Genomic DNA, 57,671 nt, shown 5'->3' with positions numbered 1-57,671 from the left:
CTCGATGCCTTCCTCGTCCAGCTCCTTGGGCTTGAACGGGTTGATCGGCGCTTGAATGGCGCTGGGTGCAACCTGTTTCGGGCTGTAGGCATAACGACCGGCGTGGAGGATCTGCATGCAGATTTTACCGCCCGCGTCATGAACGGCACGGGTGACGATACGGTGCTTGAGCGCCTCTTCTTCGGTCGTCAGCTTGGCCGCACCGGAATACACGCCACCTTCGTCGTTCGGGCCGATACCGCCGGTGACCATCAGGCCGACACCACCACGGGCACGTTCGGCAAAGTACGCCGCCATGCGTTCGAAACCACCCGGTTTCTCCTCAAGGCCCGTGTGCATCGAACCCATCAGGGTGCGATTGCGCAGCGTGGTGAAACCCAGGTCCAGCGGAGCCAACAGGTGCGGGTATTGAGCGGCGGTCATCGGTAACTCCACATCGATCGATCACGGAAAGTGCAGGAGCTCTACGGCCCCCGTCAGTCATGTTCGACAGACTAAGAGTCGCGACGCGGCTGCTCAATGACCGTAACTGACAACTTAATGATCGAAATGTGCAGCAACAGGGGGTGACCGGGAGTGGCCACCCCTCATAAGGTCAATTCCCCGTAAATACCGGCTTGCGCTTTTCGAAGAAGGCGCGTGCACCTTCAGCCTGATCCTTGCTCGCCGCGCAGTGCAGGAAAGCCTTGCGCTCTACACGCAGTCCTTCGTCCAGTGTCCTCTCGTCGGCGCCTAGGATACAGCGCAGTACACCGTCCACGGCCAGTGGCGCCTTCTCAGCCAGTTCCTGCGCCAGCGCCATCGCTGCTGCCTTGAGTTCGGCGACGGGATGAACGGAACGCACCAGCCCCATGCGCAAGGCCTCGTGACCGTCAATCCTGCGGGCACGCAACACCATATCGAGCGCGTTGTCACGACCAATGCAGCGAGTCAGACGCACCGAACCGCCCCATGCCGGCACGGTTCCCAGATCCATCTCGGGCAGACCTATCTGCGTGCCAGTATCGGCGGCAAGACGGAAATGGCAGGCCAGGGGCAATTCGAGCCCGCCGCCCAGGCAGTAGCCGAACATAGTGGCAACCGACGGCTTGCCCAGGGACTCGATGCGCGCCAGAACACGTAGGCGCTGGTCAAGCACGGTGTCCCAACCACCGCGGGCTGGAACCTCGCGCATCGCCTCCTTGAGGTCCATGCCAACGGAGAAATTGGCCTCGCCTTCCCCCGTGAAAAGCAGGGCACGTACACTTGAATCGGTGGCGGCCTCTTCAACCGCCGCTTCCAGAGCGTCGATGAAAGCGAAGCTCATTCGGTTGATCGGTGCGTCATTGATGCTGATGGACATAACGGCGCCGTGACGCGTGATCAACAGGGGGTTTTCGTTGGACATGATGAGTGCTTCCTTTTTTTTGTAAGGGGCGCCTACGACGGTCGCAAAATTATCGGCCGTCAAAAAATGCGCAAATGTTTTCGTCGCAGAGAAGCGTGTCATGCACCTTCAGGGGGCTGTTCCGGTTCCGGGAAAATATGACCGCCTTCCATGGCCCATGAAGCGGGAATGTCGACCACTGCCACGACCACTGCATTCGCATCGGCCCCGGTGACGGCCATGTAAACGTCGGTGATTGCGCGCAGGATGGCGTGGCGCGTCGCCTGTGATCGTCCTGCACGTATTTGGCCGCGAATTATCGCGGGGGTCGCGACTTGGCCGGCGGTGAATGCGCTTCCCGCTTCAAGCTCCTTGAACAGCACGTGCACATAGCTGGCCGGCGCGCCCGTCTCCTGGGTGTGAATGGATGTGATGGACTCGGCCAGCGATTGGCGTTGACGCTCGTTGAGCGTTCCCTTGACGGTCTGGCATTCATAGAGGGGCATGGAAAACTCCTTTGAAGACGTTATGCAACAGTCAGGTACACAGGGCTTCAGCCCTTCAACTTGATGATCAGTTCGATCAGCTTGTTGGGCTTGAGCGGTCCCTTGTCGTAGGGCGGCAGCATCATCCTGGTGGCGGCGAAGAAGCCCTGGCGATAGACGGGGCGCATTTTGGAAAAGGTCTGAAAACCTTCGTAACCGTGGTAATGGCCCATACCGCTGGCGCCGACGCCGCCGAAGGGCATGTCGTGCTGAGACACGTGCAGCAGCGCGGTGTTGATGCATACGCCGCCCGACATGATGTGGGTCACATAGTAGTCCTGCAGGGCGCGGTCCCTGGTGAAGGGATACAGCGCCAGTGGCCTGTCGTGCTTGTTGACATAACCGGCCACTTCTTCGCGAGTGGTATAGGTCTTGACCGGCAGCAGCGGGCCGAAGATCTCGCGCTGCATGATGACCATGTCGTCGCTGACGTCGAACACCAGGGTCAGCGGGAACTTGCGCAGGGTCTTGTCCGGCGTCTGCTCGGGGAAAAGATTGACCACTCGCGCGCCCTTGGCCACAGCATCATCCAGCGTGGCCTGCATGCGGTCATAGGCGCGCTGGTCGATCATGGACGTGTAATCGGCATGATTGATATCGGGGTAGCGCTCAGCTATTACCCGCTGGGCTTCGCGTTCAAAGTCCGCCTCGGAGCCGGCGGGAATGAAGACATAGTCGACGTTGGTGCAGATCTGGCCCGCGTTGAAGGCCTTGCTCCACATGATGCGATCGACGGCCAGGGTCATCGGGAAATCCGGCGCGACCACGGCGGGTGATTTTCCGCCCAACTCCAGCGTCACCGGGGTCAGGTTGCGCGCAGCATTCGCCATCACGGCGCGGCCGGTCTGACCCGAGCCCGTGAAGAAGAGATGGTCGAAGGAGATCGAGGAAAAAGCCGGGCCCACCGAGCCATTGGCGCCGCTGTCTTCGAAGAACTGAAGCTGTTGCGGCGGGAAATATTTCGGTGAGATGGACATCAGAAGACGCGTCAGATTGTTCGAGTTTTCCGACATCTTGACCATCGCCCGGTTGCCGGCGGCGAAGATGGCGGTGAGTGGCCCGAACGACAGCAGCAGCGGAAAGTTCCAGGGTACGATCACGCCGACCACGCCCAGCGGCTGGGGAATGACACGGTTGCTGGAGGTGGGGTAGACCATCAGATCGATGTGGCGCTTCTGCGGTTTCACCCACTTCTTCAGGTGCTTGATGGTGGACTTGATATCTCCCAGCACGACGAAAAACTCGGCGAACAGCGTCTCGAAAGTGGAGCGGTTGCCGTAATCCTGGTTGATCGCTTCGATCAGTGCCTGGCGGTTGTCTTTCAGCATCCGCGCCAACTTCTTGAGGTCTTCCACGCGCTGGGCATAGCTGCGCTCGGGCGTGGCGAGGTAGGCGGCGCGTTGGTGCTCGAAGCAGGATTGCATGGCGGGGGGAACGATGGGCTGGGCAATATTCAGGGCACTCATGCCGAGTTCCTTGTGTAGTGATTGAAAGGCGGCAAATGGGTTTGGCTACGCTTGTCGCGCAGCCGCCCCCCTTCTATTGCAAAGGATTCAATGCATCCGGTGTGGCGCTCACGCGTCCTTGAAGTTCGGCGCTCGTTTTTCCAGGAAGGCCGCAGCGCCTTCCTTGAAGTCTTCTGCACCGGTCAACCGGGCGACTTCACTGAGCAGTGTTGCAAGCGCCGCCTCCGGGCCTTTTTCACGGGCCAGGCGCACCGACGCAAGCGCTGCTTTAACCCCGGACGGTGAGTTCTGCGCAATCAGCCGTGCGAATTCGAAAGCGCGCGTCATCAGCTGGCTCTGCGGTACGACTTCTTGCACCAGCCCCATCCGGCAAGCGGACTGAGCATCGAACTCCTCCGCCGTCAGGATGTAGCGAAGCGCGTTACCGAGACCGATTTTTGCCGGCAAGAACACGGTGGCCCCCCCGAACGGGAACAACCCGACTGCCACCTCGCGTTGAATGAACGTGACATCGTGCGCGGCGATAACAATGTCCGCCGCTGCCGCCAGCTCCACCCCCAGGTTCATGCACTTGCCATGAACAGCGAGTACCACCGGTTTGCTCCGGCGGCGAACGGCCGGGTCGATTTCGAGCATATCCACCAGCGATGGATCGCCGATACGCAACTCTCCCCGCGCGGCGAGAGGCGCAGTGCTGACGATGTCCATGCCCGAAGTGAAGACCAGGCCATTGGCATGCAACACCGCACAACGCAGGCTTGGATCGTCTTCGTAGATCGCCATGGCCTTGGCCAGGCCGATGAACATGTCGCGGTCGAAGGCATTCATCTTGCGCGGACGGTCCAGGCAGATCGACAGCACATTACCGTGGCGTGTGACTACGACCCGATCCTCAAGGCGGTCGCCGGACGCGGCATGGGTTTCGCGTTTTTCGCGCTCGCGCAGTACCAGGATCCGCCGCAGGATTTTCCCTGCCGGGTTCTTCGGAATGGCGTCGATGAACTCGATGTCGCGCAGTTTCTTGTAGGGGGTTACACGCTGTGCGACAAAGTCGATCAGTTCGGCTTCTGTCACAGGTGAGCGCAGCACAACGAAGGCTTTGGGCACCTCACCGGATTCGGTGTCAGGGCTGGGCACGACGCCGGCATCCGCCACCGCCGGGTGCATCAACAACACACTTTCGAGTTCGACCGGGCTGATCTGGAAGCCTTTGAACTTGATGAACTCTTTGGCACGGTCGATGATTCGCAGATTGCCGTGCTCATCGATCCGGCCTACATCTCCGGTCCGCAACCAGCCCTGCGCATCGATCGTTTCGGCGGTGGCCGCCGGATTGTTGAAGTAGCCGAGCATCACATTGGGACCGCGTATCAGCAGCTCCCCATCCGCACCTGGCGCCACGTCTTGGCTGCCGCCGATTTCCACGACCCGCACCTCAATGCCATGCATCACCCGGCCGACCGAACCTTCGGCCTCTTTCGGCATGCCCGGCTCGGAAACAGCGCCGGTGGTGGTGGATTCGGTAAGGCCCCAGCCGTTGAGCACCGGTACTTTCAATCGATCGGCGGCGCTCTTCAGCAGGTCAGCACTGATGGGCGAGGCGCCGGAGATGGCCAGGCGCAGGCTCGACAGGTCGAAGTGATCGACCAATGGATGCTTGGCAAACTGCAACACAACGGGTGCAACGACCGGAGCGACAGTGATTTTGTAATCCTGAATCACGCGCAAAGTCACTTCCAGATCGAGCGCGGGCAGCACGATCAAGCGCGCTCCTTGAGAAAGTGCCGAGCCTATGAAGCTGGTCTGTCCATAGATATGGAAGAACGGCAGCGCCGCCAGGATGGTGTCGGACTTGCGGAAAACCTGGGCGGCGGTCACCTGCTCGGTCGCCGCGACGTAGTTGCGATTGCTGAGCATCACCGCCTTGGGGAAGCCGCTGGTGCCACTGGAGAACATCAGGGCCAACAGGTCTTTTTGCAGATCACGGCAGCGCTCTTCGGCCAGAGGCTTGCCCACCAGCAACGAGGCAAACGGCGTGAGGCCCGCAGACTCACCCAGCACGATAATTTCTTTCAACTCCAACGTGATCAAGGTGTCACGCAGCCGTTCGAAGACTTGCGGGGTGACGATCACACGCGTGGCCCCCACCAGCTTGAGGAGTTCTCGCACGTCCTCCGGCGAGGACATGGGATTGAGTGTGGAGTACACGCCGCCGGCGAAGGCTATACCGTACAGAGCCACCGGGAACCAGATGCTGTTCGGCGCGATGATGGCGGTGACCTCCCCTGGCTCCAGACCGCGCTCTATCAGGTTGCCGGCCAGTACACGCACATGCCGGGACAGTTCGGCATAGGTCAGTTGTTCACCGCTCAGCCCGTCGATCAGCGCAGGGTTGTCTGCGTAGCGTTGGATTCGCTCCAGGAATAGCCCGGTGAAGGACCCGACAGGCACTTCCAATGGCCTTTGCAACAGAAATGAATTCATGTTTTTACCCCGCTCGTGGTATTGGTCGTGGCGTGTTCCGGGGCGCATAGGTGCGCCTCGGATCATCGATCTCGTGAACAACAGTACGAGCGGGGTCGTGAGCTCGACAAACGACATTGGTTTTACTTGGATGACAAAATGTCACGCGAAAAGAAGATCCTCATCCCGGCAGAAAGCGTGCGACAACTGCCTGCGCTCAATGCTTTTGAAGCCGCTGCGCGGCTGGGCTCCTTTCAAGAGGCCGCGACGTTCCTGCACCTGACGCCTTCGGCAATCAGTCACCAGGTTCGAAGGCTGGAAGGCGTATTGGGTGTGGCGCTTTTTGTTCGACGCAATCGGCAAATCGAATTGACCGAAAGCGGTCGCAAGCTGCAGCTGCACGTCAGCCGGGGGTTGGCGGAGATCTCTATCGGGCTTCAGGCGGTCAAGCAAGCCAGTGATACCAGCCCTTTACGCATCAGTGTGGCGCCCAGTTTCGCGGCGACCTACCTGAGTGCGGGCATGGCGCAGTTCGAACGTGAGAACCCGGATATCACCGTGCATATGGAGTTTTCATCCAGAGTGGCCGATCTGGAAGCCCGCGAGCTGGACATCGCCATTCGCCACACCACGCAAACCCGATTCAACGTATTTTCGGAAAAACTGGCGGATGTCTCCGGTGCGCCTGTCTGTGCACCGCAAATAGCGGCAAGACTCGTTGCCGGGGAGCGCATCGAAAGTATCCCTCGCATTGCGCTAGCCCAGGCGCCTGGCGTCTGGACACTTTGGAATCAAGCCGCCGGACGCATGGATATCCCGCCACAGCGTGAGCTGCTTTTTGAAAGCCTGAGTGATGGCCTGCAGGCGGCCATCGACGGACACGGATTGATGATGGCTCCGCTGGGGCTGATCGAAAAGCACCTGAAGACAGGCCAATTGGTCCTGCCTTTCAAGGAGAAGCTGGAGCGCGTGTCGGCTTACCGCCTGCTGTGTCTCAATGGCAATGAGATGTCTCCCAAAGTCTTGCGGCTGCGGCGCTGGCTGAAGGCTGTGATTCGCAATAGCGGTGACGGTTGAGATTTCTCCAGCCAGCAGGATCCGCGCGAAGATCGATAAAGCTTCATTCGAACAACTGACGGCGCCTGGCGCCCGGTGACATGGAAAACCAGCGCTGGCAAGCGCGATTGAACACGCTCTGTTCGCTATAGCCGAGCAGACCGGCAACCTGGGACATCGGCATGTGCCGCTCCGCCAGATAGTGGTCGGCACGGTCACGCCGCAGGCTCTCGACTATTTCATCGAAGCTTCGCCCCTGCTCGGCCAGCCTTCGCTGCAACATACGCACGTGCATGCCCAGTTGCTCGGCAATCAATGGCAAACGGCAACGCTGTATCGGCATCATGCGCAACACCAGGCGCTCGACCTGACTGACAACATCCGACGTCGCTTGCAAGTCGAACTGCTGGAAATACTGCTCCAGAGCGCGATGCAGGTAGGGGGCCTGCTGTTCAATCCGCTGATTGAGTTGTTCGTCACGAAGTACCAGGGCGTTGCAGGATTGCCCGGTGCACACCGCGGTTTTGAAATAGCGCCGGTAACGTGCCTGAGCCACTGAGTGATTGGCGGAAAACAGAACCGCCTGGGCAACGAAGTTGTCGCCATACAGCAACTTCATGCCGTTATGCGCCACCCCCATTGCCAGCTCCACCATTTGCCGTCGCGGGGTCGGTCCGGACAGGCGGATGTCGATCAACAGGCGCGGCGCGTGGTTCTCGCTCAGGTCCAGATCAAGCTGGATGCCCGGGCTGTGGTAGCCAATAAAACGGATGATTTGCTCCAGCGCCTCCCCCGCCGTTGCGCACGTTCGAGCGATGACCGCAATCGGCCCCAGGACGTGCAAGTCCTGGTACTCGGCCATGCGCAGGCCAAAATCAGGGCAATCGAGCTCTCGGGCGGCAAACTCCAGCAGCCCGACCAGCGAACGCAACGGTATCCGTGCTTCCTCGTCCATCAGCACGTCCGGATGGATGCGGAAGCGCTCGAGCATGAGGTCGGCCTGCCCGCCAAGCTGGCTTGCCACCTCACGGAATCCGGTCAACGAGCTTGTTCTGATCAATGTAGTCATGTCGTCAAAGATCAAATAATTGGCATGAGAGGTCAATAATTTTCTAACGCCTTCAGCCAACAATCGGTCCCAGGTACCTTTGTTGCTTCCTGGTGAAGCAGCCCCTGTTCGCTCGCTCGGGATCATTGTGTGATGGAATTCGACTACGTAATCATTGGTGCCGGTTCAGCCGGCTGTGTCCTGGCCAACCGCTTGAGTGCAAATCCCGATATCACGGTCTGTTTGCTGGAGGCCGGTCCGGAAGACCGCTCGCCATTGATCCATGCCCCGGTGGGCGTCGCGGCGATCCTGCCGAGCCGACACGTCAACTGGGCATTTCACACAGTACCGCAGCCCGGCTTGAACGGCCGTCGCGGCTACCAGCCACGCGGCAAGGTACTGGGCGGAAGCAGCTCGATCAACGGCATGGTGTATATCCGCGGCCACCACAGTGACTTCGACGATTGGCAGGCGCTGGGCAATCCCGGCTGGTCGTTCGCCGAGGTACTGCCGTACTTTCGCAAGAGTGAAATGAGCCACCGCGGCGCGTGCGACTATCACGGGGCGCAGGGCGAACTCTATGTCGGCAAAAACCCGATGCATCCCGTCACGCAAGCTTTCATCGAGGCGGGACAGATGGCCGGACACCGCCACAATCCCGACTTCAATGGCGTCGACCAGGAAGGCGTCGGCCAGTTCGATGTGACGATCCGCGACGGTCGGCGCTGGAGCACGGCCACCGCGTTCCTCAAACCGGTTCGACACCTGCGCAAGAACCTCACGGTGCTGACGTCGGCCGCGGCCGAACGCATTGTGCTCGAAGGCAAAAAAGCCGTCGGTGTCGAGCTGCGCCTCAAGGGCAATCGCCAGACCATCAAAGCACGCCGGGAGGTCCTGCTGAGTGCCGGTTGTTTCGGCAGCCCACAATTGCTGATGCTCTCGGGGATTGGCCCGCAAGAGGAACTCAAGCCCCAAGGCATCACGGTGCAGCACGAACTGCCCGGTGTCGGGCAAAACCTGCAGGACCATCCGGATGTCGTGCTCAGCTACAGGAGCCAGGATACGTCATTGATGGGTGTCTCACTGCGCGGCAGTGTGAAGATGGGCAAGGCATTGATCGACTATGCCCGTCATCGGCGCGGCCCTTTTGTGAGCAACTTCGCCGAAGGTGGCGGCTTCCTGAAAACCGATGCCAAACTTGCACGCCCGGATATCCAGCTGCATTCGGTGATCGCGATGATCGACGACCACAACCGCAAGCTGCACTGGGGTCACGGCTTCAGTTGCCACGTCTGCGTGTTACGGCCCAAGAGCACCGGCAGCGTCGGCCTGCAATCAAACGACCCGAGCGCCCCACCGCGCATCGACCCGAACATTCTCGGGCATGACGAAGATGTCGAGACCCTGCTCACGGGCTACCGCATGACCCGGAACATCATTCAACAAGCGCCGATGGCGCGTTATGGCTTGAAGGATATGTTCAGCGAGGGCTTGTACGGCGATGAACAGCTGATCGAGCTGTTGCGCCAGCGTACCGACACCATTTATCACCCGGTCGGTACCTGCAAGATGGGCAACGACGAGCGTGCGGTGGTGGACAGCCAATTGCGCGTGCATGGCATCGAGGGGCTGCGGGTGGTGGATGCCTCGATCATGCCGACGCTGGTGGGCGGCAACACCAACGCCGCTTCAATCATGATCGCCGAACGCGCGGCGGACTGGGTGTCCGCCAGTAGGTGATCCTGCCGTCGAATCGACCTTCGGCGTTGCTGCCGGAGGTCAGCGGTATCGGTACACAGGTTCCGAACAGTGCGGCAGTGGTTTGAGGTGATTTGTTCCTGATCAGCTAAGGTAACTTGGTCAACCACCCGTTTGGGCAGACCATCCATGAACACCTACTTCACCCTGTTCTTCGGCATGTTCACTACCCTGCTGGCAATCATCAACCCACTGGAGGCCATTCCGGTATTCCTGGGTCTGCTGCAGGGCAAAGACTCTGTCGAACAGCGCCGTGTTGCACGCAAAGCCTGTCTTTACGCATTGCTGTTGATGTTTTTCTTTTTGATCTTCGGCAACCTGCTGCTGCGTTTGTTTGAAGTTCCGCTGAGTATGATTCGAGTGGTCGGCGGGGTGATCCTGATGCGAATCGGGTTCGAGCTTTTTGCGCCCTCGCCCGACAGCAGCCTGATTCCAAGCGGTGGCAAAGGCGACGAGGACGTATCTTTCATCCCCATGGCCATGCCGATCATGTTCGGCCCCGGCGCCATTGCCACGGTGATTGGCCTGACGAGCACCATCAAGGACTCCGACCGCGCCGTACTGTCCTTCGCCGTCGTGGCGCTGGCGATCTGCGCCACCATGCTGGTCACTTACCTCTCGTTGGCCTACGCCAACAACATTCTCAAGAAGATTGGCCCGCAAGGCATCGATGCCGCGACCCGCATCGTCGGTTTCTTCGTTTCGGCGATGGGCGTGGGTCTGATCTTTCACGGGACGGTGGAGTTTCTGCAGTCCTATGGGGTGCTACTCAACGGTGTAGCGAAGTAGGACTGAAAGCTCTCCCGAAAAAAACGGGCGCCTGTTGGGGCGCCCTTTTTTTATGGCAGCTCACCAGCCGCGAGGTTAATCGTGTCCGTTATGACCACTCTGCCGCATGGCTTTGAGGATGCCGTCCAGGTTGTAGGTTTCCGGCGCCTGCATAGGCGGGAAGTCCTTGTACGACATCAGCTCCTTCTCCCAGAGCAACTGTCCGATCGGCAGCATGTTCCAGTTGTAGATATAGGCGTTACCCGCTGAGCCCAAGGCACCGGCATAGCCCGAGATGGACTTGGCGTCGGCACCAACGGTTGTTTCAAAGGGGTCGCGCTTGAGGTTCAGCAGTTGGGTCCAGTGGAAAGTGGTCGCGCCATACAACCCGCCCGTCGCGGTATCCGGCACTATGGTGTAGTACATCTTCCAGTTCTTGTAGCGCACCGCCGAAGGTTGTGACCCGGTGTAGTAGAAGAAGGTGTCGCGCGCCGACTTGTCGGACTTGCCGGTCAGGTAGTCCGTCTGATCCACGCCATCGAGCTTGGTCTTGACGATGCCGGGGTAATTGCCCGCCATGATCTGCTCGTTCAGCTCATTGCCCTTCTTGCCGCCAGCGATACTGACCAGTGTCGGCACCCAGTCGAGGGAGGCAAAGATGTCGGTCAGGACAGTGCCTGGCTTGATCACCCCGGGCCAGCGGATGACCAGCGGAGCGCGCATGCCACCCTCCCAGGTGGTCAACTTGCCGCCTTTGAACGGGGTTGTACCGCCGTCGGGGAAGGTAATGGTTTCCGCACCGTTGTCGGTGGTGAAGACGACTATGGTGTTGTCCAGTTGGCCCATGTCCTCGAGTTTCTTCAGGACATAACCAATATTGTCGTCCAGTTGCTTCATGCCTGCTTCGTTGGTGCCCCAGTCTTTTCCGCCGGGCTCACCGACCATGGCGTCATACTTGGGTGGCAGCACCGTGGTGATGTGCATGCGCGCCGGGTTGTACCAGACGAAGAAGGGCTTGTTGGTCTTCTTCGGATCGTTGCGGTCGAGGAAGTCGATGACCTTGGCAGAGATTTCTTCATCCACGGACTTCGAGCGTTCCAGCGTCAGCGGCCCTTCGTCCTTGCATGTGGTGTTCTTCTGCGTACCGTCGCTGGAGACGCAGGACATGACCGGACGAGGTGGCGTCAGGCAGGTACCTTCCCGCGGATCGATGGCGCCTGGTACATCCGGCAGCCCATTGATGGGAGAGGTCTTGCAGGGCGGTGCTATGCCCTGCACCTGCGGCGTCTTGTTGATATCGACAAAACTCACGCCCTGCATCGCATCGAGGTGATAGAGGTAGCCCCAGAATTCCTGGAAGCCGTGGGAAGTCGGCAGTGCCTCAAAATTGTCACCCAGGTGGTTCTTGCCAAATTCGCCCGTGTTATAGCCCAGATCCAGCAGGAACTTGGACAGTGTCGGGGTACCAGGGCGCAGCCATGAAGGGCTGCCGGGCAATTGCGGTGGGATCATGCCGGTTCGCAGCGGGTGCATCCCGGTAAAAAAAGCATTGCGCCCCGCCGTACAACTCTGCTCGGCGTAGTAGGTCATGAATTTCGCGCCTTCCTGGGCGATGCGATCGATATTCGGCGTTTCACCCACCGCCAGGCCCTGGTGATAGATGCTCGGCTGCATCCAGCCGATGTCATCGGCCATGATGAACATGATGTTGGGTTTCTTGTCTGCCGCTTGAGTCACTGTCGACAGGCTGGCTGCACCTGCAAGACTGCTTAACGCCAGTCCCGTCAGTACAAGTTTTCTCAGTTTCATGAACTTGATCCTCTTCCAGTTGATTCACATAACTACCCATCTCGGATACGTCGTGCTCTCATCTCTCAAGGCTCAAAAACTTCAACTGCCCCATCCTTAATACTGACGGTCGTCCGTCACGGGTGCGGCTTCCTTAAATATGTTGAGCTTTGACCGCAATGGCATTTGGCTCCAGTCCTATGCATACCCAGTATTCAGCCCTACCACTAACCGGATGGTGAGTATAGACGCGCATTTACAAGGAGCCGGCCGCAAAGCCGCCCCTTCATGGATCACATCATTTCATCGCTTTGCCTGCGCGACATCGCCGCAGAAAATATCGACGCTGCCATCTTCGGGTGATGTACGCACGACGATGGAGTATTTTCCGGAAAGCAACTCTGACGTTGCGATAGGCGCATTACGGTAAAAGCTCCAACCGTTGGACCCGGCTTCATTTTTTGTATTGACCTTGTCGTTCATTGCATAGGCGACAGGTCCGGGTTGCTGACAGCTGCCTTTGTTGATGAAGGTGTAAATGCGCGGCGGCAGGAGGGTTCCGGTCGGAACGCCAGTGATATAGAAATCAAAATTGGTCTGGTTGCCTTCGGCTGTCAGGGTGGCGTTGCCTGTTTGGCCCGCATTGCGGTGGGTGGCCGCCAGAGGCAGATTCATTGAGTGGTTTGAAGCCGTGCTGCAACCGAAGAGACCTGCAATGAGTAGCGCGAGTGGAACGATGCGGGTATTCATAACAACCTCCAAAAGTGGAAGAAGTGCATGGGGGAACATTGGGTATAGCTCATTAATAAATGGGCTGTACCTCAATAAATCCGCATTGGAAAACTTCACACCTGTCGCCCGGCGATCAGGCAAAAAAATAGAAGAAACGCGGACAGGGTCATCTGTCCCTGGCGTTCACGCCTCCATGATCTTGACCAACAGACTTTCGCGCTGGCAAACGTCGGCCTCCACTGCCCTCACTTCATTCATGAACACCTCTACCGCGGGTGGCAGTGAACGCTCCTTGAGGTAAATGAAGCCGTAGCGGGTACGCAGTGCGAGGTCCTGAACGGGTAACGGCGCGATTTCTCCCGCCGACAATTCGCGCTCGAACGTCGACAGATTCCCCAGCGCCAGGGCGTTGCTGTTCTCGACGAACTTCACGATTTGCATGGGCACATCAATTTCGATGGCCGGTACGAAGTCTCCGGTCAGCGCATCATAGGCACCGGCGCAACCCAGCGTTGCCGGAAGCAAGTGGGTCGCCAATCGCAAGGGAATGCGCGACGCCACCCAGGGGTAATCGAGTGTTTGTGCCAGCGTCAGGGAACGGTTTTGCGCCAGCAGCGGATGGTCCGGGCGACAGAACAGGCGGCCTTCATGTTCCCCCAACAACTCGCAGGTGAGTTCTTCCCGGCCTTGCAACGTACTGATTTCAGCGATGCCCAGATCCACCACGCCGGTTGTGACCTGATGCGCCACCTCCCGCCACCCGGCCACATGTGCCGTCACCCTGATTTGCGGATGCCGGGCATGTATCCGCGCGATGCCGGCGTAGCCGCTGATGATACTGGGGTAAGGACCGAAAGCGACTTTCAGTGCGCCAATATCCCCGCCCGCCAGCAAGGCAATGTCACGCCGCAGATCCTGCTCTGCCACCAACAGGCGCTGACTCTTCTCCCGAAGCAAATGACCAAATGCAGTCAATACAACACCGTCGGTGCGTCGATCGAACAACGTGACCCCGAGTTCGCGCTCCAGCAACTGGATGCTTTTGCTCAGCGCCGGCTGGGAAACACCCAGAGCCTTCGCGGCCCGGCCAAAGTGTGCGTGCTCGATCAATGCCAAAAACTGACGTAGACGGTTCGGCGTCATTTCATAACCTTTATGTTATCGAAAGCCTTTAAAACGGAATTTTTCGGAATTAACTCAATATGCTATTCATGGTTCGACAGGTCAAGCCGAGAACGCAGAACACTCGCGTTGCCTTGACGCCCTTGGACACTTCATCTGGCGCAGGAACCTTTCATGTACAACAAGACCCTCCATCTGGCACTGGCGATCACACTTGGCGGTGGCATCAGCCCTGGCGTTTTCGCGGCCGATGCAAACGGCGCAGCTTCCGATCCGGCTCCATCGCAAAACGTGCACTTCGACAGCAAGGGCAAGGCGCCTTCGTCCTACACGGTCGACATGCAGAACACTGTGCGCAAGACACTCCCCTTTGCAGACAAGCGCGACCTTGAAGAAGCGAAAAAAGGCTTCATCGCCGCACCGCCCTACAAGAAGATCATGGCCGACGCCGGAAACGTCGCGTGGAACATGGGCAGCTACAACTTCCTGAATGAAGGCAAGGATTACGACAGCATCAATCCGTCGCTGCAGCGGCAGGCGGTGCTCAATACGGCCTATGGCCTCTATGAAGTCGTTCCGGACAAGATCTACCAGGTGCGCGGGTTTGACCTGGCCAATATCACCTTCATCAAGGGCGACACCGGCTGGATTGTCTTCGACACGCTGTTGTCGAAGGAAACCGCCAGGGCCGCACTGGACTTCATCAACGAAAAACTGGGCAAGCGCCCGGTCGTGGCGGTGGTGATCTCCCACTCCCATGCCGATCACTTTGGCGGAATCCGTGGCGTGGTCGACGAGGCCGATGTCCGCAGCGGCAAGATCCCGCTGATTGCACCGCAAGGTTTCATGGAGCATGCCGTGGCTGAAAACGTCTACGCCGGCAACGCCATGAACCGGCGGGCGTTCTTGCAATATGGTTTGCTGTTGCCGCACAGCCCCTATGGTCATGTCGACATGGCCATTGGTAAAAACGCTTCCAGTGGCAACATGGGCCTGATCGAACCTAATCGCTTCATTACCAAAGATTTCGAGACTCTGACCATCGACGGTGTGGAGATGGAGTTCCAGAGTACGCCAGGCACTGAAGCGCCCGCTGAGATGAACACCTGGTTTCCACAATTCAAGGCCTTCTGGGCAGCCGAGAACATCACCGGCACCATCCATAACATCTATACCCTGCGCGGCGCCCTCGTCCGCGACCCGCTGGTCTGGTCGAAGAACATCAACAATGCCCTGTATCGCTACGGTCAGACGGCAGACGTCATGTTCGCCTCCCACAGTTGGCCACGCTGGGGCAATGAGCGGATTCAGGATGTGATGCGCGCGCAACGCGATGCCTATGCCAACCTGAACAACGCCGTGCTGCATGCCGCCAACCAGGGCGTCACCATCAACGAGATTCAAAACGTCTACAAATTGCCCGAAAGCCTGAAAAACAACTGGGCCACCCATAGCTACCACGGCTCGGAAGAGCACAACAGTCGCGCCGTGATCAACCGCTACCTGGGTTACTGGGATGCCAATCCGGCGACGCTGATGCCGCTGTCACCGAAAGATTCGGCACCGCTGTATGTGGAAATGATGGGCGGCGCTGACAAAATCATGGCCAAGGGTCAATCCTTGTTCGATCAGGGCAAGTACCGCGAAGCCTATGAGATCCTCAACAAGCTGGTGTATGCCGAACCGCAGAACAGCAAGGCCAAGGACTTGCTCGCGGATGTCTATGAGCAAGTCGGTTATCAGAAAGAAAGTGCTGGCGTGCGCAACAGTTTCCTCTCGGCAGCCTATGAACTGCGCCATGGCATGCCCAAGGGTGTGCCGCCAAAAACGGGTGGTGCGGACATGATCCGCGGCATGAGCACCGAGTTATGGCTGGAGTACCTGGGCATTGCCCTGGATGGCAGCAAAGTCGCGAACCAGCACTTCATCTTCAACCTCAAGACACCCGATAACGGCGAGCAGTTTGTCGTGGAGTTGAGCAACTCGACGTTGACCAATATCAAGGGGCAGCAAGCCAGCAAACCCGACCTTACCATCACTCTTGACCGTGCTGACCTTGAAGGTGTGATGGCCAGGAAAACCAGCTTTGATCAACTTGTTGCAGCCGGCAAAGCCACTTTCGAGGGCGATCGTAAACCGTTCGAACTGTTGATGGCGGCGATCACCCCGTTTACCCCGACCTTTGAACTACTGCCAGGCACCCAACAGTAATCAACAAGGGCTGCGCTTCATCCTGCGCCGGGGTGAAGCGCTGTGGCGCTCTACTTCACGACTCTGAATAACATGGATGGCGCTATTCACAAGTTGTTCCTTCCAATATCGAGAATATGAACTACCACTTATGAGTGATCGAGCCGTACTGGTTCAATGCAATTAAAGTTTCTCGACGATCGCTATTACGCTTATTTCGAAAATGTACACTTGCCGGGATCTAATCCATGCAAACCAGATCAGGAGCAATGCCTGCCTTTACGTTATTGGCCCTATGCAGCCAGCAAGCCTGGGCCGGCGGCCTCATGCTCTACGAAATCGGCACCGATAACGCCGGCCTGGCCAACGCCGGCGCCGCCGCCCGGGCCCAGGGCCCTTCGACCATCGCCAGTAATCCGGCGGGCCTGAGTTACTTGCCGGGCACACAGATCACCGCGGGCTTGCAGGTGCTTTACGGCGACCTCAAGTTCGATCGCGACGAAGACACCAACGTGCCGGGCAGCGGCAGTGGCAATGCCCTCGACCCGATTCCCGGCGGCAGTTTTTTCATCAGCCATGAACTGGACGACCACTGGAGCGTCGGCTTCGGCCAGTACGCCGATTTCGGCCTGGCGGTCAATTACGACAACGATTGGTCAGGCCGCTACTTCGCCCAGAACGCCAGCCTGGGTGGTTTGTCGTTGGTACCCAGCGTGGCTTACCGCTTCAACGAGCAATGGTCGGTAGGGCTGGGCGTCAAGGCCATGTACGGCATGCTGCAAGCCCAGACCGCGATTGACCGCTCGCCGTTCGGCTTTACCGACCGCACCGACGGCCAATTCAAGTACAAGGACCAGGATTGGGGCTTCGGTGCGAATGTCGGTGTCATCTACGCCCCGCAACCCGGCACGCGCATTGGCCTGACCTACACCAGCCAGGTCGATCTGGACTTCGAGGACCGGCTGGATGTGAAAGGCGATGGCCGACTGCTCGAGCGCGTCAACAACACCAAGACCGAACTCGACATGAAGGTGCCGCAAACCGTCACCCTGAGCCTGTTCCAGCAACTGGACCGACAATGGGCCTTGCTCGCTTCGGTCAACTGGCAGGACTGGTCGGAATTCGGCGACATCGCGGTGCAGGTCGACACCACGGCGCTCGGCGCGCAATCGACAACGGTCGACGCCGGTTTCAAGGACACCTGGCACCTGTCCCTGGGTGCGCAATACCAGGCCACCGAGCAATGGTTGTGGAACGTCGGCGTGGCTTACGACAGCAGTGCCGTGTCGGACAGCAACCGCACCGTGACCGTACCGATGGCCGAATCCTGGCGCCTTGCGACAGGAGCCACCTATGCGCTGGACAAGGACACCGACGTCAACCTCAGCTGGGCCATGATCTGGATTGGCGACATGCCGGTGGACCAGACCAGAAACGTTTCGGGCAATCGAATTTCCGGTCAATTCGACAGCGCCTGGATTCAAGCCGTGACCGGAAACATGACCTGGCGCTTTTGAGTGTCTTGCCACACAAAAGCGACTTCATCCGAGGAGATCACAGCATCATGAGTCTGTCCCGAAACCTGCTTGTCGGTGCCGCCGTGGCCGGGCTTCTGCTCGGCGGTTGCACCTCCAAAGTCACTGAACAGGCGCAGTACTCCGGCTACCTGTCCAACTACGACAATCTGCAGGAGGTCACCACGCCCAGCGGCGGCACGGCGATGCGCTGGGTGAGCCCGTCGTGGAACCCCAATGCCTATGACACGGTAGCGTTCGAGCGACTGGAACTGTATCCGGCGCCCCAACCCAATGAGCGGGTCAACCAGCAGACACTCGATGACATCCGGGACTACATGTCCAACAGGGTCAAGGCGACGCTGGGGCAGAAATACCGGATGGTCCACCACACGAGTGCCGCGCCAAAAGGTTCGAAAACCTTGATCCTGCGCGCCGCGATTACCGGCGTGAGCGCCTCCAACGAAGGCATGAAATGGTATGAAGTGGTGCCCGTCGCCGCTGTCGTCGGGGCGACACAGGCGGCCACCGGTCACCGCGATCAGGACACCGAGCTGTACATCGAGGCCGAGCTCATCGACGCGAGAGACAACCAGACCGTGGCCAGGGTCGTGCGCAAGGTGTTCGGCAAGCAGCTGTCCAACGAAACCCAGAAAATCACCGCCCAGGACTTCAAGGCGGCGATCGACAAGTTGAACGTCGATCTCTGGGCATTCATCCGCAGTTGAATCTCTTCCCGATAGAGGAATAGCTGACATGGCTTCCCATACATTGCTTCGACTCACACATCTGCACAGACCTTTAATCGCCGCAGCACTCATCGCCAGCGCGCTTGCGTTAAGCGCTTGCGCAACGGTGGATGCCCAGACGACCGCCTACGTCGGGGTCGAGCACCCTGCTCCGACCCTGCCCGCCGAAGTCCAGATATTACGCACGGAACCGACGCGCCCCAGCGTGCGTTTGGGCGAAATCCTGATCGATGCCAGCGTCGACCCGGCGCCTCCCATCACCCAGGTCGAACAGAAACTGCGTGAAGAAGGCGCCAAGCTGGGTGCAGACGCGGTGGTGGTGGTTTATGACCGGATCCAACCCGTTGCCGCCTACGTGACCGGACCTCTGTGGAACCGCGACATCGATACGATCCAGGGCCGCAAGCTCAAAGGCATTGCCATCAAATACCAATGACGAGGTGCACAGCTATGAAAGCAATCCTGTCCTGGCTGACGGTCGCGTTGGCGACTGTCTTGATCAGTGCCTGTTCCGCCGTGGGATCGAACGAGGGCGGTGCCGGTGAAATGGAGATTCGCTCGGGCAAGATCGAGCAGATATCGCTGACGCAGATGCAGACCAATCACGACAGTGGCGTCGGCGCTGTCCTCGGAGGCCTTGGCGGCCTCGGTATCGGCAGCCTGATCGGCAGTGGCACCGGGCGCGACGTCGCCATGGTCGCCGGTGCACTCGCCGGTGCGGTGGGCGGCAATTACGCAGAGAAGAAAAAGTATGACCAGCCGGTAGCGGCGCAGCAGGTCATCGTGCGGGTGAAGAGTGGCGTGCTGGTATCGGTCACCCAGCCGATCAATCCGGCCCTGAGCAAAGGCATGAACGTTTACATCGAAGGCTCGGGAAATAATGCCCGGGTGCTGCCACAGGGTGGGTAGTGGCCATGCCTGGAGCGGTAAACCGCCGTTGATCCGGCAGCCCAAGGTATCTTCGCTGGCAAGCCAGCTCCAACAGAGAACGCGTATTCACCCTCGTTTTGTGAGCGACGCAAAACCTTGTGGGAGCCGGCTTGCCGGCGAAGGCGTTTTCCGGGCCGGTGCATGACGCGAGGCCGTCTTCGCTGGCAGGCCAGCTCCCACAGAGAACGCGTATTCACCCTCCTTTTGTGAGCGACGCAAAAACCTGTGGGAGCCGGCTTGCCGGCGAAGGCGTTTTCCAGGCCGGTGCATGACGCGAGGCCGTCTTCGCTGGCAAGCCAGCTCCCACAGAGAACGCGTATTCACCCTCCTTTTGTGAGCGACGCAAAACCCTGTGGGAGCAGGCTTGCCGGCGAAGGCGTTTTCCAGGCGAGCGCATGACATAAGGCCGTCAACCTGATCATTACAATAAAAATAAATAAACCTACTATTGTGTAATATTACACAGCACGATAGATTTATTCACAACCTGTAATGACCTGGAAAGACAATGAAACCTTGCGTAAAAAGCCTGGTGCTCGAACTGCTGGTTGCTAAAAACGGCGTTCCCTTGCAGGTCAGGGAAGCCATCGTCGCCTGCGAGCTATTCGGCATCAGTGAAAACAACGTCCGGGTCACCTTGGCGCGCCTCACTATCGAAGCATTGCTGGAAGGTGCGGGCCGAGGAAGTTATCAGCTGGGGCCGAAGGCCAGGGACATCTCGGCGCAGTTGTTCGAGTGGCGCAGCGTGGAACAGCATCTGCGGCCGTGGGACGGCAGTTATCTGATGGTGGCGTGCAACGCCTTGGGGCGCAGTGATCGCAACATCTTGCGCCAGCGTGAACGTGCCCTGCACATGCTGGGTTTCGCGGAGCTGGACAAAGACCTGTACGTGCGCCCGAACAATATCTCGCCTGATATCGAGTCGCTGCGTCGACGCTTGATCGAACTCGGCCTGGAACCGGTCGCACTGGTTTTCCAGGCCCTGGGCTTCGAAGAGGCGCAGGCGCAGCGAATACAAAACCTGTGGAAGGGTGAGTTGCTCAACGACAGCTACCGCCGCCATTGCGAGCAATTGGAAAGCTGGACGCTGCGCGCCGGGCAACTGAAGCCGGACATGGCCGCACGCGAGTCTTTCATCCTCGGCCGCGAAGGCATCCGCCAGATCGTCTTCGATCCCCTGCTACCGGAACCCATGGTCGATGTGGCGCTGCGCACGGAGTTCTTTGCCTGCACCCAGCGTTTCGTGGATCGCGGCCACCAGATCTGGCGCACCTTTGTGCAACAGCCCTGAAGACTCAACTGATTCATCACCCGGGCCGGCTCCAGGCCCTTGATGTCGAGGATAGACATGCATAACAAAACCAAAATCAGCGATATTCTCAGCCGCGACGAAATCAAATCCTTCAGCGAACGCTCAGACCTCTGGGGTGCCTGGGCGGTGGTGTCTACCTGGGGCGTGTTGGCCTTGACCTTTACAAGCCTGGCCTGGGCCCGCGAACTCTTGCCCTGGTGGGGATTCAGTCTCGCCCTGATCGTGGGTGTCGTGATTATTGCCGGACGCCAGTTGTGCTTTGGCATTTTGCAGCACGACGCCGCGCACGGGACATTGTTCAAGAGCAAATGGTGCAATGACCTACTGGTCGACTGGTTGTGCGCCCGGCCGATCTGGAACGAGCTGCGCAAATATCGTCCCTATCACCTGACTCATCACGCCAGGACCTCTTCCGTCGACGACCCCGATCTCTGCCTGGTTGCCGGATTGCCTACGACGCGACGCTCCTTGATGCGCAAGTGCCTGCGTGATCTTTCAGGCATTACCGGCCTCAAGTTCCTGGCGGGACGCTTGCTGATGGATGCCGGCGTGCTGCAGTGGTCACTCACCAGCGATATCCGCCGCCTGCCGCAGGCAGGTCGTCGCTGGTGGGACTACCCACGGACCTTCTTCAGAAACGCCAGCGGCATGCTACTCACCAACGGCCTGCTCCTTGCCGCATTCTGGATCAGTGGACAGGCATGGTTGTACGGCGTGTGGGTGCTGGCTTATATCACGCCGTTCCCGTTGTTCATCCGCATCCGCTCCATGGCGGAACATGCCTGCCTGGAACCAGGCACGGACGTCCTTCGCAATACGCGAACCACACAGGCCGGTTTGATCGCCCGCGCTTGCGTGGCGCCTATCCGGGTCAACTTCCACATCGAGCATCATCTGATGGCATCGGTGCCGTATTTTCGCCTGCCGAAGTTGCATGCTCTTTTACGGCAGCGCGGCATCGTGCCGCCACCCCCCTCTTACTTACAGGTACTCAAGCGTGTGAGCCAGCGAGTTCACACCGCCTGATGGATGAATACTGTTCGCCCCAGACTCAAAAGCCGAAGTACACAAATGCCGTAGCTGCCGCCATGCCCCAGGCGAACAACGCCATGACCGTTGAATGTTGCGGTAACCCGGATTCGCTCAATCGCTGCAAACCGGGCCTCGCAACACCGGCCTGTACGTAATAACCATGCCTGATTGCCCGGTAGGTATACCGCAGGCCGACCAACAGAAACAGGGTGATCAGGCCAAGGGCAAATCCACGCCTGATAGCCGGTTTAGCCAATGCGACAAGGTGATCCTGCTCGCAGGCAACGCTATTGAGTTGCACAACGGTAATTCGTTGATAGTCCGTCGAAGTGCGCTTTTGCCCCACTTGAATCGCCGCCTGTTGCTCCAGATCCAGCACCTGATATTTCCAGAGCGTCGACGATCCTTTTCGGCAGAAGGTAAACGCGGCAGGACTTGAAGCGGAGATGATGCAAGCGTCGTTGATATCCAGTTTTTTCAGGGTTTCCATGGCCGATCGGGTGAAGTCCAGATCGAACACTGAAACAGCTCCGAGGGCAGTAGCCGCAACCGAAGCCAACAGGCTGATCAAGAGGCAGGTGGCTGAAATGTTCACGGCCGAATGTCCCCCTTTTTTTGATTGCGCAGCTCGGTTCCAGCCTGCCTTGTCGAGCTCCAGTACGCTGCTGGCACCCGGAAAACCGAGTGGAAGAAGAAAGGGAGGGCATCCATTGCCCTCCCCTCCGTGGTCCACGCTCCTTGCGACAGTGCCTGTCAGAACATCAAGAGGCCAGGATGAAGTCCGAGGCCGAGATGCTGTTCGGGTCTCCCACACCTACCAGGGTGATGGAACCGGCACCAAAGGTGAGCAACGTATCCGCTCCTTGGTCGAAGACGTTGACACTGCTGTTGAACGTCGCAGCCGTGATGCCGACCCCGACGAAGTTGAGCAGATCCTGGCCACCCGCCGCGTCGGTATCGAAGCCGATGATCCGGTCGTTGCCGAAGGCCGCTCCGAACACGAAGACATCGTCGCCAGCGCTGGCATTCATCGTGTCGTTGCCGGCACCACCCGTCATAGCGTCGTTGCCGGCACCGCCATCGAGGATGTCGTTGCCTGCACCGGCCAGCAAGGTGTCGCCGCCGTCGCCGCCGGTGAGGGTGTCATTACCCACCCCGCCGGTGATGACGTTGTTCGACGCGTTGCCGGTGCCGACGAAGTTGCCGACGCCGGTGAAGATCATGTGCTCGACGTTGGCACCCAGGGTGTAGCTGTTGAGTGTCGTCTGCACGGAGTCCTCACCCTCACCCGCCGTCTCGACCAACTGGTCTCCGCTCGAATTGACATGGAAGGTGTCGTTGCCGACGCCACCGACCATCCGGTCATTGCCCGCACCACCAATGGTGAAGTCGTTGCCGGATCCACCGAGCAAGGTGTCGTTGCCGTCACCGCCGTTGAGCGTGTCATTACCGGTTCCAGCGGTAATGATGTTGTTCAACGCGTTGCCGGTACCGTTGAAGTTGCCGGTTCCGGTGAAGATCATGTGCTCGAGGTTGGCACCCAGTGTGTAGCTGTTGAGTGTCGTCTGTACGGAGTCCGCACCCTCACCTGCCACCTCGGTCACCAGGTCCCCGGTTGAATCGACATTGAAGGTGTCGTTGCCGACGCCACCGACCATCCGGTCATTGCCCGCACCGCCAATGAGGAAGTCGTTGCCGATTCCACCGAGCAAGGTGTCGTTGCCGCCAGCGCCGTTGAGGGTGTCATTACCCACCCCGCCGGTGATGACGTTGGCCAGCTCGTTGCCGTTGCCGGTGAAGTTGCCGGTTCCGATGAAGATCATGTGCTCGACGTTGGCACCCAGTGTGTAGCTGTTGAGTGTCGTCTGTACGGAGTCCGCACCCTCACCCGCCGTCTCGACCACCTGGTCTCCGCTCGAATCGACGCGGAAGGTGTCGTTGCCGGCGCCACCGACCATCCGGTCATTGCCCGTACCGCCATTGAGGAAGTCGTTGCCGGTTCCACCGAGCAAGGTGTCGTTGCCGTCAGCGCCGTTGAGGGTGTCATTGGCCGTCCCACCGGTAATGATGTTGTTCAACGCGTTGCCGTTGCCGGTGAAGTTGGCGGTGCCGAGATAGATCATGTGCTCCACGTTGGCGCCCAGTGTGAAGCTGGTCAGCGTGGTCTGCACGGAATCCGCACCCTCGCCGGTCAACTCGGTCAGCACATCCCCGGCCGAGTCGACGCGGTAGGTGTCGTTGCCGACACCGCCCAGCATCTGGTCATTACCCGCTCCGCCATTGAGGAAGTCATTGCCATCCTCACCATTGAGGAAGTCGTTGCCATCCCCGCCGCTGAGAGAGTCATCACCAATGCCGCCAAACAACTGGTCGACACCACCCAGGCCATTGAGCGTATCGTTCCCGCCCAAGCCAAACAGCACATCGCTACCGGCGGTACCGTTGAGAGTGTTCGCCAGGGCGTCACCCGTTTGCACCGCACCCAGCAGCACGACCAGCGCCGTCGCCGCAGAGGTCACCGACTCCAGCGTGCCGAAGCCATCGGTGTAGCGTGCGATCACCCGGATTTGCTGGTTGACCTGTGCCGCACCTGGGGTGAACGTAGCGTTGGTCGCGCCAGCGATATTGGTGAAGGTAGTCCCGGTACCTTGCTGCCACTGGAAGCTGAATGTGCCCAGCCCGTCCGGATCGGCAATCCCGGCCGTCTGTGCGGTCAGCACCTGCCCTTGAGTCGGTGTCGTATCGCTGATCAGCAACGCACCTGTCGGTGCATCGTTGACGTTGGCCACCGGTGCCGTGGCATCGGACGCAACGCTTTCGGCGACACCGAAGTCATCGATGTAACTGACCACCACGCGCACCTGATCGCCGACCTGAGCCTGGCCGAGCGTGAAGGTGCTGCCGGTGGCTCCGGCGATGTTGACGAAGTTGACCCCGTTGGTCTCCTGCCACTGGAAGGTGAACTGCGGATTGCTCAGGCCATCGACATCGATGATGGTCGATGGGTCAGCGGTCAACACCTGGTTCTGCGTGGCCAGCCCGAGGATGCTCGGACCTGCCGTCGGTGTGTTGTTCGCCGACGAATCGACGAACTCCAGCGTACCGTCGGCATCCTGATAAACCGCCCGAACACGGATGTTCAGACCAGCGACATCATCCGCCACCAGATAGGTGGTGCCCGTCACCCGCGATGCCTCGCCGGCGGCGATAATGGTGATGTCTTCATAGATGCCCGAACCGGCAACGGTTTCGACCTGCCAGTAGTAAGACACCGCACCGGTAACCGCACCGGTCGGATTGGTTGCACTCACGCTGTCCAGGTCCCGGACCGACTGATCGCTGACGCGCAACAGCTGGCCGGCGACAGGCGTATCCTCACGCGCACCGGTGGCATTATCAAGGATCGCCAGACGCCCCACAGGACCGCTGTTCACTGCGGTACCGACACCGGACGCCTGCGCCTGGTCAGCGAACTGCAGGCGCTCGATGCCCGTCAGGCGATCCACGCCATCACGGCCCGCCACCAGGTCGGTCACGATGACGGCATTGCCGTCGAGGGTGACGCTGTACTCCGACGCATTACCGGAATACACCGCGGTGTCGAAGTTGTCAGTGCCGGTCAGAATCTCCCGCACGATGACCAACTGGCCCGGGTTGTAAGTACCGTTGAGCATCAACGGCACCAGGGGTTCCATGCTGTTGAACGTGGCGATCTCCGCGCCGCTTCCATCAGCATTCGCCCGTACGCTGATGCGCACGTTCAGCCACTTGTCACCATCGATGATGTCGTCACCACCGCGGCCTTCGATGAGGTCGCTGCCGCTACCACCGAGAATGATGTTGCCACCGTCGAAGAACGTCGCTCCGGCTGGCAACAGACCCGCCAGGCCGTCGATCAGGCTGATGTTGGTCAGCACACTGCCGGTTGCACCCGCCGTAGGCAGCGATGTTGCATCTTCGCTGTCACCGCGCAGGTAGTCACCGTGGGTCGAACCCGACAGACCTTCCATGATGTCGAAACGCACCAGCGCCGAAGCGCCCGAACCCGGCATCGGTGGCACATCGAAGAAGCGGTCGCTGAAATCGACGCTCACGCCCTGGGCGAGATCCTTGAAGGTCGCCCAGTCATAGCCCGAGCCACCGATATAGCGGTCACCCATGCCGAGACTGCCGACCATGATGTCGTCACCGCCTTCACCGTTGAACTTATCGTTCTCGTTACCACCGATGTAGACGTCGTGGCCGATCACAGGGTCGTTGCCGAGCGGGTCGAAGTTGTCGCCAGGTGCACCGTCCGAAGTGCCCTTCTCGATCCAGTCGTCGCCTTCGTTACCCATGTCCTGTTCGTTGGCCTTGCTGCCCAGGATGAAGTCGTTGCCCTGGCCACCAATGGCTTCGGAGGCGTCCTCACCGGTCACGATGAAGTCGTTGCCGAACCCGCCAATGATCAGGTTGACGCCGTTGCCTCCGTGCAGCACGTCGTTGCCGTCGCCACCCTGGAGGTTATCGTCGCCACCGGTATCGGTGATGATGTCGTCGCCAGCGCCGCCACGCAGCTGGTCGTTGCCGTCACCGCCATCGATGCGATCGTTGCCGCCATCCCCCCAGACCGTGTCGTCGCCTTCACTGGAGAGGAGGATGTCTGCGCCCTCGGTGCCGCCCAGCACGATGTGCTCATCACCTGTGTACTTGATGTAGTTGGTGTCCGCGCCCACTGTCAGCGGGTTGTCGCGGAACACCACCTGCTCGCCGTTCGGGCCGAGCGGATCGACGGATAGCAGGCCTTCGTTGAACTGCCTGCCCTGATCCACTTCCAGGTAGAACCCGGGATCCGAGAACACCAGGCCCGGCAAGTGCGTGGCCGAAGTGTTGGCCATGATCAGCTTGGCGAACGAGTTGCTTTCCAGCTCCGCATTCATCGACAGGCCAGAGGTACGCTCCAGGTAGTAGAAGCGATCGCCGTCCTGCAGTTTTTCCAGCTGGTTCTCGAACACGAAGTTGAAGGTCGAGCCGAGCATGCCGCCGAACGGAGTTTTCTGTTCGGCCAGGCCGCCGATCCACATATCGATGGCATCGACGCCCGTGATCGTGACATTTCTCAGGTCATCGGCAGTGCCCGCGATCCCATCCCTGCCGGGCAGCGTCACGTTGGCAAAGGCACCGGTGCTGTTGAGGAAGTCCAGGCGGTCAGCCGGGGCCCCCACACCACCAAAGACCAGCGCCATCGCTGCAGCGCGTTTGCCTTCCAGCGTGGTCGCCGTCGTGATCGTGTCATGCGTGCCATAGGCGGCGATGAAGTTGATCAACGACTCCGGATGCTTGAGGTGCTGCACCAGGTCGACCCAGCTGTTGTACGGCTTGAGTTGGGTGTCACCGGTTTGACTGTAGATGTCGCGGCGGAACGCGTTGAGTGAAGGAATCCCCACGTCGCGGCCACGGGCGATGTTGATCGCCGGCAGGTCGAGCGGCAGGCCGAGCAGGTTATTGCGCAGCGCCTCGGTGACGAACTCGTCGATTTCGTTACCGGCTTGCCGGGTCACCCCACGGATGATCGCACTGGTCGCATCCTCTGGCGACACGCCACTGGCGGCGTACGCCAACGGGTTGAGGAACGCCGCGATCAAGCCCAGTTGCTGATCGGGATTGGCGCTGGCCGGATCGCCTATCACGTTGAAGTCGATGTCATAGCGATCGACAGTCTCGGTCAGCATCGAGTGGCCAAACCGGTACACGGTGTGGGCGAACTCGGCGACGATCGAAGGATCGAGGTCGACGTCATAGACCTGGGTCGGTGCAAAGAACAGGTCGATGTTGGGCTGGATGGTCCGCGCAAACTCCTCGAACACCAGGTGCTGATACTGCATCTCGGTGCCGAACTTGGCAGCCTGGAACAAGCGCTCGCCATTCCACTGCAGCGCATCGAACTCAGCCTGGGTGGTTGGCAAGGTGACCACCGGAGTGAGCAGCCACTCGTTGAGGAAGGCCACGTCACCCGAATCGAGCACGGTGTCCTTGGTCTGCTGGACCAGGCGGTTGTGCTCGGAGTGGAAGATCGCATGCACCGCGGTCAGGCCGATGTTCTCGTTGACCCGACCGTCGCCGGCGATGTAGTGAGCATCGAGCAGTTCGTTGTCATAGGTCAGGTTGTTGCCGCCTGGGCCAACAGGCTGCGCATTGCCGACAAGGGTGTCGGCATCCGCCTGCAGAACCCCGCCGGTAACGACCGGTACAGCGTTGTGGGCGATGTCGTTAAGGAAGGCATGGCCAGTGCGCACTGCGTTCACGAGGCTGACCGGACTGGCCGGATTGCCTTCGACAAGCGTAGTGACGTCATCGGCGGTGCCGGCAATGCCGTCTGCCCCGTTGTTTACCCGAATGACAATCTGCGGGAAGCCGTTCGGCCCTTTGATGAAGTTGCCATAGGCGTCAGTCGCCAGCAGCGGGCCGCTGTCGATATCGGCGTCGGTCAGGTTGATGCCCAGCACATCGCGCGCCTGCGCCTTGACCACCTTCCAGGTTGCCATGCCACCGATTTCAACGTCGTCGGCGGTACCAAACGTGCCATCCGCCCCCAGGTCACGGTTAGTGATCAACCGGCCTGTCGCGACAGGGCCGTCGGCGGTCAGTTCATAACCGCGCAGGAACACCTGATGCGACGGGTGCGAGCTGTAGGTCTGGTTCTGGTCCACGAACGGCGAGGTGGTGTTGGTGTGCTCATGGATGTCGTCGGCGGTGCCGAGAATGCCATCCGCCCCTGGCTGGTTGGTCGCACGGGTCAGGACCATGAAGTTGGTCGGGCTACCTGGGACGAACAGTGGATCATCCGGCTGAAGCGGAATGAAGACAGTGCCCGAACCGCCTTTGGTCACCAGGTCCAGGCCATGATCGAAGAACTGCCCGAAGAAGGTCATCCAGGCGTTGAACGGAGCTGACAGCCCCGCATCCGCCGTGGTGTTCTCGAACAGGTATACATCGCGGTCGTCGGCAGTACCGAACTGACCGTCCAGGCCGGGGCTGGCGACTATCGATACGCCATCCTTGAGCACGTCGTCATTACCCGCCAGGCCGAAGTTGAGCACACCGTCCGCGCCCGGGTCGAAAGCAGTGGCATAGGCCGCCGGGTTGTTGGCGGTCTGATCGACGATCAGGTTACTGATGGTGCGCGGCTGCGAGTCAATCACAAGGCCGCTGCTCTGGGTATACGACGTCCCCCCTTCCGCCGGATTGAAGACCGGATCGCTCACGCGCGGGAAGAGGTTGTCGGCGGCACCAAACTCGGTGTGATTGTTGCCGTTGAGGTTCAACAGGTTGTTGTTCGACCCATCGACCGTACGCAGGCCCAGCGGTGCACGGATGTTCGGGATCAGCGAGAGGATGTCCTGACCGGCCGCATCAGCCTCGGCAATCTTGATCTGGTCAAGAATGAAGTTGAGGTCGGAGCGGACCATGTGCAGACCCGCACCACCTGCGGTGGCATCCACCACCGGTACCGGCGCCGTCGGTACGACCGGCGTGCCGGGAGCCACCACGGCAGTCGGTTGCGAGAACATCATTTCAGTCGTGCCATGAGCATCCTGGTAGATCGCCTTGACGCGCAACGACAGCCCGGCAAGGTCGGGAGAGACCTTGAACGTGGTGCCGTCGGCACTCTGGAATGCCAGGTCACCGGCCGGCAACAGGATGATGTCCTCGAAAACGCCGCTGCCTGGAGTTGCCTCGAACTGCCAGTAGTAGGACACGGAACTGTTGATCAAGCCCAGCGGATTACCCGCCGTGATGTTGTCGGCATCGCGCAGCCCGGCCACGCTGACAGTCAGCGTGTCGCCCACGACGATCGCGCCGCCGTTGCCATCGGTGATAGTCGGACTGCCAGTCGGTTGGGCATTGAGCCCATCCACCAGCACTAGCTGGTTATCGGAGAACTGCAGGCGTTCGATATGCAACAGGGTATCGGCGCCGTCGCGGCCCGCTACGCTGTCTGTCACCGTATAGACGTCGTCCGCCAGATCGGCGGTGCCGCGGTCGTCGACGGTCACCGTGTACTCGTCCTGAAGCCCGGAGAAAATGGCGGTGTCGAAGGCCGCCCCACCCGTCGAGGTACCGGGCAGGATCTCCCGCACGGCCTTGAGCTGACCAGGGTTGATGCTGCCATCCAGCATGAACGGGATCATATCGACCATGCTGTCGAAGGAGGCGATTTCGGGACCGGTATGGTTGACGTCAGCCGGGTCATAAACGGCAATCCTGACGTTGATCCATTTGTCACCGTCGATCAGGTCATCGCCACCACGACCCTCGATCAGGTCACTGCCATCGCCGCCAAGGATGATGTTGCCAGTGGCAAAGCCGGTGACCGGCAAGCCGGCATCAGCCAGGAACTGGTCCAGTCCGCGGATCAACGCAACATTGGTCAGCGCACTGCCCGTGGCACCACCGTGGTTGATGATGGTGTCGGCATCGACATCATCGCCTTTGAGCACATCGCCGAAACTCGAACCCGACAAGCCCTCGACCTCGGCAAAACGGTCGAGAATCGAGGCCGGCGAGGCGCCGACCGGATTGAACACCCCGGCGTTCTGGTTTGGCGTATTGCCGTGTGGCTGCGCCAGCGCGGCCATGCTCAGGTCAGCGGTCACGCCGACCCTGTCGTTCTTGTAGGTCACCCAGTCGAAGCCGGACATGCCGTCCATCTTGTCCTGGGCATCGCTGCCAACGAAGATGTCATCGCCACCCTCGCCGATCATTTCGTCGAAACCGCCACCACCCGTAAAGATGTCGTTGCCGATCACCTCGTCATTGAGCAGCGGCGAGAAGTTATCGCCAGGCGCACCGTCCTGGGTGCCCTTCTCGATCCAGTCATCGCCTTCGCCACCGGTAGCCGGCAGGTTGGTCTTGGCACCGAGGATGAAGTCGTCACCCTGGCCGCCGAAGGAAAGGGAGATGTCTTCAGTGGTGATGATGAAGTCCTGGCCGTCGCCACCCAGGATCAGGTTGCCACCCACCAGCATGCTGCCGGCCACGATCACATCGTTGCCATCATTACCTTCCAGACGGTTGTCGCCGAACGAGTCGCTGATGATGTCATCACCCGCGCCGCCCAGTACCGCGTCGTTCCCGGCGCCGCCTTCGAGGCGATCGTTGCCGCCGTCGCCGTAAAGGGTGTCATCGCCTTCACCGGAAATGATGATGTCATTGCCGGCGGTGCCGCCCATGACGATATGGTCTTCACCGGTGTACTGCAGATAGTTGGTATCCGGACCTACGGTCTCGGGGTTGTCGCGAATCACCAGCGACACAACCTCCACGCCGTTGATCATGATGCCGCCCGTCGGATCGGCCCTGCCGTCCACGCCCAAGCCGGTGAACTGGTTGGCCTGATTCACCTCGAGGGTGAACGTCGGCGTCAGGAACACGGTGTTCGACAGGTGCGTGACATCGGAGTTGAGCATGATCAACTTGGCAAAGGAGTTGTTCTCAAGCTCAGTGCCGAAGTTCAGGCCCGCGGTACGCGACAGGTAGTAGAAACGGTCGCCGTTCTGCAACGCCTCCATCTGGGTTTCAAACACGAAGTTGAACGTCGAGCCGAGCATGCCGCCGAACGGCATTTTCTGCTCGGCGAGGCCGCCGACCCAGAAGTCGATATCGTCGAGGCCCGTGATGGTCACACCCGTGACGTCGTCTGCGGTACCCAGCACGCCATCCTGGCCAGCCTGAGTCACGTTGGCCCAGGCACCGGTGCTATTGAGGAAGTCCAGGCGGTCTGCAGGCGAACCCGCGCCACCGAATACCAGCGCCAGGGCTGCAGCGCGTTTTTCTGCCAGCGTGGTTGCCGACGTGATCGTGCCATGCGTGCCATAGGCCGCGATGAAGTTGACCAGCGACTCGGGGTGCTTGAGGTGGTCCACCAGGTCAGCCCAACTGATGTACGGCTTGAGTTGGCTGTCGCCGGTCGATGCGTACATCTCACGACGCGCTTCATTCAAGGTAGGGATGCCAGTGTCGCGACCACGTGCCAGGTTCAGGGCCGGCAAATCGAGCGGCAGACCAAGCAGGTTGTTGCGCAGGGCTTCAGTGACGAACTCGTCGATCTCGTTGCCGACCTGGCGAGTCACACCACGAATGATCGCCCCTGCCGCTTCGTCCGCGGTCGCTCCGCTGCCGGCGAACGCCAGCGGGTTGAGGAAGGCCGCAATCAGGCCCAGTTGCGAGTCCGGATTGTTCGGATCAGTGAGCAGCGGATTGAATGCGGGGTCGAAGCGATCGACGGTCTCGGTCAACATCGAGTGGCCGAAGCGGTAAACCACGTGGGCGAACTCGGCGAGGATCGCCGGGTTGATCGAGGTGTCATAGCCGTTGGGCGCAAGGAACTCGTCGACCTGTGGCTGAATGGTCCGCGCGAACTCCTCGAACACCAGATGCTGGTACTGCATCTCGGTGCCGAACTTGGCGGCCTGGAACAGGCGTTCACCGTCCCACACCAGCGCCGCGATTTCGGCGGGTGTAGTCGGTATCGCAGTCACGTCGTCAGCCAGCCACTCATTGAGGAAGGCCAGGTCACCGGAGGCAAGGATGGTGTCCTTGGACTGCTGGACCAGGCGGTTGTGCTCGGAGTGGAACACATGGTGCACGGTGGTCAGGCCGATGTTCTCGTTCACCCGGCCGTCGCCGGCAATGTAGTGGGAGTCGAGCAGTTCGTTGTCATAGGTCAGGTTGTTGCCACCTGGGCCAACAGGCTGCGCATTGCCGACTGCAGTGTCGGCATCCGCCTGCAGAACGCCACCGACGACGACCGGCGCAGCATTGTGGGCAATGTCGTCGAGGAAGGCATGCCCGGTGCTCACGGCGTTGGCCAGACTGATCGGAGCAGCCCGGTTGCCTTCGACCAGTTGCGTGACGTCATCAGCCGTCCCGGCGATGCCGTCAGCACCGTTACTGATGCGAATCACCACTTGCGGCATGCCGTTCGGCCCGCGGATGAAGTTGCCGTATGCATCGGTTGCGAGCAGCGGAACGTTGTGTACATCGGCGTCAGTCAGGTTGATGCCGAGCATGTCACGGGCCTGAGCCTTGACCACTGCCCAGGTCGCCATGCCATTACCGGCGCCATCATCGGCAGTGCCGAATATGCCATCGGCACCGAGATCGCGGTTGGTAATCAAGCGCCCCGTGGCAACAGGGTCACCTGCCGCGTTGAGGACGTACTCGCGCAGAAACACCTGATGCGAGGGGTGCGAGCTGTAGGTCTGGCTTTGGTCGACGAACGGCGAAGTGGTATTGGTCTGGCCATCATCGGCCGTGCCGACTACGCCGTCCGCGCCGGCGGTACGCACGGCACGTGACAACACCATGAAATTGGTCGGGCTGCCCGGTACGAATAACGGATCATCCGCTTGCAGCGGAACGAATACGACGTCAGTCGCGCTCTTGGTAACCAGGTCGAGACCGTGGTCGAAGAATTGGCCGAAGAAGGTCATCCACGAGTTGAAGCTGGCGGTAAGGCCGACGTCTGGCGACACGTTGGGCATGAAGAACACGTCCTTGTCATCTGCCGTGCCGAACACGCCATCCAGCCCGGGGCTGGTGACTATCTCTACGCCATCCTTGAGTACGTCGTCATTACCCGCACCCACCACGCCGAAGTTGAGCACTCCGTCCAGTCCGGGGTCGAAAGCTGCGGCATAGGCCGCCGGGTTGTTGGCGGTCTGGTCGACGACCAGGTTACTGATAATCCGTGGTTGCGGGTCGATCACCGTCCCGGTCCCGGCGTAAGCCGGCGATAGAAAGGAAGGATCAAGCAGGCGCGGGAAGGCGTTGTCCGCGGCGCCAAATTCACTCTGGCCGGTGAGCAGGTTATTGAAGCTGCCATCGACGGTACGCAGGCCGAATGGCACCTGACTGTTGGGAAGCAAATCACTGAGGCTGGCGCCGTCGGCATTCGCTTCTGCGATGAAGATTTGCTTGAGGATGAACTCCAGGTCCGACTTGTTGAAATTGGCCATTTTGGATTGCCCTCGATCTGTCTGGGTAAAGGCGCGGGACGAGAAAGTCCATCCGCGCCAAGTCACGTGCTGGCTTGTGCAGTTTGTTGGTCTTGTTTTCTAGCGAGAGAGCTGGCGTTACCCGGGACCCGGGATACGCGCCTGGAATTCGCGTAGTGAATGGCTCGCCGAACGGTCAGGCAGAGCGAGTACGCGCCCTGGGCGGGCCATGGAAACAGGAGGTAAAGGCAAACTTGCTGGAAAGCCCCTTCACTCTGCAAAAGAACGCAATGATCGACATGCTCTGCTCCTTCCGGGAAATCACCGCACCTTGCGTTGCCAAAACAATGACAAGCTTCAGGCGGGTGGGCCCCCCGATAACTAAGACTAAAGTTCCATAGCAAATCTTTGTCAATATTACGTCGTTAAAACAGACGACTGGTGCTTGGTGATCACAACTAGCTGTTTTTAAAAGACATATAGAAAGTTGAGTGCAGGTATAGAGCGAAATGTTATTTCGGACTGTTTCACCGCGACCTACGCTCCTGCATAAGGGAGCAACGCAGAGATTTCGGAAGACTCGCCATCCACAGAGCGACCAGCCTGCGCGTGCATAAGTCGTTTAAGGGACTACATTTACTGTTAGCTGTTGCGCTCCAAGGGCAACCGCCTTTTCGAAGTGGGAGGATCACCATGCCCAAGCAGTCGAGCATCCGTTCCGAACTGTCCGACGCCCTTTTTCGCATGCGCCGCAGCTTTTACATGCTGGCGGCGTTCAGTGGCGTCATAAACGTCATGATGTTGACGCCAGCTATTTATATGTTGCAGGTCTATGATCGAGCCCTGGTCAGTCGCAACGTCACGACGCTGACGATGCTGACTGTGCTGGTGGTGGGTCTTTTCCTGTTGATGTCCACGCTGGAAATGGTCCGCACCAAGGTGCTGATCCGGGTCGGCAACTGTCTCGACATGGACCTCAACCGACGCATTTTCAACGCTGCATTCGAACGCAACCTGAGCCGCGCCGGAGGTAATCCGGCCCAGGCCCTGCAGGATCTCTCCCAGGTTCGTCAGTTCGTCACCGGCAACTCCCTGTTCGCCTTCTTCGATGCACCCTGGACGCCGATCTACCTGTTGGTCGCCTATCTGATCCACCCGCTGCTCGGACTGATCACGCTGATCGGATCCCTGATTCTGATGGGCCTGGCTTATCTCACTGAAAAGGCGACGCAGAAGCCGCTGGCCGAAGCCAATCAGGCCGCCATGTCCTCCGCCCAATACGCCAACAACAACTTGCGCAATGCCGAGGTCATCGAGGCCATGGGCATGCTGCCGTCGATCAGCAAGCGCTGGTTCCAAAGCCATTTGCGCATTCTGGAAATGCAGACCCTGGCCTCCGACCGCGCCGCCATGATCAGCAGCACCGGGCGCTTCGTGCGTATCACGCTGCAGTCACTGATCCTCGGCGCCGGCGCGCTGCTGGCGATCGAAGGCAAGATCACACCCGGGATGATGATTGCCTGCTCGATCCTCACCGGCCGTGCACTGGGTCCGGTGGAACAGGTCATCGCCTCGTGGAAGCAATTGCTCGGCTGCCGTTCGGCCTGGAGCCGGCTCAACGAGATGCTGGAAGACTTTCCGCGCCGGCCACCGAGCATGTCGCTGCAGCGGCCGCAGGGCATGCTGGCTGTGGAGAACGTGTATGCCGGTGCCCCTGGTACCAACAACACGATTCTGCGCGGGGTGGGCTTCAGCCTGGTCCCCGGTGAAAGCCTTGGCATCATCGGCCCGTCCGCCTCGGGCAAATCCACCCTCGCCCGCCTGCTGGTCGGGGTCTGGCCGGCGCAGGCCGGCAAGGTGCGCCTGGACGGCGCAGACATATTCACCTGGAACAAGGGCGAACTTGGCCCCTGGCTCGGCTACTTGCCCCAGGACGTGGAGCTGTTCGAGGGCAACATCGCCGACAACATTGCACGCTTTGGCGAAGTGGACAGTGAAGCGGTCATCCGCGCCGCCAAGATCACCGGCGTGCACGAGATGATCCTGCGTTTTCCGCAGGGTTATGACACCCGCCTGGGCACCGATGGCAGCCCGCTTTCCGGTGGCCAGAAACAGCGCATTGCCTTGGCCCGCGCACTGTATGGCGAGCCCAATCTGATCGTGCTGGATGAGCCCAACGCCAACCTCGATGACATCGGCGAAAAGGCCCTGGTCGATGCGCTGGCCGAACTCAAGGGCCGTGGTGCCACCGTCGTCCTGATTTCCCACCGTCCCAACGTACTCTGCGCCGTCGACAAGGTGCTGATGCTGCGTGACGGCGGCGTGCAGATGCTTGGCACGCGCGATGAAGTATTCGCAGCGCTGCGCAAGGCCAGTGTGATGCCTGCAGGCGCGTCGACTCCGCTGGCCTCCGTCAAAGCACGGGAGTGACCGATCATGCAATTGAGCCAACACACCGAGATGATTCCTGCCGATCCCCGCAGCGTGGTAGATCTGGACGTCGGTAAACCCGCACGATGGGGCGTGTGGCTGGTGCTCGCCGGCTTCGGCGGCTTCCTCCTGTGGTCCTGGCTGGCACCGCTGGATGCCGGCGTGGTCGCGACAGGCACAGTCAAAGTCACCAACAATCGCAAAGCCGTACAGCACCTCACCGGCGGTACCGTGGAGGCCATTCTCGTTCGCGAAGGCGATCTCGTGAAAAAAGGCCAGGAAGTGGTCCGCCTCGACTCGTTGCGGGCCGCTGCCGAAGAGGGTGCGATCAGCGCCCAGTACATCGTCAGCAAGACCGTGGAAAACCGCCTGGAAGCGGAACGGGACGGTCGCGATGTGGTGACCTACGATCCCGAGCTGCTCAAGCGCTTCAAGGGTGATTACCGCCTGGAGGCCGCCATGGACCTGCAGCAGCGCCTGCTGGACACCCGCCGCGCCGGACTCGCTGGCGAAATCAGCATCCTGCAGGAGAACCTGGCAGCGTCGGCAGTGCAGCTCAAGGGCCTGCAACAGGTCTACAGCGCCCGCGCCTCGCAGATCGGTTTCCTCAATCAGGAACTGCAAGGCACCCGCGTGCTGTCGGCTGAAGGCTATGTGCCGCGCAATCGTCTGCTCGAGCTGGAACGCAGCAACGCCGACCTCTCTGCCGGCCAGGCCGAGAACCTCAACAACATCGCCCGCGTGCGTAGCCAGACCACCGAAATCAAGCTGCGCATCCTGCAGCGCCAGCACGATTACCTCAAGGAAGTCGAATCGCAGCTGACTGAAACCGCCAAGGAAAACACCACCCTGGCCGACCGCTTGCGCGCGCTCGACTATGAAGTGACCCACACGGTGATTCGCTCGCCAATCGATGGCATGGTCCAGGGCCTGAGCATTGCCACCGTCGGCGGGGTCATTCAGCCCGGTTTCAAGATCATGGAAATCGTTCCGCTCAACGAACCGCTGCAGGTCGACGCGATGATTCCCGTGCAGGCCATCGACAAGATGGTTCCCGGCCTGCCCGTGGACATTTCCTTCCCGGCCTTCAACCATGCCAAGACGCCCAACATCCCCGGCCGCGTGCTGACCATCTCCGCCGACCGCCTGATGGACGAGGAAAGCAAGCAACCCTTCTATCTGGCCCAGGTGGAAGTCACGCCCGACGGCATGAACCTGCTTGGCACCAATCACATTCGCCCCGGCATGCCCGCCAGCGTCACCATCAAGACCGGCGAACGCAACATGATGAGCTATCTTCTTAAACCAATGCTCGAACGCGTGGACAGCTCATTCAAGGAACAATGAAATGGAACGTCATTGCCTGCTTATCTGCTTGCTGGGGTTGGCCCTGCCGGCTGACGCCATGGACCTCAAGCAAGCCTGGGACCTGTTACAGTACCAGGGTCCTATCTACCAGGCCGCCGTGCATGAAAAACAAGCCGGCGGCGAAAACCGCGCCATCGGCAAGGCCGGCCTGCTGCCGCAGATCAACGCATCGGCCTACAACAACAAGGTCAACGGCTCTCAAAGCCAGAACAACATCGACAATGATCTGCACTACGACTCCAAGGGCGCCAACGTGCGCCTGCGCCAGCCGCTGTTCAACAAACAGAAGATGGCCGAGTACCGCCAGGGTCAGCAGCGTGCCGACTACAGCAACGCGGTATTCGATGCCAAAAGCCAGGACGCCGCGGTGCGCCTGGCCGAAAGCTATTTCGACGTGCTCCTGGCCAGCGAAACCATCACCCTGGCCAAGTCCAAGCTGAGCGCCTTCGATGAACAACTCGCCTCGGCGAAACGGCGCATGGAATTGGGGGCCGGCACCGTCACCGACATCGACGAGTCGGCCGCCCGCCGCGACCTCGCCGAAGCCGAACTGATCGAAGCGCAGGACAACCTGGTCAACGCGCGCGCCAAGCTTGAGGAATATATCGGTGAGACTCCCGAATCGCTGACCACCTTGCGTCCGAGCTTCGATACACCGCCGCTGCTGCCGAGCAACCTGCAGGACTGGCTGGTCAAGGCCCAGTCCGATAGTCCACTGATCCATGCGCGCCGTTACAGCCGCGACCTCGCCGAAGAAGAAGTCAAGCGCAACAGGGCAGGCCACTGGCCAACACTGGATTTCATCGCCGGCTACACCGCGGGTGAGAGCCAATCGCTTTCCGAGCTGAACCAACGCAACCACTACGGCTCGGTCGGGTTGGAAGTCAATATCCCGCTGTACAGCGGTGGCGGCGTCAGCGCACTGACGCGCCAGGCGAGCGCCAATAGCGACAAGGCCCTGGATGAGCTTGACGCCGCGCGTCAGGAAGTCATCACCGGAACCACCCGTGAGTATCAAGGCATACTCAGCGGTGCCAAACGCATTCGCGCCCTGGAGAAGGCCGTAGTGTCCAACGAACGCTCACTGTTATCGACACGCAAGGGCTTCAAGGAAGGCGGCACCAGTACCAACTCGGACGTCCTCAATGCCGAAGAACTGCTGTTTGTTGCACGTCACGATCTGTTCGAGGCCAAAGTGCGCTATTTGCTGTCGCGTCTGCGCCTGGCTTCTTCGGTGGGCAGCCTGGGCGATGACGATATCGACCAGATCAACAACTACCTCGGCCCGGAACTGCTGGTCACCAAATAACGTTCACCTCCCGGCCGGTCGAGCAACATGATGGCGACCGGTGCCCCCTCCCCGTCAATTCCCCTCGCGCTCAACCCGGTCATTCATTGCTGCAAATCGACGCAGAAAGGCCGCCGACCGCGAAAAAACCGTCAGCGTTGAAAGTTGCCCACTAAGCCCTTGATTCCCTTTATGCTCGATCCGGTTCCAAATCAAAAGCCACGCCCGGCTCCAGGCTGTAAACTGTGTCCCCATGCGCAAACTTTTGTACCTGACATTCTCCATGGCATTGCTCGCCGCCCTCACGACCTACGCGATGTGGGCTGCGGACCGGCCGGTGGGTCACTATCTTTCGGACCTGCGGATCAACCTGGCTGTCGACCAGGGTACGCCTGCGGATCGTGGCAATCTGCTGGGCATTCAGCCCGAACTGTTTCCTACCGATTATCAAAGCCCCGAGCGCTTGCACCGTAAACTCGCGGCCTATCTGCAAGCAGCCCGGGACCAGGGTTTGTTGAACGGCAAGACCGTCGTCGTGTTGCCGGAACACGTCGGTACCTGGCTGATGGTCAGCGGCGAAAAGGATGAGTTGTATCAGGCCGGCACCCTCAAGGAGGCCATGAACTGGCTGGCGGTGAGCAATCCCCTGAAGTTCGCCAGAGCGTTGATCAGCGCCGAGGGTGGCAACCGCCTGGACGATGCCCACCTGCGCATGAAAGCCAAGGCGATGGCCAGAGACTACCAGGCATTGTTCGGAGGATTGGCCAAGGAATTCCACGTGACGCTGGTCGCGGGCTCCATCGTGCTGCCCGAACCGAGCATCATCGACGGCACCCTGAAAATCGGTCGCGGCGCGCTGTACAACAGCAGTGTGGTGTTCGGCAACGATGGCCTGCCGATCGGCCAGCCCCAGCGCCAGATGCACCCGTTCTTCGCAGAACAGAACGGGATCAAGGCGAACGCCGAACACTCGCTCAACGTCGTTGATACCCCCGCAGGAAGGTTGGGCGTATTGATCGGCCACGACAGCTGGTATCCGGAAAACTACCTCAAGCTCAACGACCAGAGCGTACAACTGGTTGCGGTACCGGCCTTTGTTCCCGGCCGTGGCACCTGGGAGCAGCCGTGGCGTGGCTACAGGGGTTCATCGGAGCCGGCGTCGGTCAACCTCAAGCCCGGAGAAGTCAGCGAAGGCCAGGCCTGGCAGCGCCTGACCCTCACGACCCGGGTACCGGCCAGTCTGGCTGTCGCCGGCATGAGTGTGTTCCTGCGGGGTCAGTTCTGGGATCAGGGCAGCGCCGGGTACAGTTTCCTCAGCCGCAACGGCCAGCAGTTTTCCGACGGCAACGCCCAGGGTGCGCGTTTGCTGAACCTCTGGTTGTAAGCCATGAAACCGCAGCCGATGCGCCTCGGCGATCTGTCGGTGGGCTTTGTTCATAGCCTGGCCGATGCCGTGCGCAGTCATGGCGTCGATCCGCAGCCGCTGCTCGATCAATACGGCCTCGATGCAGCGCGACTGGGCGAGGCCGGTGCCCGCCTGTCAATACCGCGCTACATGCGCCTGGGCCACGGCGCCATTCAACTGACCGACAACCCGGCCCTTGGTTTGCGCATGGGCCAGCTCAGTCGCCTGAGCCAGGTCGGCCTCGCAGGGGTCACCGCTGCCCAGGCACCCACAGTACGTGAAGCCGCGCGCTGCCTGATCCGCTTCGAAGCCTTGTATGGGTCCAATTATCGCGGCCAATCAAGCTTCCACGAAGACGCCCGGGGCGCCTGGCTGCGCTTCTATTCGATCAGCCCCTACAACGCCTACAACCGCTTCGTGGTGGATTCGATCATTGCTGGCTGGTTGCAGCAATTATCCAGTGTCAGCCCCATCCCGCTGCGCGCCGAACGTATCGAGATCGAATTCGACGAACCCGGTTACCGCGCGGCCTATGACGTCCTGGGTGACTGTCCGATCCAGTTTGGCAGCGAACGCAATCAACTGCGCCTGAGCCTGGCAAGCCTCGCCCAGCGCAACCCCGAGCATTGCCCGAGCACCTGGCGGCATTTGCTGCAACTTTGTGAGCAGGAGCTGGAACAACTGACACGCACCCGCAGCCTGCGTGAACGCATCATCGCGCTGCTGGGTCCCTTGCTCAATGGTGGCCGGGAGCCCGACCTGGAAGAGGTGGCGGCACGCCTGAAGCTGCCCACCTGGACCCTGCGCCGCAAACTTGCCGAGGAAGGCACGCAATTTCGCGCAATCCTCAATGAAACCCGTCGCGACCTGGCCATGACCTACATACGCGACACCGAACTGGCGTTCGGGGAAATCGCCTATCTGCTGGGCTTTGCCTCAGCCGAAGCCTTTCAACGCGCATTCAAACGCTGGAACGGGCAGACACCTGGCGAGTTTCGCCGCAGTCATCGAAAAACAGCCTGAAGCCTTTAGCCGCAAGCGACAAGTTGGAGCTTTAAAGCTCGGTGGCGTCTTCTGCGGGTTCCAGCGGGTCCAGTTCGAATGCCTGGTACTCGAGCAGTTCTTCTTGATAATCGTCCATCTTTGAATCCCCCAACCCGTATTGAAAAACGTCTGAACAAATGACCAATGCCTTGAGCATAAGGTGTCCGCATGAAAGAAAAATGACGCGGACACGACACTCCGTCGCTACTGAATAAAACGTAGCAGCTGGTCAGGAATTTATCATGGGTTTTTTTCGCGGGAGGCCACAGGACAGCGGCCTTGTTTGACGCGGATCAATCCATGCGCTCGCTACGGGATCGTGACTCGTTGGCCGATCCCGTAACGCGAACAATCACTGGCCGGTGACAGGCATCGCCGGAATCGCCTCGCTCGGCGGCGGCATGTCGGTCGGGTTTGTCGGCGGCGTGATGGTTTCTACCGACGGTGCCGGATCCATGTTCTGAACCGGGGTAATGGGTGCCGCTTCAGGCGGCGGCATGACCGGCTCAGAGGCCGCTGGAGCGGGTTCCACTGGAGCGGGTTCCACTGGAGCGGGTTCCACTGGAGCCGGTGCCGGTGTCACCGGGGTTGGCTCTGCGGCCGGTGCAGTGGTCGCGGCGGGAGCCAGGGGAGCCGGCGCTGGCTTGGCTTCAGGCATGCCCAGGTCTGTTTTCGGCTTTTCGGGAATGTGCGCAGCCTTTTTCGCTTCCGGCGGCAGGAACAGCTCGACCAGTGCGAAGAAACGCTCGTAGAACTTTGCAGACGAGACGGTTTCGCTGGCGACCTTGACCATCGAGTCGTCAGAGGAGCCGATCGGCATCGACACCGAGCCCAGCACGCCCACACCAAGACTGGCGGAGTTGTTGGTCTTCTTCAGCGCATAACGATCCTGCAGGGCGTTGGCGAACACAGTCGCATGGTGCCCTTCGCTACCGTCATCGGCACACACCACACTGAAGCTGATCTCCATGTGGTTCTCGCCGGTCTGCTGGAAGCTCTTGTGACCGCTGACCAGCTTCGGATCGTTGCTGGTGATGATGTAACCCTGACTGAGCAAGGCGCGGCGGGCGGCTTCACAGCTCTGGATATCAGTGACCGGATAGTTACGGGAGAAGGTGCCGGAATCGTCGAAGTTCTCATGCTCGTAGATGGCAGCCTTGTTCGATGAACAACCGGCTGCAACGGCCAGCACGGCAGCCACGCCGACAATCCGCATGGGAAATGATTTAAACATTGAACATCCTGAGGAAAACGGTTCGGGGCGTATTGTGCAACAGATCGATGCGTAGCGGAGCATCGATCGTGTCTTAAAACGGTTACAGGCTGATTGACCCCGGTTTTGCACAAAAGTCACCGCGGCAAATGACGTACGGCCAAACAAAAAGACCCCGGCGTTTCGGCCGGGGTCTCCTGTGTCGCGCTAAACCTGGTCAGGCATCAGTATTTCTTGATGTCCGCCTGGCTTTCCAGCTGCTTGCGATACGCCGCAAAGTCTTGCTGGCCGATGCGCGAAGCGAGGTAGCGACGGTACTGCGCTTTCTCTTCTTCGGTCGGCGCCGCTGCTTCGTTCACGCCGTTGAGGCGCACGATCATCAGGCTGCCATCCGCCAGCGTCACGCTGGTGAAGGTCGGCTTGTCCTTGGCCACCGGCTTCGCCATGCGGAACAGCGCTTGCAGCACAGCAGGGTCGACCCCTTCCTGAGCGCGGGTCGCCGCTTCGGTGACTTTCCAGGCCTGGCCGTCGACGGCCTGATCCAGCGGGGTCTTGCCATCGCGCAGGTTGGCGATCAAGGCTTCAGCCTTGGTCTTGGCATCGGCGCTGGCGTGTTCCTTGGCCAATTGCCCGCGGATAGCCGCATCAACGCTTTCCAGCGGCAGTTGCGAAGGCTTCAGGTGCTCCTTGGCACGCAACACGATCACGGTTTCCGGATCGAGTTCGATGGCGGTGCTGTTCGCACCCTCATCCAGGACTTCCGGGCTGAACGCGGCAGTGATCACGGCACGGTTGGCTGCAATGCCCTCACCGCCTTCGCGGCCGAACGGCTTGGACGTCTGTACGGTCAGTTTCAGGTCCTGCGCCGGCTGAGCCAGATCGGACGCTTCGAACGAGGCGTCTTCCAGCTGCTTGCTCGCCTCAACGAAACGCTGCTCGACTTGCTGGGTTTTCAGCGCACGGGTCAGCTTGTCTTTCAGGCTGGCGAAGGTTGGCACTTCAGGCGCTTCCACACCCAACAGCTTGATCAGGTGGAAACCGAAGTCGGTGCGAACCGGCGTCGAAACCTGGTCCTTGGCCAACGAATACAAGGCTTTTTCGAACGCCGGGTCGTAGACACCGGGACCGGCAAAACCAAGGTCACCGCCGTTGTTCGCCGAACCCGGATCCTGGGAGAACTCCTTGGCCAGCACCTCGAACTGCTCACCCTTGGCCAGACGGGCCTGGATCTCTTCGATCTTCGCCTTGGCTTGCGCCTCGGTGGTCTTGTCGTTCACTTCAATCAGAATGTGCGCAGCCCGGCGTTGCTCGGACAGGTTCGCGATTTCTTTCTGATAGGCCGCTTGCAGGTCTTCGTCGTTGACGCTGACCTGGTCGAAGAAGGAAGCCTTCTTCAACTCGAGGTAGTCGATGACCACCTGATCCGGCGTCATGAATTCCTTGGCGTGCTCGTCGTAATAGGCCTTGACCTCTTCGTCGGTCAGCTTCACAGCCGACGGGTCAGCCTTGATGTTCAGCGAAGCGAAATCGCGGGTCTGTTTTTCCAGACGGGCAAATGCCAGTACCTGCGCATCGGTCACGAAACCGCTACCGGCCAGACCGGCACGCAGCTGGCCAATCAGCATTTCCTGAGCCAGCATCTGGCGGAATTGCATGCGGGTATAGCCGAGCTGGCGAATCACCTGGTCGAAACGCTCGGAGCTGAACTTGCCATCAACCTGAAATTCCGGTGTTTGCAGGATGACCTGGTCAAGTGCCGCTTCGGAAAAGGCAAACTTCGATTGCTCTGCGCCTTGCAGCAGCAGCTTGCGATCGATCAGGCCCTTGAGAGCCGATTCGCGCAACATTTTTTCATCCAGCAAGGAAGCATCGAAATCCTTGCCCAGCTGTTGCATGAGCTGGCGGCGTTGCATATCGACCGCCTGGCTCAGCTCGTTCTGGCTGATTTCTTCACCATTGACCTTCGCCGCTTCATTCTTGCTCGTCGTGGCCTGAAAAATGGCGTCGAAACCGGTCAAGGCCATCAGTGCAACGATGACCCCGATAATAGTCTTGGCAATCCAGCCTTGTGAATTGTCCCTGATATTCTGCAGCATGCGTCCCCCAGAAACGGTTGAACTTCAAAATTAGGCAACCGTGGAGCGTGGGTAGAATCCGGATAGAAGAAAGGCGCATCCGAGGATGCGCCTTCTCGTAACTGGCGGAGCGGATCAAGGACTCGAACTGGCGACCCTTGGTGTCTTGAACCGGCGACCTGCAGTCAGGACTGCCGCTCCGCTGCCAAGTCAGGCATGACCCCGACCCGGATGGGTAAAAACCTGAATCGAACTTAGTTGACAGCTTCTTTCAGTGCTTTACCGGCTTTGAAACCTGGTTTTTTGGCTGCTGCGATTTCCAGCGTCTTACCGGTCTGTGGGTTACGACCGATGCGAGCTGGACGATCGGTTACGGAGAAAGTACCGAAACCAACCAGAACAACAGAGTCGCCAGCCTTGAGAGCGCCAGTGACGGATTCGATTACAGCGTCCAGCGCACGGCCAGCAGCAGCTTTCGGGATATCAGCGGATGCAGCGATAGCATCAATCAGTTCCGACTTGTTCACTCTAAGTCCCCTTATATCTATTTGAGTATGATTCTAAGTTTTTTTGGTGAAAGCAAAAACGAGTGCTGAATGGCCTACAGACACTTAAGAGCCGCTTTATAACAAGGGCTCTAAAAAACTGTCAAGGAAGCCCCCCAGGCAAATACGTACTAATGCGTGCTAATTCTTTCCTTAGAATCCGCGTCACGTTTCTCATCCTTCGCGACTATCTCCGGAGCCACGTCCGGCAAGGGCTCCGGCGCGTATTGCAACGCAATTTGCAGGACCTCGTCAATCCATTTAACCGGTTTAATCTGTAGATCCTGCTTGATATTGTCCGGAATCTCTTTGAGATCGCGCACATTCTCTTCAGGAATGATCACGGTCTTGATCCCGCCACGATGGGCAGCCAGCAGTTTTTCTTTCAAGCCGCCAATGGCCAGCACCTGGCCGCGCAAGGTGATTTCGCCGGTCATGGCGACATCCGCACGCACCGGAATGCCGGTCAATGCCGAAACCAGGGCCGTACACATGCCCACGCCAGCGCTAGGGCCGTCTTTCGGGGTCGCCCCTTCAGGCATATGGATGTGCGTGTCGCGCTTCTCATGGAAGTCCAGGGGAATGCCCAGGCTCTTCGCCCGACTGCGAACAACGGTCAACGCGGCCGTGATCGACTCGACCATCACATCACCCAGGGAACCGGTCTTGATCAACTGGCCCTTGCCCGGTACCACAGCGGCTTCGATGGTCAGCAGTTCGCCACCCACCTGAGTCCACGCCAGCCCGGTCACCTGGCCGATCTGATCCTGCTGCTCGGCCAGGCCATAGCGGAATTTACGCACGCCCAGGAAGTGCTCCAGCATGTCTGCGGTGACCTTCACCGAGAAGCGTTTTTCCAGCGCATGTTCCTTGACGGCCTTGCGGCAAACCTTGGCAATCTGCCGCTCAAGGCCACGCACACCGGCTTCACGGGTGTAGTAGCGGATGATGTCGCGAATCGCTTCGGCGTCGAATTCCAGCTCGCCTTTTTTCAAACCGTTGGCAGTGATCTGCTTCGGCGAAAGGTACTTCACGGCGATGTTGATCTTCTCGTCTTCGGTGTAGCCCGGCAGACGGATCACTTCCATCCGGTCCAGCAGCGCCGGCGGGATGTTCATCGAGTTCGAAGTGCACAGGAACATCACATCGGACAGGTCGTAATCGACTTCCAGATAGTGATCGTTGAAGTTGTGGTTCTGCTCGGGATCGAGCACTTCCAGCAACGCCGATGCCGGATCGCCGCGCATGTCGCTGCCCATTTTGTCGATTTCATCGAGCAGGAACAGCGGGTTGCGCACACCCACTTTTGTCATTTTTTGAATCAATCTTCCTGGCATCGAACCGATGTAAGTACGGCGATGACCACGAATTTCCGCCTCGTCACGCACACCACCGAGGGCCATGCGTACGAACTTGCGGTTGGTGGCATGCGCAATCGACTCCGCCAGGGACGTTTTACCGACCCCGGGAGGACCAACCAGGCACAGCACCGGACCACGAATCTTCTTCACGCGTTTTTGCACGGCGAGGTATTCGAGGATGCGCTCCTTGACCTCTTCGAGGCCATAGTGATCGGCATCCAGAATGTCTTCGGCACGCGCCAGATCCAGGCGTACCTTGCTCTGGGCCTTCCACGGCACCTGAACCAGCCAGTCGATGTACGAACGCACCACGGTCGCTTCCGCGGACATCGGTGACATCTGCTTGAGCTTGTTCAGTTCGGCAGTCGCCTTGGCCAGCGCGTCTTTCGGCAAGCCGGCGGCGTCGATACGCTTTTTCAGCTCTTCGACTTCGTTATGACCTTCGTCGCTGTCACCGAGCTCTTTCTGAATGGCCTTCATCTGCTCATTCAGGTAGTACTCGCGCTGGCTGCGCTCCATTTGTTTCTTGACGCGGCCGCGAATGCGTTTTTCGACTTGCAGCAGATCGATCTCGGCATCGAGCAACGCCAGAACGTGCTCGACCCGGGCCGACAGATCGATGATTTCGAGGATTTCCTGCTTCTGCTCGATCTTCAGGGCCATGTGCGCGGCCATGGTGTCCACCAGGCGACCTGGCTCATCGATGCTGTTGAGCGACGAGAGGACTTCAGCCGGGACTTTCTTGCCCAACTGCACGTATTGCTCGAACTGGGACAGCAGGCTGCGAACGAACACCTCCGACTCGCGCTCTGGTGCGTCAACTTCGTCGATCAGGGAGACTTCGGCACGGCAGTGGCCGTCCACTTCGCTGAAGCGCTCAACGGCGCCCCGCTGCTCACCTTCGACCAGGACCTTGACCGTGCCGTCAGGCAGCTTCAGCAGCTGCAGAACGGTGGCAATCGTACCCACGCGGTACAGGGCCTCTTCACCGGGATCGTCGTCAGCCGGGTTTCTCTGGGCCAGCAGAAGAATCTGCTTGTCACCCGTCATCGCAGCCTCGAGGGCTTCGATGGATTTCTCGCGCCCCACGAACAGCGGGATAACCATGTGCGGATAAACCACGACATCACGCAATGGCAGGAGAGGCAATTCGATGGTTGTCTTCATGATTTCGCCTCTACGGCGGCCGTAAGGCCGTAAACAGATGGAAGTAAGCTTGAAACCAAGATGGGGGCTGCTCTGGAAAAAAACAAGCAGATAAAGGAACGACTTTTAAGATCGAAGCCTGCAGGGGGCTGGATACTTCGCATAACCCTGTAGGAGCTACCGCAGGCTGCGATCTTTTGATCTTGCTCTTTTGAAAAGCAAAGTCAAAAGATCGCAGCCTGCGGCAGCGCCTACAAAAGCCAGCCGCCGTTTCGGCGAGCCAGCCCCAAATAGCAAAGGGGCCCGAAGGCCCCTTCTTTGTTCAAGCTGCGTGACGCTTAAGCGTCTGGCGCGGCCTTGGCGGTCGGCTCACTGTTTTCATAGATATACAGTGGCTTGGACTTGCCTTCTATCACGCTTTCATCGATCACTACTTTGCTCACCTCGGATTGCGAGGGGATTTCATACATAGTGTCGAGCAATACACCTTCGAGAATCGAACGCAGGCCACGGGCACCGGTTTTACGCTCCAGGGCACGCTTGGCGACCGATTTCAGAGCGTCGGATCGGAATTCCAGATCAACGCCTTCCATCTCGAACAGCTTGGCATACTGCTTGGTCAGAGCATTTTTCGGCTCGGTGAGGATCTGCATCAACGCAGCCTCATCAAGCTCGTCCAGCGTCGCAAGGACCGGCAGACGACCGACGAATTCCGGGATCAGACCGAACTTGACCAGATCGTCAGGCTCGACTTCACGCAGGGACTCACCGACTTTCTTGCCTTCTTCCTTGCTGCGCACTTCCGCGTTGAAACCGATACCGCCCTTGGTGGAACGGTTTTGAATAACCTTTTCCAGACCGGAGAACGCACCACCGCAGATGAACAGGATGTTACGGGTGTCGACCTGAAGGAATTCCTGCTGCGGATGCTTGCGACCACCTTGAGGCGGAACGGAAGCGACCGTGCCTTCGATCAACTTGAGCAGGGCCTGCTGCACGCCTTCACCGGAAACGTCCCGGGTGATCGACGGGTTGTCGGATTTGCGCGAAATCTTGTCGATTTCATCGATGTAGACAATGCCCATCTGGGCTTTTTCCACGTCGTAATCGCATTTCTGCAGCAGCTTCTGAATGATGTTCTCGACATCCTCACCCACGTAACCCGCCTCGGTGAGGGTGGTTGCGTCGGCGATGGTGAACGGAACGTTCAGCAAGCGGGCCAGTGTTTCGGCAAGCAGGGTCTTACCCGAGCCTGTCGGGCCGATCAGCAGGATGTTGCTCTTGCCGAGTTCGACGTCGTCATTCTTTTTGTCACGCTGATTCAGGCGCTTGTAGTGGTTGTACACCGCTACGGCCAGAACCTTTTTCGCACGCTCCTGACCAATCACATACTGATCAAGGATGCCGCTGATTTCTTTAGGCGAAGGCAATTTATGCGCGCTGCTTTCGGCCTGTGCTTCCTGCACCTCCTCGCGGATGATGTCATTGCACAGGTCGACGCACTCGTCGCAGATAAAGACCGAGGGGCCGGCAATCAATTTGCGTACTTCATGCTGGCTTTTGCCACAGAAGGAGCAATAGAGCAGCTTGCCGTTGTCCTCGCCGTTGCGGGTGTCAGTCATTCGTTCGATCCAAATCCGATAGGCTTGCAACACAAGATGAAGGCTATTGCGGGCTTTTTCAAGCCCGCAGGTGATCGGACCCGCCGACCAACCTTATTTTGAGCTGCTTATTTTAAGCAGGGCGCTGACTGATCACTTCGTCGATCAACCCGTACTCACGCGCAGCGTCCGCACTCATGAAATTATCGCGGTTGGTATCGCGCTCGATTTCTTCAAGCGTGCGCCCGCTGTGCTTGGCCATCAGCGTGTTGAGACGCTCACGAATGAAGAGGATTTCCTTGGCGTGGATTTCGATATCCGACGCCTGGCCCTGGAAACCGCCCAGTGGCTGGTGAATCATCACACGCGAGTTCGGCAGGCAGTACCGCTTGCCCTGGGCACCGGCCGTCAGCAGGAATGCGCCCATGCTGCACGCCTGACCGATACAGGTGGTCGACACATTAGGCTTGATGAACTGCATGGTGTCGTAGATCGACATGCCCGCCGTCACCGAACCGCCCGGGGAGTTGATATAGAGATGGATGTCCTTGTCCGGGTTTTCCGCTTCAAGGAACAGCAGTTGCGCACAGATCAGGTTGGCCATGTAGTCCTCTACCGGGCCAACCAGAAAGATCACTCGCTCCTTGAGCAGGCGCGAGTAGATGTCGTAGGCGCGCTCGCCACGAGCGGACTGCTCGACAACCATCGGGACCAGGCCGCCTGCGGCCTGGATATCAGAGTTCTGCTGAATATACGAATTACGGAACATGCTCTGCAGTCACTCCCAAATAGTTATGTCTTGAATACGCATAAGCCAGCACGAAGGCTGGCTTATGGTGTTTGCTTCTTACCGCAAAAGTGATCAGTCGGCTTGTGGTGCTTCTACCGGCTTGACCGCTTCTTCGTAAGAGACCGATTTGTCGGTCACGCTAGCTTTCTGCAGAACAGTATCCACAACTTGTTCTTCCAGCACAACCGAACGAACTTCGTTCAGTTGCTGATCGTTTTTGTAGTACCAGGACACAACTTGCTCAGGCTCCTGATAGGCCGAAGCCATTTCCTGAATCATCTCGCGAACGCGGGTTTCGTCTGGCTTGAGGTCGAATTGCTTGACCACTTCAGCCACGATCAGACCCAGCACTACGCGGCGCTTGGCTTGCTCTTCGAACAGCTCGGCCGGCAGTTGGTCAGGCTTGATGTTGCCGCCGAACTGCTGGACAGCCTGCACGCGCAGACGGTCAACTTCGTTGGACAGCAGAGCCTTTGGCACTTCGATCGGGTTGGTGGCCAGCAGACCGTCCATTACCTGATTCTTGACCTTGGATTTGATCGCCTGACGCAGCTCACGCTCCATGTTCTTGCGAACTTCGGCGCGGAAGCCTTCCAGACCGGTTTCCTTGATGCCGAATTGGGCGAAGAATTCTTCAGTCAGTTCTGGCAGCTTTGGCTCGGAAACGGTGTTGACAGTCACGGTGAACTCGGCGGTTTTGCCAGCCAGGTCCAGGTTCTGATAGTCCTCTGGGAAGGTCAGGTTCAGAACGCGCTCTTCACCGGCCTTGGCGCCAACCAGGCCATCTTCGAAACCAGGGATCATGCGGCCGGAACCCAGAACCAGCTGGGTACCCTTGGCGGAACCGCCAGCGAACACTTCACCGTCGACCTTGCCGACGAAATCGATGTTCAACTGGTCTTCGTTCTGGGCAGCGCGGTCGGCCACTTCGAAACGGGTGTTCTGCTTGCGCAGGATTTCCAGCATCTTGTCCAGATCGGCGTCAGTCACGTCAGCGCTCAGACGCTCGACGGCGATACCGTCGAAACCGGCAACGGTGAACTCAGGGAACACTTCGAATACGGCTACGTATTCCAGGTCCTTGCCCGCTTCCAGGGATTTTGGCTCGATCGAAGGCTGACCAGCCGGGTTCAGCTTCTGCTCAACCACAGCTTCATAGAAGGAAGACTGGATCACGTCGCCTACAGCTTCCTGGCGAGCGTCAGCACCGAAACGGCGCTTGATTTCGCTCATTGGCACTTTGCCTGGACGGAAGCCAGCAATCTTGGCCTTTTGGGCGGTCTGCTGCAGACGCTTGTTGACCTGGCTCTCGATGCGCTCAGCCGGCACGGTGACGCTCATGCGGCGCTCAAGAGCAGTAGTATTTTCAACAGAAACTTGCATGGATATTCCTCGTTGCACAGACGTTAGCCGGCCGTTTCCGACCCCAGAATCAAGGGCATGCATTCTAGTGGGTCAAACTCAAGAAGTCACCCTACTGAAAACGGGTAAAAAAGCAGCAGGCAATTTATAGGGGCGAATACACCAATGCACCTCGCCCCGATGGCAAATACAACCAATCACGCCAAGGCTCTGCGCCGACCGTTCCTATATAGAAGAGGTCGCCAATCATCTCCCTGACAGCCGGTCTCGCAAGCAAGACCGGCGGACAGGACCGCATCATCGAGAAACATAAATACGACGAAACGCCCCGCCCCTGCGACCCTGAACCTGCGGCCGCCGAAACAAAAAAGGCGCCAGACTTTTCAATCTGGCGCCTTTCGAAATATGGGGTGGACGATGGGGATCGAACCCACGACAACGGGAGTCACAATCCCGTGCTCTACCAACTGAGCTACGCCCACCATATTGCCTGTTAAAGAAGCCAAACAACTTCTTTATCAAGCTCCAGCCAGGCCAACAGCCTGATCGAAGCTTTATTTGGTGCGGATGAAGAGACTCGAACTCTTACGCCTCGCGGCGCTGGAACCTAAATCCAGTGTGTCTACCAATTCCACCACATCCGCGGATGAAGCCGTTAAAGCAAAGGCGCCAGACTGTTAATCTGGCGCCTTTCGAAATATGGGGTGGACGATGGGGATCGAACCCACGACAACGGGAGTCACAATCCCGTGCTCTACCAACTGAGCTACGCCCACCATATCGCGTTACTTGTGCCAAAGCTGCCTAATGGCGCACCCGGCAGGACTCGAACCTGCGACCATCCGCTTAGAAGGCGGATGCTCTATCCAGCTGAGCTACGGGCGCCTTGTTAGCTGTACCCTTGGAGGACTACAAACTAAGTGCTTTCCAGTCTTGCAGAACCGTAATCCCGCTCAACCTTCCTAACCAGTGCTAGGCTGTGCCCGACAAGTGCGACGAATAGTATAGAGCCACCCGAAGGTCGTCAAATCCTTTTTAAAAAAAATTCATTTAATTAAAGGAGTTAGGGGAATTTGCAGACCAAGCGCCTTTGCCCTCACCGCATGACATGCGAGAATGCGTTCTCTTTTTTTCCCCTCTCGATGGTTAATCACGCGCAATGACTGCACAACTAATCGACGGCAAATCGATCGCCGCCAGCCTGCGCCAGCAGATCGCCCAACGTGTCACCGAGCGTCGCCAGCAAGGCCTGCGCACGCCCGGCCTCGCGGTGATCCTGGTCGGTAGCGATCCTGCCTCTCAGGTTTATGTCTCGCACAAGCGTAAAGACTGTGAAGAGGTCGGCTTTCTGTCCCAAGCTTATGACCTGCCTTCCGAAACCACTCAAGAAGCGCTGACCGAGCTGATCGATCGCCTGAACGACGATCCTGCGATCGACGGCGTTCTGCTCCAGCTTCCGCTTCCCGAACACCTGGACGCCTCCAGACTGCTGGAGCGCATTCGTCCGGACAAAGACGTCGACGGCTTCCATCCTTATAACGTCGGTCGCCTGGCCCAGCGTATCCCGCTGCTGCGCCCATGCACCCCCAAAGGCATCATGACCCTGCTGGAAAGCACCGGGGTCGATCTTTACGGGATGAATGCCGTGGTCGTCGGTGCATCCAATATCGTTGGCCGCCCGATGGCGATGGAGTTGCTGCTGGCCGGTTGCACCGTGACGGTCACCCACCGCTTTACCAAGGACCTGGCCGGTCATGTCAGCCGTGCGGACCTGGTCGTCGTCGCCGCCGGCAAGCCGGGCCTGGTCAAGGGCGAATGGATCAAGGAAGGCGCGATCGTGATCGATGTCGGCATCAACCGTCAGGACGATGGCAAGCTGGTCGGTGACGTGATCTATGAAACCGCCCTGCCCCGCGCCGGCTGGATCACTCCGGTGCCGGGCGGCGTTGGCCCGATGACCCGTGCCTGCCTGCTGGAAAACACCCTGTACGCCGCTGAAACCCTGCACAGCTGAGTTTCACCGCAGACGCGGACAGCGAATCGAAGAACCCCGCCCTTGGCGGGGTTTTTTTTGCCTGCGAAACACACGCGACCACCCGACGGAAAATGACATTTTTTTCATGTTTCTCAGGACTTTCGCCTGTTGTTTGAACAACCATCGACAGTTATTCAGCCATACTCCAGAATGTCGCGCTTTTTACGAAATAGCCCGTTACAGAACGGCTTATCAACACTTTGTGAGTCTGCCAGCGTGAAAATCCGTCTTTCGATCCTGAGCCTATTTTTTGCAGTTACAGGGACTTTCCTCACGCCAATCGCCAGTGCTGATGAGACCACCGCAGCGCCGCGAGATACGAAGACACTCAAGCTCGCTTCCGGCAGCTCCTTGCTGCTGGACATGCAGACCAACAAAGTCATCTATGCCAGCAATCCTGACGTCGTCGTCCCCATCGCGTCCGTCAGCAAACTGATGACCGGCCTGGTCGTGGTTGAAGCCCGCCAGAACATGGATGAATACATCAACATCAACATCAGCGACACACCGGAAATGAAAGGCGTGTACTCCCGGGTCAAGCTCAAGAGCGAACTGCCCCGCCGGGAAATGTTGCTGATTGCCCTGATGTCATCCGAAAACCGCGCCGCTGCAAGCCTGGCCCACCACTATCCGGGCGGCTATGCCGCGTTCATTGCTGCCATGAACGCCAAGGCTCGGGCGCTGGGCATGACCAACACGCATTTCGTCGAGCCGACCGGTCTCTCCCCGCGCAACGTGTCGACCGCTCGCGATTTGAGCAAACTGTTGATCGCCGCGCACAAGTACCCGCTGTTGACCGAGCTGAGCACGACCAAGGAAAAAACCGTCTCGTTCCGTAAACCCAACTACAGCCTGGGTTTTCGCAACACCGACCATTTGGTCCGCAAGCCGGACTGGGACATCCAGCTGACAAAAACCGGTTTCACCAACGAAGCAGGCCACTGCCTGGTGCTGGTGACCCGAATGAGTAACCGTCCGGTGGCCCTGGTGATCCTTGACGCCTATGGCAAGTACACCCATTTTGCCGATGCCACGCGCATGCGTAATTGGGTAGAGAGCGGAAAGAGCGCAGACGTGCCTTCCGTAGCCTTGCAGTACAAGGCAGACAAAAACCTCAAGCAGCGGCAGAGCGGCGTGGTTGAAGCGTCGCAGTAACCTTGCTGCAAACACATGAAAAAGCCCCGATCACTCGGGGCTTTTTTTTAGTACTTCAATCTGTAGGAGCTGCCTTCGGCAGCTCCTACAGGTGAACCCGGTTATTCAGTCGTTGGGCAGCGGCATCTGGTCGTCGTCCGGGATGCCGTCGCCGGTACTTGGATCTCTCCACCCCTTCGGCTTTTCAGTGGGCGCCACCGTTGGCCGCGCCAGCGGATCCCTCAACGGGCTGTCCGGATCCATCACCGGGTCGGTGCTTTGCTCGGGGGTCGTGGGGACAGTTTCCGGACCTTTGTCGTCAAAACTGGAATCGGTAGACATACACACCTCCATTGAACCTAAAGTTTCAGATCACCCAGTGGATCGTAGGGCTTTGCCGGAGCCTTGGGGTTGTCACCCGGCTTCACATCCCTCGGTGCCTTGGCGGGCCCGATCGGGTCGACCTGAGGATCGGCAAGGTCAGGGGAATCGGGGTCGTAACCCAGCTCATCGCCAGAGGAATGTTCAGACGAGTGCGGACCGACGGGCGTTGTGGAATGAGCCATGGGTGCCTCCTGATCTCGGCCCGGAGCAATGATCCGGGCCTATGAAGATCAGAGGCTGGCGGCGAGCGATGGTGCCCGTCGGGTGACCAACGGACTCAGTGTGCGGCCAGGGCCTTTTTCGCCTTGGCGGCAGCCTGCTCCTGACCGGCCTGAGCCAGCTCGTTGGCGGCCTTGAGCCAGCGCTGCTGATCGACCTGAGACGGAATTTGCGTCGGGTTCTGGATCAGCACGGCCCAGCCACCGGCGTCCTTGAATGCCGACTCGAAGGCGCTGAAGCTCATCAGTTCGCGGCGATCCATCCCCGCACGCAACAGGACCGTCTGCTTCTGGCGGTTGTAGCCGGCCAGAATGGCGTAACGCGGTTCGGCCCACATGGCCGAGCCCTCGGTGAAGCGCACCATCACCGGATAACCGGCGGCGACCTGCGTCAACAAGGCCGCAAGATTGCTGTCGAGGGGATAAACCACCATCCCGTACTCGCGGGCCAGGTTCTGCATGTTCTGTTGCAACTGCGCTTCGCCCCCCGGCAAATGCAAGGGCTTTTCGAGCAAGCCCGGGGTGATCACGATGCCCTGCTGGGACAGCATGCTGGCCAGCACCTGCGGCCCGCTTTGATACGCATCGCCCCGGTAGAATCGGCCGCTGAGTTCGACACGCTCCGGCAAACGCTTGATCTCGGGCGTAACGCTCCCGGCACAACCCGCCAGGCTCGCCACGCAACCGGCCATCAGCATGGCCGACAAAATTCGAGAAAATACCCGCACCATCAGCTCTCTCTTGTTCAGGTTCAGACGCCAGGCAATCCCATTCCCGGCTCGGTCGTCGATCATAGGTCGCCGCGCTGCCAGGGTATAGCTTTAAACGGCAGACGCGTGCATTCGATAGAGCGAACTGGTTGGTGACTGCCGACTTTCGGTCAATAGTCTGAAATGCAGTAACGGCTAGACTGTGTTCTAAAGAGACGACAGCGAAGCGTGTGTGCCCGCAGCAGGGCAAAGAGGAGGCACAGATGAGCCTGACCATGATCATTGCGATGTTGATTTGCAGCTGGCTGGCGGTAGCCGCCGCCATGCTGTGGGGCGTGCTGCGCATCACTCGCCGCCACCATCACCCTCCCGTTCAACCTGCAAAACCCGCCAAGGCAACCCGCCGCCACGCCAGCGCCCACTGACCTGAATTTCAAACAAAAACGCCTGAACACATCCCTGTAGGAGCTGCCGCAGGCTGCGATCTTTTTTCCAGAAGATCAAAAGATCGCAGCCTGCGGCAGCTCCTACAAGGTGTTCAGGCGTTTCCTTTTAGCGGCGGTCAGACTTCCGTGGCTACACGCTTCTGCCTGGCCCGGCGGGACATCATGTTCAACACCTCGATCGAAGCCGAGAATGCCATGGCCGCATAGACGTAGCCTTTCGGTACATGGGCGCCAAAGCCTTCGGCAATCAGCGTCATGCCGATCATGATCAGGAAGCCCAGGGCCAGCATCACCACCGTCGGGTTGTCGTTGATGAACTTGGCCAACGGATCAGCGGCAAACAACATCACCAGCACCGACACCACCACCGCGATAATCATGATCGGCAAATGCTCGGTCATGCCGACAGCGGTAATGATGCTGTCGATGGAAAACACCATGTCCAGCATCAGGATCTGACCGATCGCCGCGGCAAAGCCCAGGGTCACGGTGGATGTCTTCGACGTCGGATCATCCGGCGCCGGGTCCATGCTGTGATGGATCTCGGTGGTCGCCTTCCACAACAGGAACAGGCCACCGGCGATCAGGATCATGTCTTTCCAGGAAAACGCGTGGCCGAGAATCTCGATCACCGGAGCGGTCAACTGGACGATGAACGCGATGGTGCTCAGCAGGCCCAATCGCAGGATCAGCGCCATGCCGATACCGATGCGCCGCGCCTTCTGTCGGTGTTGCTCGGGCAGCTTGTTGGTCAGGATCGAGATGAAGATCAGGTTATCGATGCCGAGCACGATTTCCATCACCACCAGGGTGGCCAGGGCAACCCAGGCAGTGGGGCTGGCGGCAAGTTGTAAAAGGTAGTCCATGGGTCAGTCCTGACTCGTTGTAATACGGTTTAGATTTCCTGGGAGGAAGATTCGGTTTTTTCCGATTCTTTTTCCGATGATTCTTTTTTGCTGATCAACCCGCCGGTGGCATCGCTGAGCGCCTGTTCGGCGGCCTTGTGGGTATCGTCAATCGCTTGTTTGGCGCTTTCGGCCGCCTTGCCCATCAACTGTTGCGCGCTTTTCTCGGCCTGGTCGCAACCGGCCAATACCAGTAAAGATGTGATCAACAGCGCCGTGGCTTTAATTTTCATGATGCTCCCTCGATAGAACGAACGGGACCGAAACGATGGCCCGTTGATAGCGATGCATTCTAGGGAAGCAAACACTTCAGTAAAATTCGTATTTTTGCGGTATATACTTCGATTTTTACGAATCCAGACCTTCTTGCTTTTGTGTAGGAGCTGCCGAAGGC

At 59.2% G+C, this 57,671-nt stretch carries 42 protein-coding genes and 4 tRNA genes (1 of these 46 running past the window's edge); 18 read left to right on the top strand and 28 right to left on the bottom strand.

What is annotated here, in order from left to right; genetic code table 11:
- From AC07YV_RS12830 to AC07YV_RS12810, 5 genes are all read right to left on the bottom strand, one after another.
- Positions 1 to 423, bottom strand: the beginning of a protein-coding gene (locus AC07YV_RS12830; protein WP_102700634.1) for an oxidoreductase. 1,617 nt of this gene lie to the left of the window's left edge; 423 of the gene's 2,040 nt are visible here — the first part of the coding sequence; it begins with the start codon at positions 421 to 423; the stop codon falls past the left edge of the window.
- 172 nt (positions 424 to 595) lie between these two features.
- Positions 596 to 1,387, bottom strand: a complete 792-nt coding sequence (locus AC07YV_RS12825; protein WP_102700633.1) for an enoyl-CoA hydratase/isomerase family protein — start codon at positions 1,385 to 1,387, stop codon at positions 596 to 598.
- 98 nt (positions 1,388 to 1,485) lie between these two features.
- Positions 1,486 to 1,872: a tautomerase family protein gene (locus AC07YV_RS12820; RefSeq protein ID WP_102700632.1), complete on the bottom strand. Its 387-nt coding sequence runs from the start codon at positions 1,870 to 1,872 to the stop codon at positions 1,486 to 1,488.
- 47 nt (positions 1,873 to 1,919) lie between these two features.
- Entirely contained in the window at positions 1,920 to 3,377 is a 1,458-nt protein-coding gene (locus AC07YV_RS12815; protein WP_102700631.1) for a coniferyl aldehyde dehydrogenase, read from the bottom strand.
- A 108-nt stretch (positions 3,378 to 3,485) separates the two neighbouring features.
- Positions 3,486 to 5,861, bottom strand: coding sequence for a crotonase/enoyl-CoA hydratase family protein (locus tag AC07YV_RS12810; protein ID WP_102700630.1), 2,376 nt, complete (start codon positions 5,859 to 5,861; stop codon positions 3,486 to 3,488).
- Between the two features lie 27 nt (positions 5,862 to 5,888).
- On the opposite strand from AC07YV_RS12810, the gene AC07YV_RS12805 reads away from it, so the two are divergent.
- Positions 5,889 to 6,917 carry a LysR substrate-binding domain-containing protein gene (locus AC07YV_RS12805; protein WP_494990304.1) on the top strand — a complete coding sequence of 343 codons (1,029 nt, stop codon included), beginning with the start codon at positions 5,889 to 5,891 and terminating at the stop codon, positions 6,915 to 6,917.
- A gap of 43 nt (positions 6,918 to 6,960) precedes the next feature.
- On the opposite strand, the gene AC07YV_RS12800 is transcribed toward AC07YV_RS12805, so the two are convergent.
- Positions 6,961 to 7,920, bottom strand: coding sequence for an AraC family transcriptional regulator (locus tag AC07YV_RS12800; RefSeq protein WP_494990303.1), 960 nt, complete (start codon positions 7,918 to 7,920; stop codon positions 6,961 to 6,963).
- A 177-nt stretch (positions 7,921 to 8,097) separates the two neighbouring features.
- Here AC07YV_RS12800 and AC07YV_RS12795 point away from each other — a divergent pair, with 177 nt between their 5' ends.
- Together AC07YV_RS12795 and AC07YV_RS12790 are read left to right on the top strand one after the other, a co-directional pair.
- Positions 8,098 to 9,684 carry a GMC family oxidoreductase gene (locus AC07YV_RS12795; RefSeq protein WP_102700628.1) on the top strand — a complete coding sequence of 529 codons (1,587 nt, stop codon included), beginning with the start codon at positions 8,098 to 8,100 and terminating at the stop codon, positions 9,682 to 9,684.
- A 147-nt stretch (positions 9,685 to 9,831) separates the two neighbouring features.
- Complete coding sequence (locus tag AC07YV_RS12790) at positions 9,832 to 10,491, top strand: MarC family protein (RefSeq protein ID WP_102700627.1); 660 nt, start codon at positions 9,832 to 9,834, stop codon at positions 10,489 to 10,491.
- A gap of 75 nt (positions 10,492 to 10,566) precedes the next feature.
- Here AC07YV_RS12790 and AC07YV_RS12785 read toward each other — a convergent pair whose 3' ends face one another.
- From AC07YV_RS12785 to AC07YV_RS12775, 3 genes are all read right to left on the bottom strand, one after another.
- Entirely contained in the window at positions 10,567 to 12,279 is a 1,713-nt protein-coding gene (locus AC07YV_RS12785; protein WP_173900822.1) for an arylsulfatase, read from the bottom strand.
- A 282-nt stretch (positions 12,280 to 12,561) separates the two neighbouring features.
- Positions 12,562 to 13,008 carry a hypothetical protein gene (locus AC07YV_RS12780; protein ID WP_102700626.1) on the bottom strand — a complete coding sequence of 149 codons (447 nt, stop codon included), beginning with the start codon at positions 13,006 to 13,008 and terminating at the stop codon, positions 12,562 to 12,564.
- A gap of 165 nt (positions 13,009 to 13,173) precedes the next feature.
- Positions 13,174 to 14,133 (bottom strand): LysR family transcriptional regulator, encoded by a 960-nt coding sequence (locus AC07YV_RS12775; protein WP_102700625.1) that lies wholly within the window; start codon positions 14,131 to 14,133, stop codon positions 13,174 to 13,176.
- Positions 14,134 to 14,286: 153 nt separating this feature from the next.
- On the opposite strand from AC07YV_RS12775, the gene AC07YV_RS12770 reads away from it, so the two are divergent.
- The 7 genes from AC07YV_RS12770 (at position 14,287) to AC07YV_RS12740 (ending at position 21,833) form a co-directional block, all read left to right on the top strand.
- Positions 14,287 to 16,323: an alkyl/aryl-sulfatase gene (locus tag AC07YV_RS12770; protein WP_102700624.1), complete on the top strand. Its 2,037-nt coding sequence runs from the start codon at positions 14,287 to 14,289 to the stop codon at positions 16,321 to 16,323.
- A 227-nt stretch (positions 16,324 to 16,550) separates the two neighbouring features.
- Positions 16,551 to 17,819, top strand: a complete 1,269-nt coding sequence (locus AC07YV_RS12765) for an OmpP1/FadL family transporter (protein ID WP_102700623.1) — start codon at positions 16,551 to 16,553, stop codon at positions 17,817 to 17,819.
- Between the two features lie 47 nt (positions 17,820 to 17,866).
- Complete coding sequence (locus tag AC07YV_RS12760; protein ID WP_102700622.1) at positions 17,867 to 18,544, top strand: DUF3313 domain-containing protein; 678 nt, start codon at positions 17,867 to 17,869, stop codon at positions 18,542 to 18,544.
- Between the two features lie 28 nt (positions 18,545 to 18,572).
- Positions 18,573 to 19,001, top strand: a complete 429-nt coding sequence (locus tag AC07YV_RS12755) for a hypothetical protein (RefSeq protein ID WP_102700621.1) — start codon at positions 18,573 to 18,575, stop codon at positions 18,999 to 19,001.
- Between the two features lie 14 nt (positions 19,002 to 19,015).
- Positions 19,016 to 19,474 carry a glycine zipper 2TM domain-containing protein gene (locus AC07YV_RS12750; RefSeq protein WP_102700620.1) on the top strand — a complete coding sequence of 153 codons (459 nt, stop codon included), beginning with the start codon at positions 19,016 to 19,018 and terminating at the stop codon, positions 19,472 to 19,474.
- Positions 19,475 to 20,003: 529 nt separating this feature from the next.
- A complete protein-coding gene (locus AC07YV_RS12745) occupies positions 20,004 to 20,786 on the top strand; it encodes a PaaX family transcriptional regulator C-terminal domain-containing protein (protein ID WP_102700619.1) in 783 nt (260 codons plus the stop codon).
- A gap of 57 nt (positions 20,787 to 20,843) precedes the next feature.
- Positions 20,844 to 21,833: a fatty acid desaturase family protein gene (locus AC07YV_RS12740; RefSeq protein ID WP_102700618.1), complete on the top strand. Its 990-nt coding sequence runs from the start codon at positions 20,844 to 20,846 to the stop codon at positions 21,831 to 21,833.
- 25 nt (positions 21,834 to 21,858) lie between these two features.
- Here AC07YV_RS12740 and AC07YV_RS12735 read toward each other — a convergent pair whose 3' ends face one another.
- Both AC07YV_RS12735 and AC07YV_RS12730 read right to left on the bottom strand, forming a co-directional pair.
- A complete protein-coding gene (locus tag AC07YV_RS12735) occupies positions 21,859 to 22,359 on the bottom strand; it encodes a hypothetical protein (RefSeq protein WP_494990302.1) in 501 nt (166 codons plus the stop codon).
- A gap of 241 nt (positions 22,360 to 22,600) precedes the next feature.
- On the bottom strand, positions 22,601 to 33,838 hold the full coding sequence (locus AC07YV_RS12730) for a peroxidase family protein (protein ID WP_494990301.1): 11,238 nt from the start codon (positions 33,836 to 33,838) through the stop codon (positions 22,601 to 22,603).
- Positions 33,839 to 34,510: 672 nt separating this feature from the next.
- On the opposite strand from AC07YV_RS12730, the gene AC07YV_RS12725 reads away from it, so the two are divergent.
- From AC07YV_RS12725 to AC07YV_RS12705, 5 genes are all read left to right on the top strand, one after another.
- On the top strand, positions 34,511 to 36,247 hold the full coding sequence (locus tag AC07YV_RS12725) for a type I secretion system permease/ATPase (protein WP_102702171.1): 1,737 nt from the start codon (positions 34,511 to 34,513) through the stop codon (positions 36,245 to 36,247).
- Positions 36,248 to 36,253: 6 nt separating this feature from the next.
- Positions 36,254 to 37,594: an HlyD family type I secretion periplasmic adaptor subunit gene (locus tag AC07YV_RS12720; protein WP_102702172.1), complete on the top strand. Its 1,341-nt coding sequence runs from the start codon at positions 36,254 to 36,256 to the stop codon at positions 37,592 to 37,594.
- A gap of 1 nt (position 37,595) precedes the next feature.
- The gene (locus tag AC07YV_RS12715; RefSeq protein ID WP_102702173.1) at positions 37,596 to 38,924 is read left to right on the top strand and encodes a TolC family outer membrane protein; all 1,329 of its coding nucleotides are present in this window, start codon (positions 37,596 to 37,598) and stop codon (positions 38,922 to 38,924) included.
- 232 nt (positions 38,925 to 39,156) lie between these two features.
- Positions 39,157 to 40,287, top strand: a complete 1,131-nt coding sequence (locus AC07YV_RS12710; protein WP_102702174.1) for a carbon-nitrogen hydrolase family protein — start codon at positions 39,157 to 39,159, stop codon at positions 40,285 to 40,287.
- A gap of 3 nt (positions 40,288 to 40,290) precedes the next feature.
- Positions 40,291 to 41,331: an AraC family transcriptional regulator gene (locus AC07YV_RS12705; RefSeq protein WP_102702175.1), complete on the top strand. Its 1,041-nt coding sequence runs from the start codon at positions 40,291 to 40,293 to the stop codon at positions 41,329 to 41,331.
- A 31-nt stretch (positions 41,332 to 41,362) separates the two neighbouring features.
- On the opposite strand, the gene AC07YV_RS12700 is transcribed toward AC07YV_RS12705, so the two are convergent.
- The 12 genes from AC07YV_RS12700 to AC07YV_RS12645 all read right to left on the bottom strand — a co-directional run bounded on the left by AC07YV_RS12700 (position 41,363) and on the right by AC07YV_RS12645 (position 52,330).
- Positions 41,363 to 41,509, bottom strand: coding sequence for a hypothetical protein (locus AC07YV_RS12700; RefSeq protein ID WP_173900858.1), 147 nt, complete (start codon positions 41,507 to 41,509; stop codon positions 41,363 to 41,365).
- A gap of 195 nt (positions 41,510 to 41,704) precedes the next feature.
- Entirely contained in the window at positions 41,705 to 42,586 is an 882-nt protein-coding gene (locus AC07YV_RS12695; protein WP_102702176.1) for a DUF2242 domain-containing protein, read from the bottom strand.
- Between the two features lie 203 nt (positions 42,587 to 42,789).
- The gene (locus tag AC07YV_RS12690) at positions 42,790 to 44,661 is read right to left on the bottom strand and encodes a SurA N-terminal domain-containing protein (RefSeq protein WP_102702177.1); all 1,872 of its coding nucleotides are present in this window, start codon (positions 44,659 to 44,661) and stop codon (positions 42,790 to 42,792) included.
- Positions 44,662 to 44,894: 233 nt separating this feature from the next.
- Positions 44,895 to 45,167 carry an HU family DNA-binding protein gene (locus AC07YV_RS12685; RefSeq protein ID WP_002552737.1) on the bottom strand — a complete coding sequence of 91 codons (273 nt, stop codon included), beginning with the start codon at positions 45,165 to 45,167 and terminating at the stop codon, positions 44,895 to 44,897.
- 149 nt (positions 45,168 to 45,316) lie between these two features.
- A complete protein-coding gene (gene lon, locus AC07YV_RS12680; protein ID WP_015094303.1) occupies positions 45,317 to 47,713 on the bottom strand; it encodes an endopeptidase La in 2,397 nt (798 codons plus the stop codon).
- Between the two features lie 317 nt (positions 47,714 to 48,030).
- Complete coding sequence (gene clpX, locus AC07YV_RS12675) at positions 48,031 to 49,314, bottom strand: ATP-dependent Clp protease ATP-binding subunit ClpX (protein ID WP_007982210.1); 1,284 nt, start codon at positions 49,312 to 49,314, stop codon at positions 48,031 to 48,033.
- A gap of 112 nt (positions 49,315 to 49,426) precedes the next feature.
- On the bottom strand, positions 49,427 to 50,062 hold the full coding sequence (gene clpP, locus AC07YV_RS12670) for an ATP-dependent Clp endopeptidase proteolytic subunit ClpP (RefSeq protein WP_015094302.1): 636 nt from the start codon (positions 50,060 to 50,062) through the stop codon (positions 49,427 to 49,429).
- A gap of 93 nt (positions 50,063 to 50,155) precedes the next feature.
- Complete coding sequence (gene tig, locus AC07YV_RS12665) at positions 50,156 to 51,466, bottom strand: trigger factor (RefSeq protein WP_102702178.1); 1,311 nt, start codon at positions 51,464 to 51,466, stop codon at positions 50,156 to 50,158.
- A 385-nt stretch (positions 51,467 to 51,851) separates the two neighbouring features.
- Positions 51,852 to 51,927 (bottom strand) — tRNA-His (locus AC07YV_RS12660).
- A 77-nt stretch (positions 51,928 to 52,004) separates the two neighbouring features.
- Positions 52,005 to 52,089, bottom strand: a tRNA-Leu gene (locus AC07YV_RS12655).
- 56 nt (positions 52,090 to 52,145) lie between these two features.
- Positions 52,146 to 52,221 (bottom strand) — tRNA-His (locus tag AC07YV_RS12650).
- A 32-nt stretch (positions 52,222 to 52,253) separates the two neighbouring features.
- Positions 52,254 to 52,330, bottom strand: a tRNA-Arg gene (locus AC07YV_RS12645).
- A 274-nt stretch (positions 52,331 to 52,604) separates the two neighbouring features.
- On the opposite strand from AC07YV_RS12645, the gene folD reads away from it, so the two are divergent.
- Positions 52,605 to 53,459, top strand: coding sequence for a bifunctional methylenetetrahydrofolate dehydrogenase/methenyltetrahydrofolate cyclohydrolase FolD (folD, locus tag AC07YV_RS12640; RefSeq protein WP_102702179.1), 855 nt, complete (start codon positions 52,605 to 52,607; stop codon positions 53,457 to 53,459).
- A gap of 237 nt (positions 53,460 to 53,696) precedes the next feature.
- Complete coding sequence (gene pbpG / locus AC07YV_RS12635) at positions 53,697 to 54,635, top strand: D-alanyl-D-alanine endopeptidase (RefSeq protein ID WP_015094299.1); 939 nt, start codon at positions 53,697 to 53,699, stop codon at positions 54,633 to 54,635.
- 105 nt (positions 54,636 to 54,740) lie between these two features.
- Here pbpG and AC07YV_RS12630 read toward each other — a convergent pair whose 3' ends face one another.
- From AC07YV_RS12630 to AC07YV_RS12620, 3 genes are all read right to left on the bottom strand, one after another.
- Positions 54,741 to 54,956, bottom strand: coding sequence for a hypothetical protein (locus AC07YV_RS12630; protein WP_102702180.1), 216 nt, complete (start codon positions 54,954 to 54,956; stop codon positions 54,741 to 54,743).
- A 17-nt stretch (positions 54,957 to 54,973) separates the two neighbouring features.
- Positions 54,974 to 55,180 (bottom strand): DUF6021 family protein, encoded by a 207-nt coding sequence (locus tag AC07YV_RS12625; protein ID WP_102702181.1) that lies wholly within the window; start codon positions 55,178 to 55,180, stop codon positions 54,974 to 54,976.
- A gap of 95 nt (positions 55,181 to 55,275) precedes the next feature.
- Complete coding sequence (locus AC07YV_RS12620) at positions 55,276 to 56,010, bottom strand: C39 family peptidase (protein WP_102702182.1); 735 nt, start codon at positions 56,008 to 56,010, stop codon at positions 55,276 to 55,278.
- A gap of 179 nt (positions 56,011 to 56,189) precedes the next feature.
- Here AC07YV_RS12620 and AC07YV_RS12615 point away from each other — a divergent pair, with 179 nt between their 5' ends.
- Positions 56,190 to 56,351 carry a hypothetical protein gene (locus AC07YV_RS12615; RefSeq protein WP_173900859.1) on the top strand — a complete coding sequence of 54 codons (162 nt, stop codon included), beginning with the start codon at positions 56,190 to 56,192 and terminating at the stop codon, positions 56,349 to 56,351.
- A gap of 137 nt (positions 56,352 to 56,488) precedes the next feature.
- On the opposite strand, the gene AC07YV_RS12610 is transcribed toward AC07YV_RS12615, so the two are convergent.
- Both AC07YV_RS12610 and AC07YV_RS12605 read right to left on the bottom strand, forming a co-directional pair.
- The gene (locus AC07YV_RS12610) at positions 56,489 to 57,238 is read right to left on the bottom strand and encodes a TerC family protein (RefSeq protein ID WP_102702183.1); all 750 of its coding nucleotides are present in this window, start codon (positions 57,236 to 57,238) and stop codon (positions 56,489 to 56,491) included.
- A gap of 29 nt (positions 57,239 to 57,267) precedes the next feature.
- Positions 57,268 to 57,510 carry a hypothetical protein gene (locus tag AC07YV_RS12605; protein ID WP_102702184.1) on the bottom strand — a complete coding sequence of 81 codons (243 nt, stop codon included), beginning with the start codon at positions 57,508 to 57,510 and terminating at the stop codon, positions 57,268 to 57,270.
- Positions 57,511 to 57,671: the final 161 nt, after the last annotated feature.

The sequence above is a fragment of the Pseudomonas sp. GW456-E7 genome, assembly GCF_059424105.1.
Note: the sequence above shows the minus strand (reverse complement) of the source record. Positions and strands in the feature narration are given on the sequence as shown.

What these genes read in the sequence shown, in the direction of transcription:
- AC07YV_RS12695 (WP_102702176.1), bottom strand. Translation starts at nt 42,586, where the DNA reads ATGTTTAAATCATTTCCCATGCGGATTGTCGGCGTGGCTGCCGTGCTG.
- AC07YV_RS12620 (WP_102702182.1), bottom strand. Translation starts at nt 56,010, where the DNA reads ATGATCGACGACCGAGCCGGGAATGGGATTGCCTGGCGTCTGAACCTG.
- AC07YV_RS12760 (WP_102700622.1), top strand. Translation starts at nt 17,867, where the DNA reads ATGAGTCTGTCCCGAAACCTGCTTGTCGGTGCCGCCGTGGCCGGGCTT.
- AC07YV_RS12755 (WP_102700621.1), top strand. Translation starts at nt 18,573, where the DNA reads ATGGCTTCCCATACATTGCTTCGACTCACACATCTGCACAGACCTTTA.
- AC07YV_RS12815 (WP_102700631.1), bottom strand. Translation starts at nt 3,377, where the DNA reads ATGAGTGCCCTGAATATTGCCCAGCCCATCGTTCCCCCCGCCATGCAA.
- AC07YV_RS12605 (WP_102702184.1), bottom strand. Translation starts at nt 57,510, where the DNA reads ATGAAAATTAAAGCCACGGCGCTGTTGATCACATCTTTACTGGTATTG.
- AC07YV_RS12730 (WP_494990301.1), bottom strand. Translation starts at nt 33,838, where the DNA reads ATGGCCAATTTCAACAAGTCGGACCTGGAGTTCATCCTCAAGCAAATC.
- AC07YV_RS12790 (WP_102700627.1), top strand. Translation starts at nt 9,832, where the DNA reads ATGAACACCTACTTCACCCTGTTCTTCGGCATGTTCACTACCCTGCTG.
- AC07YV_RS12750 (WP_102700620.1), top strand. Translation starts at nt 19,016, where the DNA reads ATGAAAGCAATCCTGTCCTGGCTGACGGTCGCGTTGGCGACTGTCTTG.
- AC07YV_RS12740 (WP_102700618.1), top strand. Translation starts at nt 20,844, where the DNA reads ATGCATAACAAAACCAAAATCAGCGATATTCTCAGCCGCGACGAAATC.
- AC07YV_RS12770 (WP_102700624.1), top strand. Translation starts at nt 14,287, where the DNA reads ATGTACAACAAGACCCTCCATCTGGCACTGGCGATCACACTTGGCGGT.
- AC07YV_RS12825 (WP_102700633.1), bottom strand. Translation starts at nt 1,387, where the DNA reads ATGTCCAACGAAAACCCCCTGTTGATCACGCGTCACGGCGCCGTTATG.
- AC07YV_RS12615 (WP_173900859.1), top strand. Translation starts at nt 56,190, where the DNA reads ATGAGCCTGACCATGATCATTGCGATGTTGATTTGCAGCTGGCTGGCG.
- AC07YV_RS12610 (WP_102702183.1), bottom strand. Translation starts at nt 57,238, where the DNA reads ATGGACTACCTTTTACAACTTGCCGCCAGCCCCACTGCCTGGGTTGCC.
- AC07YV_RS12810 (WP_102700630.1), bottom strand. Translation starts at nt 5,861, where the DNA reads ATGAATTCATTTCTGTTGCAAAGGCCATTGGAAGTGCCTGTCGGGTCC.
- AC07YV_RS12720 (WP_102702172.1), top strand. Translation starts at nt 36,254, where the DNA reads ATGCAATTGAGCCAACACACCGAGATGATTCCTGCCGATCCCCGCAGC.
- clpX (WP_007982210.1), bottom strand. Translation starts at nt 49,314, where the DNA reads ATGACTGACACCCGCAACGGCGAGGACAACGGCAAGCTGCTCTATTGC.
- AC07YV_RS12745 (WP_102700619.1), top strand. Translation starts at nt 20,004, where the DNA reads ATGAAACCTTGCGTAAAAAGCCTGGTGCTCGAACTGCTGGTTGCTAAA.
- AC07YV_RS12700 (WP_173900858.1), bottom strand. Translation starts at nt 41,509, where the DNA reads ATGCTCAAGGCATTGGTCATTTGTTCAGACGTTTTTCAATACGGGTTG.
- AC07YV_RS12705 (WP_102702175.1), top strand. Translation starts at nt 40,291, where the DNA reads ATGAAACCGCAGCCGATGCGCCTCGGCGATCTGTCGGTGGGCTTTGTT.
- AC07YV_RS12775 (WP_102700625.1), bottom strand. Translation starts at nt 14,133, where the DNA reads ATGACGCCGAACCGTCTACGTCAGTTTTTGGCATTGATCGAGCACGCA.
- tig (WP_102702178.1), bottom strand. Translation starts at nt 51,466, where the DNA reads ATGCAAGTTTCTGTTGAAAATACTACTGCTCTTGAGCGCCGCATGAGC.
- AC07YV_RS12795 (WP_102700628.1), top strand. Translation starts at nt 8,098, where the DNA reads ATGGAATTCGACTACGTAATCATTGGTGCCGGTTCAGCCGGCTGTGTC.
- folD (WP_102702179.1), top strand. Translation starts at nt 52,605, where the DNA reads ATGACTGCACAACTAATCGACGGCAAATCGATCGCCGCCAGCCTGCGC.
- AC07YV_RS12820 (WP_102700632.1), bottom strand. Translation starts at nt 1,872, where the DNA reads ATGCCCCTCTATGAATGCCAGACCGTCAAGGGAACGCTCAACGAGCGT.
- AC07YV_RS12710 (WP_102702174.1), top strand. Translation starts at nt 39,157, where the DNA reads ATGCGCAAACTTTTGTACCTGACATTCTCCATGGCATTGCTCGCCGCC.
- AC07YV_RS12715 (WP_102702173.1), top strand. Translation starts at nt 37,596, where the DNA reads ATGGAACGTCATTGCCTGCTTATCTGCTTGCTGGGGTTGGCCCTGCCG.
- AC07YV_RS12780 (WP_102700626.1), bottom strand. Translation starts at nt 13,008, where the DNA reads ATGAATACCCGCATCGTTCCACTCGCGCTACTCATTGCAGGTCTCTTC.
- AC07YV_RS12765 (WP_102700623.1), top strand. Translation starts at nt 16,551, where the DNA reads ATGCAAACCAGATCAGGAGCAATGCCTGCCTTTACGTTATTGGCCCTA.
- AC07YV_RS12630 (WP_102702180.1), bottom strand. Translation starts at nt 54,956, where the DNA reads ATGTCTACCGATTCCAGTTTTGACGACAAAGGTCCGGAAACTGTCCCC.
- lon (WP_015094303.1), bottom strand. Translation starts at nt 47,713, where the DNA reads ATGAAGACAACCATCGAATTGCCTCTCCTGCCATTGCGTGATGTCGTG.
- clpP (WP_015094302.1), bottom strand. Translation starts at nt 50,062, where the DNA reads ATGTTCCGTAATTCGTATATTCAGCAGAACTCTGATATCCAGGCCGCA.
- AC07YV_RS12725 (WP_102702171.1), top strand. Translation starts at nt 34,511, where the DNA reads ATGCCCAAGCAGTCGAGCATCCGTTCCGAACTGTCCGACGCCCTTTTT.
- AC07YV_RS12785 (WP_173900822.1), bottom strand. Translation starts at nt 12,279, where the DNA reads ATGAAACTGAGAAAACTTGTACTGACGGGACTGGCGTTAAGCAGTCTT.
- AC07YV_RS12625 (WP_102702181.1), bottom strand. Translation starts at nt 55,180, where the DNA reads ATGGCTCATTCCACAACGCCCGTCGGTCCGCACTCGTCTGAACATTCC.
- AC07YV_RS12690 (WP_102702177.1), bottom strand. Translation starts at nt 44,661, where the DNA reads ATGCTGCAGAATATCAGGGACAATTCACAAGGCTGGATTGCCAAGACT.